Below are 57,671 nucleotides of genomic sequence, written 5' to 3'. Positions count from 1 at the left end.
GTTTATCATCATTTTCTATAGCTTTTAAACCTAAATCTATTTGTTCATAGGTAAAACCTAATTCCTTTTCATCGCTTTGATTTTCCCAAAGATCTGCACTCGGGCTTTTTTTAATAAAGTTTTCATGCAAATTTAAAAATTTAGCCATTTCATACACTTGCGTTTTATAAAGATCACCTATAGGATTAAAAGCACAAGCTAGATCCCCATAAATTGTTCCATAGCCCAAAAGTAACTCGCTTTTATTGGAAGTGCCGATTACAAGGGCATTTTTAAGTGCAGAATAATCATAAAGCAAACTCATTCTAATACGTGCTGCATAATTTCCTATGCGAATTTTATCTATATCTTGACTTTGCTTAATAAAGGCATTAAGAATCGTTTCAATAGGAATGATTTTATGTTCTATATTTAAATCATGACAAAGCATTAAAGCATCATTTAAATGATCTTTATTAGAATACTGAGTGGGCATTAAAAGTGCAAAAACATTTTTATCTAAAGCTTTTTTGCAAAGCGTAGCCACTAAAGCAGAATCAATCCCTCCACTAAGCCCTAAAATAACATTATCTTTGCCACTTTTTAAAAGCTCTTCTTTTATAAAAACACACAAATTTTCTAAAATTTGTTCGCAATTCATAACTTACCTTTACAATAATTCGCTAATATAATTATATATAAAAATTCAAAAAAAAGGCTAAAAAATGCAAATTACTCAACAAGCTTGTGGTCCTTATATGACCAATTGTTATATTCTATCAACACAAAAAGGCGAGATCATCATAGATCCAGGTTTTGAAGCTTTAAAATTCATCAAAGAGCATGTTAAAAATCCTTTGGCTATTTTAAACACTCACGGGCATTGTGATCATGTTTGGGATAATGCAAAAGTCAAAAGAGAATACAACATCCCTATTTACATACACAAAAATGATGAATTTATGTTAGATGATCCTATGGATAGAGGATTTGAACCAAGCAAAGCGGATTTTTTAGTCGAGGATGAAAATATTCTTAATATTTGTGGAACTGATTTTAAATTCCATTTTTTACCTGGACATACCCCAGGATGTACCATGATAGAAGTTGTAGGACAAAATTTAATGTTTAGCGGAGACTTTTTATTTTATAGAAGTATAGGAAGATGGGATTTTCCTTTTTCTGATCCAAAACTTATGAAAGAAAGTTTGCAAAGAGTATTGGCTTATGAAAATGATTATAGACTTTTACCTGGACATGGAAAGGAAACAACGCTAAAGGATGAACAAGCACATATTCCTTCTTGGTTAAGATATTTCTAGGAATAAATTTTGGATAACTTAGATCTGTTTTTAGTTTATTTTTTTATATTTTTAAACATTTTTGCCCTACTGGGTTTGTTTTTTGGAAAAGGCAAAAAAAATCAATTCAATGAAAAAAAAATTTCTAGAATTTGTCCTTGTGGAAAAATGGCTGAAAATGGCTCTTTAAGCACAATTTGTATTTATTGTGCTGTAGGTGGGCTTTTTTATAGCGTTCTTTCTATAGGGTTTATAGGATTTGGAAACTGGGCGTTAGATCTTATCTTAGCCCTTTCTATTTCGATGGCATTTTTAGGCTGGAAATTAAAAATCGATTAAGCATATGCTAAATTTTGCTCCGTCGTTTTCATTACTTGCTAATAAACTGCCTTTGAAATTTTTCTCAATAATCACCTTACTCATATACAAACCTATACCTGTTCCTATATTGGCATGTTTGCTGCTGATATAGGGTTCAAAAATTTTTTCTATAGGTGATATAGTAATACCTTGCGCATTATCACAAATTTCAATAATGATATTTCGTCCTTTTTTAAAAGCTACTATTTTTATATAAGGATTTTTTATCTTTCTTTCTATAAAAATATCTTTGGCATTGCAAAGTATATTTAAGACTGCCTGGCAAAATTGAGTTTCAAAACCATAAAATTGGATCTTTTTTTCAAAATTTTCTTCTATTTTTATAAAATTAAAAGAACTTTCTAGCAACTTTAAAGTTTTACTCAAAGCTTGATCTATGTAAAAATAATTTTTAGAAACATTGGGCTTGAAAAAATTTCTAAAATCATCTATAGTTTTTGACATATAAGAGATCAGATCCTCGGCATTCTTTTCAAGTCTTTTAAAATTTTGATAATCTATTTTTTCAAATTCTAACATAAGGCTTATGTGTGTTAAGATGGTATTTAGTTCGGTTAGAGGTTGTCTCCATTGATGCGCGATATTTCCTATCATTTCACCCATGCTAGCCAAACGACCTTGATGCATTAAAATTCTTTCTTGTTCTCTTCTTTTTTGAAGTTCTAGCTGAATTTTTTGCTCTAAATTTGCATTTAAATTTTTTAAAGAATTTTCACTAAGCTCAAGCCTTTTAATAAGCACTTTAAAACCATAATGTAAAATAATAAAAACAACACAAAATAAAACTAAAGATAATAATAAAGCCTCATAGAAAGATTTTGTAATAATCTCTTCTTGTTTTGTGATGTCTTGATAAAAAACCATTTTTGCTTCATCGGTTAAATTGAAAGAATGTATGATAAAAAATTTACCATCCTTTTTGATCGTATCTTTATTTTTATAATTTTTATCAAAAATAATTCTGCCTTTTAATTTTGAAAAAGCTTCTATCTCCTTTAAAAAATATTCAGCTCCAAAACAAAATTCAATCCAAGCTAATAATTTACCATTTTCATAAAAAGGGGTTAAGATATGGTAGGTTAATCTGTTTTTATCAAGAAAAAAATATTCGCTTTGGTTTAAATTTAAAGACAGGCTTTCTTCGCCTAAATAGGTTAAAAGTTTTCCTTGGTGATCAAAAAATTTCATACTGATTAAATAAGGATTTTCTTCTTTTAAAACTTGAAATCTTACTAGGGTTAATTTGTTGATTTTTTCTATATCTTGTTTTTTGATATAGATTTTTATATTATCAGATTCAACATTTGCCTTTGCCCTACTCATGTAAAATTCTTTAGTGCGTTTTAGGGTTGTATTGTAAATATTTTCAATTTCATTTCTAAAATCTTCTTTGGAAAGATTGATTAAATTTCTAATATCAAATTGCCTTAAAAGACTAAAAACCAAACAAGTTAAAATAAATAAAGCTATAACCAAAATCATCGTTTTGGTTTTGGTTGAAAAATTTAAAGACAAACGCATTGATAACCAAAACCAAAAACATTTTCTATGATTTTATAAGGAATTTTCTTGCGTAATTGTTTAACAATCGCTTTTAAGGCTTCTTTGTGATCATTGACATCATTGTAAAGCTTGATTTCGAGTTCGTCAAAACTTACCGCCCTATTTTTATTTCTTAAAAGATATTCAAACACTTGTTTTTCTTTTTTTGTTAAAGTAAAGACATTTTGATGATGAAAAATCTTTGATGTATTGGGCTCATAAAAAACATCTTCTTGCAATTTTATTCTATAATTATCTGTATATTCATACATCCACTGGGCTATATGCTTAAGCGTATTAATAAATTCGTCCCGACTAAAAGGCTTGATTAAAAATTTACAAATATGAAGTTCTATTGCCTTTAAAAAATATTCTTGCTCACTATAAGCACTTACAATTACAATAGGAATTTTCTTGTGTAAATCTTTTATTTTTTTAAGCACTTCAAGACCATCAAATTTAGATATGCAAATATCCATAAAAATAACATCAGGATTTTTTTCAAAAAATAAATTTAATGCCTCTTCTCCATCTTTTGCTTCATAAACTTCTTTAAAGAAAAAGGATAAATTAGCACTCAATGATTTTCTAACGCCTTCTTCATCCTCGACATTTAAAACAGTTAAATTGCTAAATAAATTCAAAATTTCTTGCATGCGTTATTATAAATTATTTTATTTTAAATTTTTCATTAATTTTATAAATATTTAAAAAATATAAATAAATTAATAATACATTTAAAAAATATCCCTATTTTTTCCCTATTTTTTTCTAAAATAATCCCATTTAAAATCATTAAGGAAAATTTATGAACAAAAGACGTTTTTTTCTTAAGCAAGGTGCTGCTAGTATAGCCTTACTTTCTAGTGGCAAGGCTTTTAGCTTAAAAAATCCTAGCAGAAATGCCAAAAATCCAGAAGCTTTAGGTCAAAAAGATAAAAAATTTGCAATGCTAATTGATCTTAGAAAATGTGTGGGGTGCCATGCTTGTACTGCAAGTTGCAAGGTTGAAAATCAAGTTCCTAAAGATCAATTTAGAACCAATGTTGCTGAATTTGAAATAGGAATTTTTCCTAATGTTAGAAAGGCTTTTTTACCACAACTTTGTAATCATTGTGAAAATCCACCTTGCGTAAGTGTTTGTCCAACAGGTGCAACCTTTAAAAGATTAGATGGTATTGTTGTTGTAGATAATCAAACATGCTGGGGGTGCGGATACTGTGTTAATGCTTGTCCTTATGATAAAAGATTTATCAATTCTCAAACTAAGGTGGTAGATAAATGTACCTTTTGTGCGCATAGACTTGATGCAGGGTTACTTCCAGCTTGCGTTGAAACTTGCGTTGGAGGTGCAAGAATCATAGGAAATTTAAACGATAAAAATTCTTTAATCTATCAACTTTTAAGCCAATTTCCAAATTTTGTTTTAAAACAAAAAAGTGGAACCAAACCTCAAGTTTTTTACATAGGTTTAAATGGAGAATTATCAGACAATGTTATTTCGATGGATGATTTAGACGATGCATTAAAATCAAAAAATGAAAAATTATTATGGCAAAGCGAAGGAGTTTGATATGGATTTAAGCGTTATTCACTCATTAGTCAGTATAACCCCTGAAAGGCCTTGGGGTTTAAATATAGCCAATTATTTATTTTTAACAGGAATTTCAGCAGCTAATTTTATTTTTGCTAATCTTTATTTTATCTTTAAACAAGAAAAATTAAAAAATATAGCCTTCCTAGCCCTTATAATTTCTTTTATTTTTTTAATGGTAGCACCCTTAAATTTGATCGATGATCTAAGCCAACCTGGAAGAATGATTAATGTCTTTTTATACGGATGGGAAAATTTCTTCACTAGTCCTATGAAATGGGGAGTTTTACTGTTAATTTTTTTCTTCATTGTTGTATTTTTTGAACTCTATTTAGCCTATCAAGTGCTTTTTAAAAATCAATCCAAAAAGCAAAAAATGCTTTTTTATTTTGGAATTTTAGGACTTATTTTAGCTTTTGGGATCGAATTTTATACTGCGTATTTGATTGCGATTTTAAGCTCATTTGTGTTTTTACACACTCCTTTAATGCCGCTTTTGTTCTTAGCGTCTGCTTTTGTAAGCGGAATAGGAATGTTAATACTTATAACACAACTTTATCTTAAATTTTTCACTGATGAAAAATTAAACACTTCTTTATTTTCAACCTTGGCAAAATTTTTAGCCTTTTTTGCTATACTTGATATTGTTTTAAGAATTTTTTGGTTTAGCTTTTTACTAGTCTTTAATACAAACGATAGATTTGTAGCTCAAATTTTCTTCCAAAAAGAAGGATTTTTTATCGTTTTCATAGATATGGGACTTTGCCTTCTTTTGCCTTTAATCATAGGTTTTTCAAAATTAAACCAAAAATTACCTTTTGTGATTTTAGCAGGATGTTTGGGCGTGCTTGGAAGTTTAATGTTTAGATATACCCTAGTGATTAAGGGTCAATCTTTTCCAAAAACCACACCTTCTTTTTTAGAATATCACATAGATTTTTCAAATCTTATAGGCATAATTTGCAATTATGGACTTTTAATCGCACTTTTTTGCCTTGCTTTAGCATTTTTTAATAAAAATATATTGATAAAAGGAAAATAAAACAATGAAAAGAAGAAAATTTTTAATCGGATCGGGATTAAGCATTGGTGCAATTTCAGCACTTGGATATTCTGATACTTTAAAACATGCATTGACTTTTTCAGATAAAGGGAGTAAAGCAAAAAATACTATCTATGCAAACGCACAAGAATGCGAAGTATCTTTAGATAAAAATGGAATTAAATTTAATGATAAATTTAGCATCATGCCAAGTGTTTGCAATGGTTGCGTAACCTTTTGTTCTGTACGTGCTAAAATCGATAAAAAAAGCCAAAAAGTACTTAGAGTAAGTGGAAATCCTTATAGTTTGCTTTCAAGCGATCCTTATCTTGATATGAATACACCTTTAAAAGAAAGTTTTATCGCTTTATCAAATCATAATGAAAATGGCTTAAATATGCGTTCTACATGTTGCGTTAGGGGTAATTTTATCCATCATAAACTTGATGATGAATTTAGGATCACAAAACCTTTAAAAAGAGTAGGAAAACGTGGAGAAAATAAATGGAAAAGTATCAGCATCGAAGAATTGATCTCTGAAATTGTAAATGGTGGCGATCTATTTAATGAAGGACATGTTGAAGGGCTTAAAACATTTTGTGATACAAAAACTTTAATCGATGAAAAAAATCCAGATTATGGTCCTTTGGCAAATAAATTATGTATTTTAGGCACAGGAGATGAAGGGAGACAAAATTTTATCACCCACAGATTTGCTCAAAGTTTTGGAACGATAAATTATTTAGGACATACTGCAATCTGTGGTCTTTCTATGCGTGCAGGTGAGGCTGCTTATTTGAATGATTTTCAAAAATATCCCCATTTAAAACCTGATTTTGAACACTGCAAATTTCTTCTTAATATAGCGACCGCACCCGCACAAGCTGGAAATCCTTTTAAAAGACAAGCGCATTTACTCGCAAAAGCTAGAAGTGAAGGAGAAATGAAATACGTCACTATAACTCCAAATTTAACCAACGCCGATACTTTTGCAGTGGAAAATAAATCAAGGTGGATACCTATAAAACCAGGGAGTGATCTTGCTTTTGTCATGGGGATGTTAAGAGTGATCATAAAAAACAAACTTTATAATCTTTCTTATTTACAAATTCCAAGTTTAAAATCTCAAATAGCTCTTAATGATGTTAGTTTTACTAACGCAACTCATCTTGTCTTGCAAGATGAAACAAACTATGGCACTTTTTTAAGAGATGAAAATAATCAAATTTTAGTTCTTGAAAATGGTATTCTTAAAAATGCTGATGAAGTTAAACAAGCCGATCTTGAATTTAGTGGAAGTGTAGAATACAAAGGTCAAATGTATCAAGTAAAAACTAGCTTTGAAATTTTAAAAGAAAATGTTTTTGAGTATAGCTTGAAAGAATATGCACAAAAATGTGAAATTGAACCAAATATTATCGCTGATTTAGCAAAAGAATTCACTTCGTATGGTAGAGCTGTGGCAACTGATTGCCATGGAGGAACCATGCATACAACGGGATTTTATACCGCTTATGCGATCATGATGTTAGGAAGTATGGTGGGAAATTTAAACCATAAAGGAGGTATGAGTATAGGAGGTGGAAAATTCAATAGTTTTAATGGAAAAATGTATAATCTTTTAGCCTACGAAGGTAAAAAGAAACCTTATGGAACAAGGATAGATCGTGCAAGAAAAGCCTATGAAACAAGTACAGAATTTCAAGAAAAAATCAAAAATAATCAAAATCCATATCCTGCCAAAGATCAATGGTATCCACTAAGCAATGCTTTAGAAAATGAAGTTTTAACAAGCAGTGCTAATGCTTATCCATATAAACTTGGCGCCTTAATAACTTGGGGAACTAGTCTCGTTTATGGGCAAAATTTAAATTCAAAAACTATTGAACTTTTAAAAGATCCTAAAAAATCAATTCCATTATTTATAGCCATAGATCCTTTTATCAATGAAACAAGTTTATATGCTGATTATATTGTTCCTGATAGTGTGCTTTTTGAAACTTGGGGAGTGTTGTCTCCTTGGGCTGGATATACCACAAAAACAACCCATTTAAGATTTCCTATTATCCAAAGTCCAAATGAAAAATTTAAAAACGGCCAAAGTATATGCATGGATAGTTTTTTAATTGAACTCGGAAAAGCTTTAAATTTACCTTCTTTTGGAAAAGATGCCATTAAAGATAAAGATGGAAATTATTATCCTTTAAATAAGCCTGAAGATTTTTATTTAAGAGCTTTTTTAAACGTTGCATTAGATACTCAAAATCCTGTAAATGATATCAGTGATGAAGAGTTTAAAATAAGCGGTTTGCAAAAATATGAGAAAATCTTAAAAGAAATTTGCAAAGAGCATTGGAGAAAAGTAGCTTTCATAATGAGTCGTGGAGGAAGATTTTCGAGTAAAGAAAGTGCTTATAAAGATAATGCTTTAAGCAATTCTTATAAAAAAGCTATTGCAATTTATAATGAAAAACTAGCAACAACCAAAAATGCACTCAGCGGAGAAAGACACAGTGGAACTATAAAATATTATGATTCAAGATACGCCAATGGAGAAAAAATTATCAAAAAAGAAGGTTTTGATCTTTTAGCATTTAATTATAAATCCAATGTTTTCTCTTCTTATTCTGCTACTCTTGAGTCCTTAAAAGAGATCAAATATAGCACCTATATAGATATTAATTCACAAAGTGCAAAAAAATATAATATCAAAAATGGTGATAAAGTAAAATTAAGCACCTATGAAACCTCAATTATAGGTTATGCAAGAGTTAAAGAAGGCATTCATCCATGTGCAATTGGCTTAGAACACGGAGGCGGAAGGGATGCAGAAGGAGCACGAGATCTTAGTATAGATGGAAAAACACTTAAGGCAAAAATCAGACGAAAAACTGGAATTGCTTATAGTCAATTAGGCTTAAGAGATATTACAAGACCAAATAGTCCTAATTTAGGCGATTTTGTCATAGGATCTAATGCAAGACAAGCATTTATGGTAAAAATAGAAAAGATTTGACCTATCATCTTGAATATTCAAGATGATAAATTTCATTTAAACGTAGTTCCACCATCCACGATGAAAGTATGTCCGGTTACCCAACTTGCTTTTGAAGAGCAAAGAAAAAGACAAGCGCCAGCTAAATCTTCAGGCTGCCCCATACGATTAAGCGGACTTAAATCAATAGTAGCTTGTTTAACTTCCTCATAATTTGTAAAAGCCCTTAAAGCATCCGTTTCAATAGGGCCACCACTGACAACATTCACACGGATATTTTTTTCTCCAAGTTCAGTGGCTGCATATCTTGCCATAGCTTCTACTGCTGCTTTTGCTGTTCCATGACCTGCATAATTTTCTATATAAACTAAATTTCCAGTAGAAGAAATAGAAATAATACTTCCTCCCCCTACTTTTTCCATTCTCTTAGCCGCCTCTTGGGCACCAACGACAAAAGCATTAACTGTTGCAGTAAAGATATTATTAATTCCTTTAGGTTTTAATTTCATAAATTTAGTATATCCGCCAACTACCGCACGACCTGAAATGATCGCATTTGAAATGAAATAATCTATGCGATCAAAATCTTGATCAATTTTTTCAAAAAGTTCTTTATAAGTTTCTGGTTCTAAAATATTAAATTCATAAGCTTTTGCTTTAATTTTATAGTTTATTTCTAAATCTTTTATCATCTCTTCTGCGATTTGTGCATTAGAATTATATGTAAAAGCTACATTGACACCCGCTTTAGCAAATTCATACACAATAGCTTTACCAATTCCACGCGTTCCACCGCTAATCACTAAAGTTTTTCCTTGAAATTCTTGATTCATTAAAATCCTTTAATATTATATTGCTTCATCACTTCTTGTATTTTAGCATAGTTTTCTTTACTAGGAGGACAAAGTGGGAGTCTAAATTCTAAATTTTCTATCAATCCAGCTATATGCATCGCTGTTTTTATAGGGATTGGATTGCTTTCGCAAAATAAAATTTTATTAATATTATAAAGTTCATCATTGATTTGCTTGGCTTCTTTGTAATTTTCTTCCAAAGCCCTATGCGTTAGCATACTGATTCTATCGGGTAATAAATTTGAAGTTACTGAAATCACTCCCTTTCCACCATTTGAAAGTATAGGATAATTAATCGCATCCTCACCGCTGATTAAAACCATCTTAGGTTCATGTGCAAGCAAATCCACGCACTTGTCGATACTTCCACTTGCTTCTTTAATCCCATAAATATTTTCACAAGTTCTAAAAAGCTCAATAGCAGTTTCTGTAGCAATATCACAACCTGTTCGTCCTGGAACATTATATAAAAGAATAGGAATATCCACACTCATTGCAATTGCTTTATAATGTTCATAAAGTCCTTTTTGAGTTGGTTTATTATAATACGGAGCCACGCTTAAAATACCATCAGCTCCACAATCTCTTGCAAATTGTGCCAAATCGACAGCTTCATGTGTCGCATTACTTCCAGCTCCTGCTAAAACTTTAACTTTTGTATTTTTACAAACTTCTACTGCAATTTCAATGCAAGCCTTATGTTCATCATGGGTCAAAGTGGCACTTTCTCCAGTCGTACCAACGGGCACTATGGCATCAATTCCATTATCAATTTGTCTTTGAATAAGTTTTGCATAGCATTGCTCATCGATTTTATTATTTTTAAATGGGGTAACAAGTGCTGTCATCGCCCCAATGATGACATTTTTATCCATTTTAATCCTTTCTTAAAATCAAAGTTGTGGAATTTTCTTCATCAAAATATTTTTTAGCACATTTTTGCAAATCCAATAAAGTCAATTTTTCTATTTTTTCTTCATAATTTAATAAAGGTTTTAAATCCCCTCTTGCCAAATAAGAACCATAAATATTAGAAACCGCACTTGCTGTATCAAGTGAAAAAATAAAATCACTTTTTATATTATTTTTAACTTTTTGTAAATCTTTTTCTGTAAATTTTCCTTTTTTGATTTGCTCTAAAATTTTCCAAAGTTCCTTTTCAACCTCTTCAGCTTTAATCCCTACATTACAATTGCAAATAAAAATAAATAAATTTTCATCAATGCAATCATTAGCAAAGGCGTAAAAATCATTGATTAAATGAAGTTTATCTATTAAAATTTCATTAATAATGGAGCTTTTTCCACTTCCTAAGAGTTCTGATAAAGCATTTAAGGCTGGAATATCTTTGTGTTTAAAATTTGGAATTTTAAATGCTACGGCAAGAATTTGAGTTTGAGTTTCTTTTTTGATAATAATTCTTTTTGCACCATCTTGCTTAGGTTCTTGTGTGTGAATTTTTGGGATAGTTTTTGTATTTTTAATGTTTTCAAAATGCTTTTTAGAAAGATCAAAAACTTCTTGATGCTCTATATCTCCGCTAACAAGTAAAATAGCATTTTTAGGTTGATAATATATACTATGAAAATCTCTAATATCTTCAATAGTCCAATTTTCTATATCTTTGTAAAATCCTATCGGAGTCCAGTGATAAGGGTGATACATAAAAGCATGATTAAAAAGTCTAAAATACAAATAACCAAGCGGATTATTATCCGTTCTCCATCTACGCTCTTCCAAAACAACATTTCTTTCAGGCTGAAATTCTTCATCTTTTAAATTTAAATTAGCCATTAATTCAGCAAAAAGCCCTAAAGCTTTATCTAAATTTTTTTTAGCGCATTTTATATAATAATGTGTATAATCAAAGCCTGTGCTTGCATTATCCAAACCTCCAAAGCTTTTAACGATTTCATCAAATTCACCGGCTTTAAGGTTTTTTGTACTTTTAAAATTCAAATGTTCAAGCATATGGGCAATTCCACTTTTACCCATGATCTCATTTCTTGACCCCACTTTATAAAAGATATCAACGCTGATCACATCGCTATTTTTATTTACAGGAAGGGCATAAACTTCAAGTTTATTTTTTAAACGAATTTTTTCAAAAGCAATCATTTAAGATTAGCCCCCACGGCTTCACTAATATGCATAAAACCATCTTGCCTTAATAAAGAAATTAATTCTTGATTGATATTTTTTACTATACTTGGCCCTTTAAAGATTAAAGAGGTATAAATTTGAATTAAATTGGCTCCATTTTTTATACGTTCATACGCTTCTTTTCCGCTATCAATACCCCCACAAGAAATTAAAAGAGTATGAGAAAAAAGCTCTTTAGCCAATTCTTTAAAAAAAAGACCATTTTTCTTTTGGATAAGCTTTCCACTGATACCACCAAAAGTTCTTCCATTATCAATCAAAGAGTAATCTGTACTTGTATTAGCAATTATAAAACCATCTGCACCTTTTTCTATTGCTTGTTGGCAAAGTGCTATAGCCATAGAAACATCTAAATCAGGTGCTATTTTTATAAAGATAGGCTTTGGAGTGATTTTTTTTGCTTCTGTTAATAAATCATTTAAAAATTGATCATTTTGTAAATCCCTTAAATTTTTAGTATTTGGAGATGAAATATTAATAGCAAAATAATCACACAAATCTTTAAATTCTCTCAACAAAATAAAATAATCTTCCAAAGCATTTTGACTGTCTTTGTTTTTACCTATATTTGCACCCAAAGGTAAAGCAAAAGGATAAACTTTTGAAACATGCGATCGAACTTCATATGATCCTTTATTGTTAAAACCCATAGCATTTTGTATGCTTTCTTGTTTTACTAAGCGAAATACTCTTGGCTTCTCGTTTCCCTCTTGAGGTCTAGGAGTGAAAGTTCCATACTCTAAAAAGCCAAAGCCTAATGCACTTAAAGGCTTAATCATGGTTCCATTTTTATCAAAACCACCTGCTATGCCTACTGGAGAATTAAAATCAAGTCCTAATAAATTTTGTTTCAAGCTTGCATCATTTACAACAAATTTCTTAGCCATTAAGCCCAATGCAGCTGGAAAAATAGCATTGAGTCCTCTTAAAGAATGCTCCACTAAATAATGAGCTGATTCCGGTTGAAGTTTAAAAAGCAAAGGCTTTATTTGTTCATACATTGTTTTTCCTTGAAATAAAAAATAATATAAAATTTTAACAAAATTAAAATAAAGTCAAGCTTTCATTTCTTTTTCTTTATTTTTGAATTTACGATAAAGTTCACAGGTTTTCAAAAGCTCTTCATCTTTTCCGATGGCTAAAACTTGCCCTTTGTCAATAACAACGATTTTATCTGCATTTTCAACCGTACTTAATCGATGTGCGATCATTAAGATCAATCTTTCTTTTTTTAGATTTTCTATGGTTTTCATTATAGCCTTTTCGCTTTCATTATCTAGCGCTGAAGTTGCCTCATCAAAAATCAATAAATCTGGATTTTTATACAAAGCTCTAGCGATAGCGATACGTTGCTTTTGCCCTCCACTTAAATTTTTTCCGTGCTCTTTTATTTCAGCATAAATTCCGCCCATTGATTCTACAAATTCGTAAGCATTAGCAAGCTTTAAGGCTTCAATCACTCTTTCTTCATCTAAATCTTCACTATAAGCCACATTTTCAGCAAAGCTATCATTAAAAAGATAAATATTTTGAGTCACAAGCCCTATTTTATCTCTTAAACTTTCAATGTTAAAATGCTGGATATCTACATCATTAAATAAAATTTCACCCTTATTTTTTTCATAAAAATACATCAAAAGATTAATAATGGAAGATTTTCCACCGCCACTCATACCTACAAGTGCTAGTGTTTCTCCTTTGCTGAATTCAAAATCAATTCCATTTAAAACCTTTTTAGAAGAATTATCATAAGCAAATTCCACTTTTTTAAATTGAATATTTTTTATACTTTTTAATTCTTTATCTCCACCTTTAATTTCAGGCTCTAAATCCAACAAATAAAAAGTTCTTTCGCTTGCTGCTATAGCTCCTTGAAGACCTCCATATAAATTTGAAAGTCTTTTTATAGGCGTATAAGACCAAAAAAGCGCCGAAATAAAAGCAAAAAAGCTTCCAACGGTTACATTTCCTTTAATCGCTTCGTGCCCACCAACTATAATCATAACCGCAACTCCGATAGAACCTATAACTTCCATCATCGGACTTGTTAAAGCATTAATTCTTGTGCTTTTTAAAATAATTTTACAAAAAGACTTATTTTCTTGATCAAATTTTTGCCTTTCCTTTTCTTGCGCATTATTGGCTTTAACTAATTCTATATTTGAAAAGATTTCTCCTAAACGAGATAAAAGATCAGAATTTTTTTCTTGGATATTTCTTGCATAAAGCTTGAGTTTTTTAACAAGATAAAATAAAGGAATAATAGTAATTGGAAAAATGATTAAAGCAAAAAAAGCCAATCTTGGACTTTGAGACACAGCCACACCTAAAAGTCCTATAGCTGTAATTAGTTGAGTTAAAAAATCTGGAATAACACTAGAAACTACATTTTGTAAAGCACCTATGTCGTTAGTGCAGCGGCTTATAAGCTCTCCACTTCTGTGCCGTTTAAAAAAATCCATATCCAAACGCAAGATATTTTTTAAAATCTTAGAACGCAAAATCCTTAATATATCTGTGCCAATATAAGAGATATAATAAGTTTGCAAATAAGAACCCGCATTTTTAAGAAAATAAATCAAAAAAAATAAAAAAGGAGCAAAATAAAGCATTGTTTCTTTTTTATCTATAAAAATTTGATCCAATATAGGCTTTATCATATAAGCACTCGCTGAAGTTCCACCACTTGCTAGAAGCATACCTATTCCGACAATAACAAATTGCTTCCAATACTGCTTATAAAAAGGTTTAAAGCGAATTAAAACTTCTTTTAAATTCATTTCTTTATACATTTTCATACTCCCAAATTGTTCCGCTTGGCGTATCTTGTAAAAAGATACCCTCTTTAGCTAAATTTTCTCTTATTTCATCAGCCTTTTTAAAATTTTTTTCTTTTTTTGCTTCATTTCTTTTTAAAATTTCATTTTCAATGAAAGCTTTTTTATCCTCGCTCACACCCCATTGAAAATACTCTTTTGCATCCATAAAGCCAAAACCAAAAATTTTAGCTAACTCATCTAAAGAATCTCTAATATCTTGCTTTAAAGTTTTATTTTTTTTATCCAGTTCTAAATTAGCATTATTGATAAAATCATCCAAACAAGCTAAAGCTTTAGAGATATTTAGATCATCATTTAAAATTCCTAAAATTTTTTGTGCAATGTCGCTTTGAAATGTTGTATTTTGCGTCATATCAAAGTCTAAAATATTATCCATATCCAGTCTCTTTTTGAGACGATAAAATTTATCAAGACGTTTTTTAGCAGCATGCAAATCTTCCAAAGAATAATTAAAATGCGCCCTATAATGTGAATTTAAAAGATAAAATCTCAATGCCTCGCCCATAAAATCTTTAAGTGCATCTTTTAAAAAAAAGCTATTGTTAAGACTTTTGCTCATTTTTTCACCATTGATTTTGACAAAACCATTATGAAGCCAAATTTTAGCCAAAGATCTTTCACAGCCACAACGACATTGTGCGGATTCATTTTCATGATGTGGAAAAAGCAGATCAATTCCACCCGCATGAATATCAAGTGTGTCCTTAAAAATAGAATCAATCATAGCTACACATTCTGTGTGCCAACCTGGGCGGCCTTTGCCAAATTTACTTTCATAAAAATTTTCATCAAATTTCCAAAGTACAAAATCGCTTTCATTTTTTTTCTTAACGTCACTATCAAGACGAGAAATATTTTCATCTAAGCCTCGCTTAGAAAGACTTAAATAATCTTTATCTTTGCTTGTATCAAAATATAAACCATCCTCCAAAGCATAAACAAAACCTTTTTCTTTTAATCTTGAAATCAAATCAATCATTTCCCCGATAAAATGGGTTGCCCTAGGCTTTAAATTAGGATCTAAGACGTTTAATCTTTTCATATCCTCTTCATAGCTTTGTATATAAAATTCTGTTAATTCCTCGATACTTTTCCCGCTTTCAGATATTTTTTTTAAAATTTTATCATCAATGTCTGTATAATTTCGAACAAAATTGACTTCACGGTCTTGAGCGATTAAAGCCCTACGTAATAAATCAAAACAAACACTACTTCTAGCATGTCCTAAATGCGCATCATCATAAACAGTAGGGCCACATAAATAAATATTGATTTTTTTTTGATCTAAATGAATTTTTTCTTTTTTAACACTATCCATTAATTTCATCAAATTATCCCCTTAAATCCCATGTAAATCCAAATAAACATATTTAAAACATAAGGCTTTGTCAAATAAAGTATTGCGGTAAAAATTACTAAAGCAATTATGATTAAAAAGTAAAATTTAAACGATATTAAACCAAAAAATTTCTTAAAACCAAATTCTTTAATATTGGCTCCAAGTAAATAAAAAGCACTTAAAGAACTCGAAAAAGCCACTCCTATAACTTTTAAATTTTCATCTTTGATTAAAATTATAAAAGCAATCGAACACAAAAGACTTATAAATAAAGCTTTAAATGCTATAAAAGCAGCGGTTTTTTGTTTGAATTTAGCATAAAGCCATAATGAAAGAAGCTTTTGCAAACCAAATGGAAGAAGTCCTATAAGATAAGCTATTAAAACATAAGCGGTTGTAATGCTATCTGAATGGGTAAAATTTCCTCTTTGAAACAAAAGCTGACAAATTTCTAAAGAATAAACAGAACCTACAATACTTGAAACAAGCAATAAAACACTTAAAAATATCATCGCTCTTTGCATGAATTTTAAAGCTAGATTTTCTTGATTGCTTTTTAAATGCTTTAAAATTTTAGGAAAAGAAACTTGAGTTAAGGCTATGGCAAAAAGTGCTAAAGGAAGTTGAAAAACCCGATTAGCATAATACAAATAAGAAATACTTCCGCTGATTAAAAAACTCGCGATTGTGGTATCTAAAAGAGAGCTGATTTGAGTTGCAGAAGAACCTAAAACTCCATGAAAAAAATTTCCATAAAATGATTTCATTTTTGTTTTAGCTTTTTTTAATCTTATGCTTAATATCATTGCTTTAATAACGGGATTATTTTTTAAGATAATTAAATGCAAAATCAATTGTGCTACACCACTTAAAACCGTTGCATAAGAAAAATAATAAAGCGTTTTTAAAGGTTCATTTTTATCAACAAAAAATGCAGCAATCACTATACTTAGATTAAATAAAGCAGCACTAAATGAAGTGATAAAAAATTTTTGTTTGTAATTTAAAATTGCACCAAAAAAAGTAACTAAAAAAATAAAAAATAAATACCAAAAATTAATCGCCACTAAAGGCGATGCAATATCAATAGTTTTTTGATCAAAACCAAAAGCAAAAATTTTAGTAAAAAAAGAAGAAAAAAAACTCACCAAAAGACAGCATAAAAAAACAATTGAGCTAAACTGAACTAGAATACTAACGCAAAACGCTCCTTTTTTTCGTGCCTTTACAAAATTAGGCAAAAAACTTTGCCCAAAAGCCCCTTCTGCAAAAATTCTTCTAAAAAAAGCGGGCATTTTTAAAGCCACGAAAAAAATATCACTATAAAGTCCAGCTCCTAAAAAAAGAGCGATTAAAATATCTCTAGCTAAGCCTAAAACACGAGAACATAAAATTCCTAAGGCGTTAATAATAAAATTTTTAAATACTAAATTTTTCATTGTTTTTTTGAAAATTTTTCATCATTTTTTAAATATAAAGATTTTATTTTAACTAAAATTGATTAAAAATTGACTATAATTTGCTTTAAAAATGATTTAATTACAAGGAAAAGTTTTGGGATTAGATGAAAAAATTATTTCTTACACTGAAGATCCAAATCAAGAACTTTTAGAAGTATCATCTAGAACAAATATTGATTTAAATGAACTTGATTTTAAACTTTTGGCATTTTCAACCCAATATTGTTTTAACGACAATCAATGGGAAAAAATTTCAGAAAAGGATTTAAGTCTTTTTGAAAAAGATGAAGTATTTCTAAAAAATGATTTAAAAATCAAACAAGAATATAAAATAGAAATTTTTCATCGGACAAATGAAGATAAATTAGCACATGCAGTAAAACTCATCGCCAATAAAAACCTCACAAAAATAGTCGCGCAAATTGATTTTAGTTCTTTAGTGTTTCATGAAAAACTAGCTCTTGAACTTTTGCAAAATATCTATAAAAAGATGCTTAAACTTAAATTTTTAATAGGAATTCGCATTTTTAATTTTAAAAAAGAACTTCTTAGCGCTTGTAATAAGCATAAATTAAATCCTTCAAATCAAATAGTGCAAATTAATGTAGCTAGAGGCATTGATCCTATTCAAAGTCAAGATGAAAAACTGATTTTGCTTTACAAAGAAAAGGCTAAAAATTACACCATCGATGAAAAAAGATCAGGTATTATAGCCGTAGATGAAAATGAAGTTGTTTTAAAGCATACTAAATTTAAGCAAGGAAAAGAAGGTAAGGATTTAAATTTAAGAGTATTAAAAGTTTTAAGCGCTAATGAAAATAAAATTAAATTTACCTGCTCTTCTGCGTTTAAAGCGGTTGAAAATGAGGATTTTACAGATTATATTGCCTTAAAAAAAGGTTTCGTAAGCGAAGAATCTGATCGTTTTGATATTAATAATTTATTAGAATTTAATGGAGTTGATTTTAAAAATATAGGTATCATACGCGCTGGAATTGATAAAAATGTCAAAATCAATATAAAATTCATCTCCGATATGCAAGATGCTGTTAATTCTGGAGTTGGAATAGAATGCGAAGAGTTAAACATCGCTGGAAGTGTGGGTAGTAATACTCACCTAAAAGCTGCAAAAATGAAAATTGAAGGCATCACGCATTCTAAAGCTTATATTTATGCAAAAGAAGGCTATATTAAAACTCACAGAGGGTTTGCAGAGGGTGAAATATTAAATATAGATTTACTCGAAGGTGGAACAGTTAAAGCCAAAGAAGTAAAAATTAAAAAAAGTTTAGGCGGAACAATACAAGCTGAAAAAGTTTATGTAGAAAGTTTAGAAAATAATAATACTTGTGTTTTCTATGACTGCGCTGTAGTTGAAAATATGAAAGGTCAAAATAATAAATTCAATATTAAAGTAAAATCACTTGATAAAGATTATGATAAGGAATTTTTAGACATTAAAAATAAAATATCCACTCTTAATCTTAAAATCAATAAATTAAAACATTTTATATCATCTAACAAAAATAGTATTTTAAATATAGAAAAAAAAGCAATTCAACTTAAAAATCAAGGACAAAATATACCTCCACAATATGAAAAAGCCTTAAAAGAATTTTCTTTTCAAAATCGAGAATTAAATAAAGCGATCAACGAAGAAAAAGAACTTTTGGAACTTAAAAAACAATTGCATTCTGAATTAGTAGTGCTTGAACAAAGCCTATTTGAAGCCAAATTTATCAATAAAAGTGGTAAGTGGAATGATATGAATGAAATAAAATTTTCACTGATAGAACCTAAAAAAGATATTTTATATTCTTCTTTTAGTAATGAAAGTGCTAAATTTATAGGGTTGCAAAAAAACACAGAAAACAATCAAGAATTTATAGAAATCAACAAAAAACTCGATTACGATAAAAAGGATACAGAATGGTTGTTGCCATCGAAGGAATCATAACAAAAAAAGAACCAACGTTTATAGTCTTAAAATGTGCTAGTGGGCTTAGCTATGGAGTTTTTATATCTCTTTTTTGCTCCGCCAAACTTCAAAGTAATGAAAAATGTGAGCTTTTGATCACTCAAATTATCAAAGAAGACTCTAATAGATTTTATGGCTTTTTGGATAAAAATGAACAAAAAATGTTTGAAATGCTTTTAAAGGTTAATGGTGTTGGTGCAAGTACTGCTATGGCAGTTTGCTCGAGCTTGGATGTGAATTCTTTTTATCAAGCTTTAAGTATGTGTGATGAAAGTTTGCTAAAAAAAGTTCCAGGAATTGGGGCAAAAACTGCAAAAAGGATCATCATTGAGTTAAGTGATAATAAAAAGAATCTTGAAAATATCAGCAATGAGAAAAATGAAGCTCTAGCGGCCTTAATTTCTTTAGGTTTTAAACAGGATAAAATTTTAAATATTTTACGCGATTGCACAGGAACAAATACTAGCGATCTTATCAAAGAAGCACTTAAAAAACTAGCATAAGGAGAAAAAATAAATGAATTTTGCGATACTTTTTGGAGGAAATTCATACGAACACGAAATTAGCATTGTAAGTGCTATAGTCTTAAAAAAAGTTCTTAAGACAAATTTAACCTTTATTTTTTGCAATGAAGATAGAAAATTTTATCTCATTCCAAATGATAAAATGTATTCAAAAACTTTTAGCACAAGATCTTATACAAAAGAAAAAGAATTATTTTTAAAACAAAAAGGATTTTATGTTAAAAATTTTATAGGCGAAAGCAAAATCGAAATAGAATGCGTGATCAATCTTATCCATGGAAAAGATGGAGAAGATGGAAAAATAGCTTCTTTGCTAGAATTTTTTGACATTAATTTCATCGGACCAAGACTTGAAGCGAGTGTTTTATCTTTTAATAAAGAATTGACCAAACTTTATGCAAAAAATGTAGGCGTTAAAACGCTTGATTATTCTATGCTTAGAAAAAATCATAATGATAATTTTACTCCAAAATTTCCTTCAATCTTAAAACCATCAAGACTTGGTAGTAGTATAGGTATAAGTATCGTCAATAACGAAAAAGAATTCGAATACGCCAAAGATGTGGCTTTTGAATTTGATACAGATATTCTTGTGGAAGAATTTAAAAGCAATATCAAAGAATACAATCTTGCTGGTTGTATGATCGATGATGATTTTGTTTTTTCCATCATAGAAGAGCCTAAGAAAAAAGAATTTTTAGATTTTGAACAAAAATATCTTAGCTTTTCTGGCAATAATGAGCTTATCGAAGCTGATTTAAGTGAAGAATTAAAAACAAAACTTAAAGAAAATTTTAAAAGGATTTATAATCCATTGTTTAAAGGCGCTTTAATACGATGTGATTTTTTCATTTTAGATAAAGAAGTTTATCTCAATGAAATCAATCCAAATCCAGGTTCTTTAGCTAATTATCTTTTTAAAGATTTCAATACTCTTTTAGAAAAACTTGCTAAAAATGCTAAAAATGAAAACAAGATCAAAATAAATTACAATTTCCTTCATTCAATCAATGGACAAAAGGGCAAATTATAAACTTTTAAGTCAAAATACGTTAAATTCTACATAAAATTTAACGTATTTATTAGGAAATGCTATGCTTACCTTTCAAAAAGATGAAATTTATACAGCCACAGAGGTTGTTCGAAATTTTAGCCCTATTATGGAAAAATTAAAAAAAAGTCAAACGGGAAAAATCGTTATTTTAAAAAACAATAAATTCGAAGCTGTAATGCTTAACATGACAGAATATGAACGCTTACAAAATGCTATACAACTTTTAGAAAATATTTATAAAAATCAAAAGGTTTAAAATGGCATTAACTCAAATTATCTATGAAGAAAATACTTATAATTTAAGCTATGAAATTATCAATCAAGATCAGAAAAAAACTCTACTTATTTTACATGGATGGGGGGCTAATAAAGAATTAATGAAACAAGCTTTTGCTAAAGAATTTCCTGATTATTGCCATTTGTATCTTGATTTGCCTGGATTTGGAAAATCAAGTATTATAAAGGCTTTTCAAAGTAAAGATTATGTTAATATTATAAAAAAATTTTTACAAGAAAAAAAAATCGATATTGATACTTACATGGGTCATTCTTTTGGTGGAAAAATAGCAGCTCTGCTTGCCTTGGAATTTAAAAATTCAAAATTAATCTTGCTTTCTAATTCTGGAATTCTTGTTCCAAAATCTTTAAAAATTCGCTTAAAAATTGCTATTTTTAAATTTTTAAAAATCTTTGGTTTGGGTAAATTTTATCGTTATTTTGCAAGCAAGGATGCTTCAAATTTAAACGCTGCGATGTATCAAACTTTTAAAAATGTAGTGGATGAGGATTTGAAAGATGTTTTTTCAAAAATAGAAGCAAAAACTTATATTTTTTGGGGCATTGATGATCAAGCTACCCCATTATCAAGTGGAGAAAAAATGCATGAACTTATTAAAAGTAGCAAATTCTATCCTTTAGAAGGGGATCATTTTTTCTTTTTAAAACATTCTGCTTTTATAGCTAAACAAATAAAAGGATAAAAATGCTAATTAATGCTCTTTATTTTATTAATTCATTATTGTTTAATTTTTGCATATCTTTTTATCTTATTAGTGCTTTACAATGGTATTCTTATAAATTAAATCGTATTGTTTTTCATTATCATAAGCCTTTATGGCACTTATATTTTTTACTTTGTCCTTATTTGATGTTTTTAGTATTTCCTTTATATTCTTTAATTTATTTTATTATTCTTGCTCCAATTTTATATTTTTGGAATAAAAGTATAGATAAAAAACTCATCTTTACTAGCAAGGTAAAATGGTTTTTTGTTTTTGTTTTTGTTTATAACACTCTTTTTGCTATCTTAGCCTTAAGATTTTCATTTCTTTTCAATCTTTGCACCCTAGTCTTAGCACTTTTAAGTTTAAAAATTTATGATCTCTTTTCAAAAATATATTACAAAAAACAAGCCAAATCAAAATTAAACCGTCTTTCAAATTTAAAAATCATACTCATTACGGCAAGTTTTGGCAAAACAAGCATTAAAAATTTTCTCTATGAGTTATTAAAAGATGATTTTAAAGTTTATAAAACTCCAAGATCTGTAAATACTCTTATGGGAATAGTTGCAGATATCAATAACAATCTAAATGAACAAACTCAAATCTATATCGCAGAAGCAGGCGCAAGACTTAAAGGGGATATCGATGAAATCACTCGCTTTTTAGAGCCACAAATTTGCATCGTAGGAGAAATAGGAAATGCGCATTTAGAATATTTTAAAAGCGTAGATAATATCAGACAAACAAAGCTTGAAGCTCTAAATTCTAAAAGATTAGAAAAAGCTTTTCTTCATACAAGCACACTAAAAAAAGAAGATGAAATCATCACTCTGTATGATGATAAAATAAGCAATATTGATTCAAATTTAGAAGGTTTAAATTTTGAAATATCATTCAAACAAGAATTGCATACTTTTAAAAGTCAAATTTTAGGAGAATTTAACGCTCAAAATTTATGTGTTTGCATACTTTGCGCTCATTATTTAGGTATTAATTTTGAGTCTATTAAGAAAAATATCTTAAATATCAAATCCGTAGAGCATCGCTTACAAATCATTTCTAAAGAGCCAAAATTCATTATCGATGATGGTTTTAATGGCAATTTTAAAGGAATGAGTGCAAGTTATCATTTATGCAAACTTTATCAAGGACGTAAAGTTTTAGTTAGCCCTGGCATTATAGAGGTTAGCAAGGAAGAAAATATCAAACTCGCGCAAATCATTAATGATTGCTTTGATTTAGCTATCATCACAGCCAATGTAAATGCTGAAATTTTTGAAAAAGAACTCAGCATCAAAAAAATCATATTAAAAGAAAAATCCGAACTAGTAAATACTTTAGCCAAAGAAACCAAAAATGGAGATTTGATTTTATTTTCTAATGATGCCCCTAGTTTTATGTAAGAGGTAAAATAAAATAAAAATTTTTAGGCTCTTTTTCAAAGCTTAATTCCCCTCTATGGGCATTAATGATTTCTTTAGAAAGAGATAAGCCTAAACCATTTCCTTTTAACTTTGTCGTCTTAAATGCCTCAAAAACCAAATTTTCATCTTTGATCTTGCAACCATTATCATAAACTCTCAAAATTAAATTATTTTCTTTAGCTTCTGCTATGATTTTTATTTCTGGATTTTCGCATTCATTTTCTTCTATAGCATCAATAGCATTATAGATTAAATTTTGCAATACCAAACCTAAAAGTGCTTTATCGGCATAAATTTGCATATCTAAAAAATTTAATTCAAATTGGATTGGCGAAGAAAAATTATAAGAACTGATTGCACTTTCGCACTCTTCTTTTAACTCCAAAAGATTAAAATTCAAAGTATTTATATGCACACCTTTAGTAAATAATAAAGTTGAATTAACTATACGCTCTACCCTATCAATGGCTTTTTTCATCTCAAGCACTATATGTTTATTTTTAAGCTCACTCCTAGAAAAAAGAGTGGAAGCAAGTAAAGATATAGAGCCTATTGGATTTCTTATTTCATGTGCTAAATGCGCAGCAACACTTCCCATACTCGCAAGTCTTTCATTGCGCTTTTCATCGCTAATATCTGTAGCTGAAATAATAGTTTTTTCATTGTGTGCGATGATCTTTACAGCGTAAAATCTTCCTTCAAATTCAAGTTCATCACGCATTTTTTCAAGACTGATGCTGCTTAATAATTTAGGGTTTTTCAAAGCTTCTTTGTTTTGTAAAATAATACTTTTTTCTTTATCTAAAATCCAAAGTGCGCTAGGCAGAACCTCGATAATCTCATCAACCATCGCACGTAAAGAATTATAATTTTCATTTAAAACCTTATATTCATTTTCTATGACATAAGTTTGCTCTATTAGGCTTTCTAAACCCTTTTGCAAGGTTTCTTTTTCAGTCGCATCCAAACTTTTTAAAATATTTTCATTCATTATTTTTCCTCTAATAAAATTTTAAAATCATTCATATCCATTAAAAGCAAATTTTGCTTAGCTATTTTACAAAATTCTTTACTAAAACCATTCTTTGAAATTATAATATAATAATTGGGCGTTAAATTTAAGATTTTTGCTTTCATTTCTAAAAGATTTAAGATGTTTTTGCAAATTTTTTTATTTTTAAATTTAACTTCTCCGATTAAACTCAAATTTTCATCTTGATAATACAAATCTATTTCCAAATCCTTATTCCAATAACTTTGCACTCCCAAAATATCAAATCTCTTTTCGATCAATTCTCTTGAGAGTTGTTCAAAACAAAAACTTTGATAAAGTTCAAATTTCTCCTTAATGATTTCTAAAACTCTATCATATTTTTGCTCTAAAATGAATTTTTCATGGGGCTTTAAAAAATAAAAAAAGAAACGTGTAAAATGATTTTGAAATATAAGTTTATCTTGTATCACATAGGATCTTAATTCTTTTTTTAACTTTTCTCTTTTATTTTTAACTTTTTTAATTTCCTTGCTGTATTCAAGCTTTAAAATACCATTTTTTAAAAGGTATCTTAAAATAGCCCAAGCTTTAAAATGCTGTATGTTTTTATTAATAGAAAAGCGTTTTCTATTGTTTTTAGCTAAAAGAGAAAGCGCGTAAGAAGTGGTTTCATCAAAATTAAATTGAGTGGTTATTCTAAGATAGTCTTTGAGGAGTAAATTTTCTATATTGTAAAAAATATTTTGATTAAAATCGATTTTTTCTAGCATATCAAAACCATCAAAAATACTATAAAAATCAAAAACATTCCCCAAAGTTAAAGTGCTGCAAAGACTCGCAAAATGATTAAATTTAATATTTTTCCTTTTAAACAAAATAATTTATAGTATAATTCTATCAAATTTTTACAAGGATTATAATTGCAAATTTCAGATTTAAAACAACAAATTATACTTAAAAAAGGTGTTTTGCATTTTGATTTTACTGCAAGTGCCTTAGCCTTAAAATGCGTAGAAAAACAAATCGCTAAAATATTACCAACCTATGCAAATACCCATTCTGATAGCTCTTTAAATTCTTTTAAAACTCAACAATTTTATGAACAAGCTAGAGATGATATTAAAAAAAGTCTCAAGTTAAATAAAGATTTTGCCCTTATTGCCTGTGGAACTGGATCAAGCAGTGCGATAAAAAAATTTCAAGAATTACTTGGAATTTATTTACCTCCGCTAGTGAAAGAAAAATATTTTACTCAAATACAAAAAGACACACTGCCTTTAGTAATTGTTGGGCCTTATGAACATCATTCTAATGAATTATCCTTTAGAGAAGGCTTGTGCGAATGCATAAGGATACCTTTAAATGAATTTGGAGAAATAGATTTTGACTTTTTAGAAAAAACTCTTCAAAACAATAAAAAACGACAAATTATTGCTAGTTTTTCTTTAGCCTCTAATGTAACTGGGATATTGAGTGATTATAAACGCATAAGTGATTTAGTGCGTAAATATAAAGGCATAGTGGCTTTTGATGCTTCTAGTTTTATCCCTTATAAAAATATATCTTGCAAATATTATGATGCTTTGTTTATAAGCTCGCATAAACTCATCGGAGGTATTGGTGGCTCTGGACTTTTAGTCATCAAAAAAAATCTTTGCGGAAACAAGCCTAGTTTTGCAGCAGGTGGAACCGTAGGATACGTTTCAAGAACTTCTCAATGTTATCTTTGCAATGAAGAAATTTTAGAAGAAGGCGGAACTCCTGGAATTTTACAGCTTATCCGTGCTAGTTTAGCTTTTAAGATAAAGGATTCTTTAGGAATTTCTCAAATAGAAAAGAAAGATGAGGAATTAAAAAAATATTTTTTAAAAGAAATTGAAAAAATACCTGATTTGATTCTTTATGCTAAAAATTTAACCCATCGCTTACCCATTTTCTCTTTCAATATCAAAGGAATTTCTCCTTATGATCTTGCTTATGAATTAAGCAAAACTCATCACATTGAAACGCGTGCGGGCTGTGCATGTGCTGGACCTTATGGGCATGATTTGCTTGGTTTAAAGGATAATCAAGAGCTTAAAACAAAACCAGGATGGTTAAGAGTTAGCTTACATTACACACATGAAAAAGAAGATATTGATTATTTTATAAAAGCCTTAAAACAAAGTATAAAAAAACTTAAATTTTAGAAAGTATCATAGAAGTGGCGCAGCGGACGGGGCTCGAACCCGCGACCTCCGCCGTGACAGGGCGGCATTCTAACCAGCTGAACTACCGCTGCACCTAAAAAATGGTGGTCACTATAAGACTCGAACTTATGACATCCACCTTGTAAGGGTGGCGCTCTACCAACTGAGCTAAGCGACCAAAAAAACAATGGCGACCCCTAGAGGATTTGAACCTCTGTTTCCACACAGAGAGAGTGTTGTCCTGGGCCACTAGACGAAAGGGTCTAAACCCAAAAAAGTGGTGTCCCGTGTTGGATTCGAACCAACGGCCCCCTCCTTAAAAGGGAGATGCTCTACCGGCTGAGCTAACGAGACATAAGTGGCGCAGCGGACGGGGCTCGAACCCGCGACCTCCGCCGTGACAGGGCGGCATTCTAACCAGCTGAACTACCGCTGCACCTAAGAAGTAAGAAATGGTGGTCACTATAAGACTCGAACTTATGACATCCACCTTGTAAGGGTGGCGCTCTACCAACTGAGCTAAGCGACCAAAGTGGTGTCCCGTGTTGGATTCGAACCAACGGCCCCCTCCTTAAAAGGGAGATGCTCTACCGGCTGAGCTAACGAGACATAAACTAAAAATGAAAATGTGATTATGCCAAAATATATACTCATTTGTCAAGGATTTTTTTCATTTTTGATATTTTCTTTCTAAATAACGCGAAAATAAACCGATCGGCAAGGTTAATACAAGATAAGCTATAGCTAAAATTATATAGCCTTCAAGCGTAGCAAAAACATAAGAATTAACCTCTTGAACATTTTGTGTTAATTCATTTACAGCGATCACACTCAATAAAGAACTATCCTTAATCAAATTAGCCAATTGTCCGCTAATAGGAGCTAAGATATTTTTCAAAGCTTGTGGAAAAACCACATAAAATAAAATTTGCCTTTCACTTAGTCCTAAAGCTCTTGCGCTTTCTATTTGGATCAAAGCAATGCTAAGAATTCCTGATCTAAAAATTTCAGCCAGATACGCCCCAGAAAACAAAGAAAGGATAAATATCCCTACAAAATATCTATTATCAAAACCTAAATTATTGGCAATAATATAATAAATCAACAATACTTGAACAAGCAAAGGCGTTCCGCGAATGATTTCTATATAAAATAAAGCAAAAAATCTCAACACTATAAATCTACTCAAGCTAAAAAAACAAATCACCAAACCAAAAAAAATACTACTTCCTAAAGCAAAAAAGCTGATCAATAAAGTATTTAAAAATCCATTCAAAATTGTTTTTTTGTATTCCAATAATAAAGCAAAATCAAAATGATAAACACTCACTTTAAAACTAAAATAAAAAAATAAAGTCAAAAGACAAAGCAAAAGCGTCGCATTTAATAAATAAGCTATTTTAGAAAGTGGTTTTATGGGTCTAAAGTTTTTACGCTCTTGAATAAACAAAATATCCCCCTATTCTTCATAAAAACATTTTTATAATTTCAAGTATGCAAATTTTTTTATAAGTAAAATTTAACTAAAATTTTTAAAAATCATTTTAAAGGTAAATTAATATGCTAATTTTTGGACATCCTCTAGCAAAAAATTTGAATTTTAATTTTATAGAAAAAATTGAAAATTTGCAAAACGATCAAATTTCTTGTTTTTTTTATGATGAAAAAATTATCCAAAAAGCAAAAAATGAAAATTTGGATTTTGCCATTTTTATACAAAATAAAAATGAAATTTTTTTAAGCAATGTATTTGAGGCAAAATTTTTAATCTTTAAAGATGAAAAATTAGCAAAATTTGCTTCAGAAGTGGCTGAATTTTACCTTTTTGATAGCAAAATTTTAATGATAGTAGAAAACTTTGATGATTTGGAAAAAGCTTATGATTTGAGAGTCGATGGGGTTATTTTAAAGGATTTTATAAAGAATTATAAAGTTTTTAAATAACTTCATTGCAATAATTTAAATTTTTACTTGAAAACAACATAAGATTTTTAAAAAAGATTTAATTGTTGGTATAATTTTATATATTTAAAATCAAGGTGATGTTGATTATGAAAATAAGAAATTTTTTAAAAAAAACATGCAGTGATAGTCCAATAAATTCTGAAGAACTTCAAAAATATAAATTTTCAACTCCGCACTATGATGATACAAAGAACAAAGAAATTGAAATATTAAAATATGCTATTGATAACAAAGAAGTGAAAAATATTGCAATCCAAGGGGAATACGGATCAGGAAAAACCAGCCTTATAAAATCTTTCGAAAAACAATACGGGTATTTAAATGAATATAAAATTTTAGACATTTCTTTAGCAACATTTGGAAATATAGATAATAAAATAGAAACTATAGAAAAAATAATATTAGAGCAGATATTTTATAGGGTTGAAAAATCTAAAATTCCTTTATCCAAATTCAAAAGAATAAGTGAAGTGTCTTTCTGGAAAGCTCTTATAAATTTTACATCTTTTTTTCTTTTGATATTTTCTTATTTTTTTATATTTGACGAAACTTTTAAAAATTTATTAAAATCTAATTTTGACATTTCAAACTATAATAATTTCATTGTATATACTTTGTGTATTATAGATTTTCTTATTTTATATTTTTATTTTTATAAGATGTTATTGATTATTAAAAACAGCACAATAAATAAAATTACAAGCAAAGATATTGAGATTTCCCAAATCGATGAAAAATCTTTACTCAATAAATATCTAGATGAAATTTTATATTTTTTTAAAAAAAATAAATTTCGGATAGTTGTTTTTCAAGATCTAGACAGATTTGACAAGATTGACATTTTCACAAGACTTAGACAACTAAATTATTTTTTAAATAATTATGAAGGCATAAAACATAAAATAACTTTTTTATACGCAATTAAACCTTCTATATTAAAAAATACCGAAGAAAGAACTAAATTTTTTGATTTTATTTTAATAAAAATACCGTATATAAATTCTCACAATTCAAAAGAAAAAATAATAAAATATTTTGAAAAAGATAATATGCTTATAGATGAAGATTTATTAAAGTATGTTTCGTTATATATGCACAATATAAGAATAATAAACAACATATATAATGAATTTTTATTTTATAAAGATAAGCTTAATATTAATAGAAATGATAAATTAAAAAATACAAAACTTTTTGCTCTACTTGTGTATAAATTTTTCAATACAGAAGAATTTTCAAAATTGGAGAAAAGTGAAGGTAATTTACATAATATTTTAAAATCTAAAAATGACTACATTAAAACTAAAAAAAGTGAATTAGCATCTTATATTGCCAAGAGCTACGCAGAAGAATTGTTTAATCTTATTTCTAGCGACTCAAGCTATCATAGGATATATATAGATCGAAATGATAATTTAGGATATAACAAACAAGATATAGAAAATAATTATGAATTAGTTTCAAAACTTGTTAACAACTGTAAAATATTTGATAACTATTCTGAGATAGATATAAAAGATGTGAATAAAAAATATCAAAAAAAAATTAAATCTTTAAATACACTTTCTAATTCTCCATTAAAAGATTTTTACAAATATATTGATTTTAAAAACATAGAACAATATAAATACGCGGATATGATAAAATATTTTATCGAACAAGGTTATATAGATGAAGATTACGATCAATATATTTCAAATTTTACCTATGATGATCTAACAGACAATGATAAAAAATTTGTTTTAAACCTTAAACATAAAAAAGAAAATTTAGGATTTGACTATAAACTTTCCAATGTGGATAAAGTTTTAGATCATTTAAAATCAGATGATTTCACCTGTGATTTCATATTAAATATTCAATTATTTTTACATCTTATTAAAAATTATAAAAATTACAATCAACAATTTAGTAATTTTTGTAAATTTTTACAAGATACTAATCCTTTAGAATTTTATAAAAATTTATTAGACGAAAACTGCAAAGATGTAATTAATTGTTTAATTGAAAATATTAATGATTTTTGGAGTATAGTTGAAAAAATTGAAAATAAAGAAAAATATTTAAAAAATATTATTAAGATGGCCTCTAAAGTTAACTTAAATGAAATTTTTAAAAGTAAAAATATGCAAATTTATTTTTCCAATATATCTTCACTATCATTTATAGGCCAAAATGACGAGAATACTTCCAAAAATATTATCGATATTATTGAAAAATTTAAAATTAAATTTAAAAAACTAAATGACATTAAAATACAGTATGTATTATATAATCATATTATTGAAAACAATAGTTATGAAATAAATATTGATAATTTTAAAACATTATTTGCTGAAAGAGAAGAAAATAAAAATAAGTTTAATGAAAAAAATTATACATTTTTTAAAGAACTAAAAAACAATAATCTATTTAATTATATTAAAGAAAATTTAAATGAATATATAAAAAATGTATTTTTAAAATTAGAATATAACACCAAAGAAAGCGAAGAGATAGTAATCGAACTTATAAACAATAATATAGATGAGGTACTAAAGAAGGAGATAATTAAAAAACAAGAATGTAAATTTTATTCTCTTAATGATGTTAATAAAAATTTACAAATTTTTATAATAGAACAAAATAAATTAATTTGCACAATTGAAAATATAAAGTATTTATTAAATTTAGGATATAATTTTAATTTAATAGTTAAGTATTTAATTCAAAATGAGAACAATATAGAACAGAATATTCTAAAAGAATGTTGCGAACTATTATTAAATAAAAACAAAAATAAAGAATTAATAGATTTTGTTTATAAAAAATTTAAAGATAAAGAAAAACTTAATAGTAGCACAATTAAACAAGTAATCCAAAATAATAATGAGATTGATAAAAAAATTACTTTTTTATATAAACAAATTGATAATTTAAAAACTCAAGATATTCTAGATATTCTAAACAATCTTGGTGGCGAATACAAAAAAATTGCTCTTCAAGATGGAAAGCATGTGAAAATAGAAATTAAAGAATATAATTATAAACTTCTAGAAAAATTAAAAGAAAAACATTTTATAACTAGCTATAAAAAAGAAAAAAACTATTATAGAACCATAGTAAAATATAATGAATAATTTTAATAATCTAAAATTAAAGTTATCATAGATATCAGTTGCAACTTTAATTTATAAAAATCATTCATTCCTTAAAGTATCTAAAACATTGATTTGAGTTGCTTTTTTGGCTGGATAAAAAGACGATAAAGCGATGATAAGTAAAGCCCCTATAACCGTCAAAGTAAAATCCATAACCGACAAATCAAGCGGTAATTTACTCGTCCCATAAACATCAGCCGGTAAGGTAACGATATCGAAATTTCCTAGAAGCCACAAAGCGATAAAAGCAAGTAAAATGCCCACTATCATACCACCACCACCTATAAGCATCCCTAAGGCAAAAAAACTTTTTTTAACCTCTGCCTTGCTTGCGCCCAAAGCAAATAAAAGAGCGATTTCGCTACGACGATTCATAACAATCATTAAAAGAGAACTGACTATATTTAAACTTGCAACCAAGATAATCAGCATCAAAACTATAAAAAGTGCTCTTTTTTCAAGCTTTAAAGCTGAAAAGAAATTTTTATTTTGCTCCCACCATCCTATAACGATATAATCGTCTTTTAAATAATTTTTTATTTTTTCCACATCTTTAAAAGCATCATCACTATAAACATGTATTCCATCATAACCTTGATTTTCATTCATTCCAAGAACTTTTCTTAAGGCTTTAACATCAGTATACATATAAGCTTTATCATAAAAAGCAAGTCCGGAAGTAAAACGAGCTTTTACTTTAAAACGTTTAGTTTGCGGGATCAAAGAAAATCCGCTAGGATTAAAATTTGAAAAAATAAGTGAAATCATATCGTTTTTACGCAAGCCATACTCATCCACCAAAGCCGATCCTAAAAGGATATCAAAACCGCTTAAATTTTGATCTTTAATAGCCTTAGCAACGATTTCATTGATCTTAATTTCATCTTTAAAATTAACACCAAAAAGCACCCCGCCTTCAAAGCGATTGTCTCCTTTGGCAACAACTTGAGTGCTGATATAAGGACTAAAAAGCAATTTTGGAAATTGCTTTTTAAGTTCATTAACCAACTCATCATCAACAGGAGCATAAAATTTTGACACAATGGTAATAGGATAATTCATCACAAAAAAACGTTTTTCAAATTCCTTATCAAAACCATTCATGATGGCCATTGCCACAAGCAAAACACAAAGTCCTACGCACACTCCTAAAAATGCTAAAAGCATAGATAGATTGATAAAAGGTTGCTCTTTATCAAATCTTAAATATTTAAAAAGTAAATATTTTAAAACGCTTTTATTCAAGCTAAAATTCCTTGTTTTGGACCACTTTTTCCATGGCATTCTTTAAATTTTTTGCCACTTCCACAAGGACAAGGTGAATTTCTAGGAACTTTTTTAAATTCAGGCTCATCAAGCCCATCTTCACTTACTCCAATCTCTACAGAATTTTCAAGAATTTTTTCATTTTCTTTACTCGCTGTATTTTCTAGATCTTTAGCTTCTTCTTGAGTAAATTTAACACTAAAAAGAAGTTTTATACTATCAAATTTGATACGATTAACAAGCTCTAAAAAGAGATTGTAGCTCTCTTTTTTATATTCCACTAAAGGATCTTTTTGATTGTATCCACGAAGACCTATACCTGTTTTTAAAATATCCATTTGATACAAATGCTCTCTCCAAGCATTGTCTAAAACTTGCAAATACAAAATACGCTCGATATTGTGTAATTCTTTTTCATCTAATTTTTCCATTTTTTGATGATAAGATTTTTCTAAAATTTCACTTAATTTATCTTGCATTTCAATGGCATTGAGATTTTCAAAATCGCTTTCTTTGATTTCAGTAGAACATTCATCAAAAATTTTACTTTTCAAAGTTTCAAAATTAAACTCGGTATTATTTTCATCGATCATAAGCTCACTCATCACACTAGCACTATACTCGGCAATATTTTGAGAAATCTTAGCTTTTATATCATACTCTTCATCTAACAATTCATTGCGATAACGATAAATGGTCTTTCTTTGCTCATTAGCCACATCATCATATTCTAACAAATGCTTTCTGCTTTCAAAATGCAAACTCTCCACTTTTTTTTGTGCATTTTCAACCGCTCTTGTTACAAAAGGAGATTCTATATGCTCACCCTCTTTTATACCCAAGCGATCCATGATCCCTTTCATTCTGTCGCCACCAAAAATTCTTAATAAATTATCCTCTACACTAAGATAAAAACGGCTGATTCCAGGATCGCCTTGACGCCCCGCACGACCACGAAGTTGATTATCTATACGACGACTTTCATGCCTTTCAGTTCCTATGATATAAAGTCCTCCTAAAGCTCTAACTTCATCATCTATTTTGATATCAACCCCACGTCCTGCCATATTTGTCGCTATGGTAACAGCACCTTTTTTTCCAGCATCTTGGATAATCAAAGCCTCTTGTTCATGATTTTTAGCATTTAAAACATGGTGTGGAATTCTTTCTTTTACAAGCATTTCATGAAAAACTTCACTTCTTTCTATACTTGCTGTTCCTATAAGAACAGGTTGTCCTTTTTTGTTAGCTTGTTTAATCTCTTCAATGACAGCCTTAAATTTTTCATTTTGAGTTTTATAAATTAGATCATCTTTATCTTGTCTTTTGATAGGAATATTTGTTGGAATTGAAATAACATCCAAATTGTAAATTTGTGAAAATTCTGTCGCCTCAGTTTGTGCCGTTCCTGTCATACCTGCAAGCTTATTATACATTCTAAAATAATTTTGGAAAGTAATATCAGCTAAAGTTTGACTTTCTTCTTGAATTTTTACATTTTCTTTAGCCTCTAAAGCTTGATGAAGTCCTTCGCTAAAACGACGTCCTTCGCTTAGACGCCCTGTAAATTCATCAACGATAATAACTTCTTTATTTCTAACAACATAGTGTATATCTTTTTCAAAAAGATTGTGTGCTTTTAAAGCTTGATCAAGTTGATGTGCCAAAATAGCATTGTCAAGACTATATAAATTCTCCACTCCAAAAAGCTTTTCAGCCTTAGCAATTCCTGCTTCTGTGATCAAAATATTTCTATTTTTTTCATCCACTACAAAATCACCTTCAGGCTTAGCAGGAGGTAATACCGCTTCACCTCTTTTCATTTTTTTTGCCACTTCATTGGCTTTTATATAACCATCTAAAGTTCTATTAGTAGGCCCACTAATAATCAAAGGAGTTCTTGCTTCATCGATTAAAATACTATCTACTTCATCTACAATTACAAAATTATGCCCTCTTTGAACCTTTTCAGCCTTTGAAAATTTCATATTATCACGCAAATAATCAAAGCCAAATTCATTGTTTGTCCCATAAGTAATATCGCAATCATAAGCTTTTTTATGCTCTAAGTCATTATTTTGAGATGAAAGCACAACCCCGACACTAAAACCTAAGAAGTTATAAATCGCACTCATTTGCTCTGCATCTCTTTTAGCTAAATAATCATTCACAGTTACAACATGAACACCTTTTCCACTCATAGCATTTAAAACAACAGGCAAAGTCGCCACAAGGGTTTTTCCCTCCCCTGTTTTCATTTCTGCAATCTTACCTTCGTGCAAAACCATACCGCCGATTAATTGCACATCAAAATGACGCATATTTAAAGTTCTTTTACCTACTTCTCTTACTATGGCAAAAACATCATTTAAGATTTCATTTTCTTCTTTTTCGCCCTTAATAATTTGCTCTTTAAATTTTAAAAATTCAGCTTTAAGCTCTTCATCGCTTAAATTTTGATATTTAGGCTCAAGCATATTAATCTGTGCCACTCGTTTAAAATATTTTTTTATTTCGCGATCATTTTTTGTTCCAAATATGGCTCTTAAAGCATTTAAAAACATTTTTAAAACCTTTTGCTAAAATTTCAAGCTATCATTATAGCTATTGTTTAATTAAAGTTAGCTAGAATTAATAAAAAATTTTAAGGAAAATAATGAAAAAAATTTTTATATTTTTTTTAATTGCTGTAGTTAAAATTTGGGCTATTGATCTTGATTTTAACACCTATTCAAGCGATTTTACTCAGCTAGTTAAATCCAAAAATTCAACGCTTCGTTATAGTGGACATTTTATCATAAGCAAAGATAAAGCATTTTGGGAATATACCACACCCAATAAAAAAGAAATTTATATCAATAAAAATCGAGTTGCGATCATAGAACATGATTTAGAACAAGTGATCTTTTCAAAACTCGATAACATACCTAATCTTAATCAAATTTTTAAAAATGCTAAACAAATTTCAAAAAATAAACTTTTAGCAAAATATGAAAAGATTGATTACACTCTTATTTTAGATCAAGATAAAATTCAGTCTATTTCTTATAAAGATGAATTTGAAAATGACGTAACAATAACCTTAAGCAATCAAATCAAAAATCCTAAAATTGATCCTAAAATTTTTGAATTTAAAATTCCAAAAAATTACGACATCGTTCAATAAGAAATTATTGAACGTGGCTTAAATTATTATCTAATTTCAAATCAAAACCCATATCTGAATTTTCTTTAGAAATATTATTGCTTGCATTTTTTTCTTTAAAAATTTGTGGTGGATTTTTGATCAAATCTTGTTTGATTTTTTCCTCAAGTTCTGAAGGATTGATCTTAGGGATATTAAGAGAATCAGGACTGATCTCACCATTATCTTTTTTATCTTCATTGCCATCGCCAAAAAGTTGCCCTATTTGCTTTGCTTCAGGTATATTAGGAACGCTGATATTATTTGGAGTTTTAACCTGTGGAACTTCAGGAACGCTTAAATTTTCCAAAACTTTTTTCACTTCATCGCTTGTATTATTTTTTTTAGCTTCTGTACTCTCTAAAAATCTTTTAAATTCTTCTAAATCAAATTTTTCAACACCGCTTAAAGATAAAATATAAATATCATCGATATTTATTTTATATTTTTTCTCTATAAATTTTTTCAAAACTTTTTTAAAATTATCCTTGCCAATTTCAGTAAAGATATCCTCATAGAAAAAGCCAGAAATAACGGTATTGATAGAATCAATAAGCTTAAGTTCATTTTCTTTTAAATTTTCTCCTTCAAAATCCAAAGAAATTTCAATCTTTTTTAAAACATTAGCGCCGCTTTTAGAATACAAATCTGTTCTTAACTTAGATATTTCAAGACTTTGTGCATTTAAATTGAAACATAAAAAAATACAAAAAAATACCTTTTTCATTATTTTTCCTTAATGGCTTATATTTTCTAATTCTAGATCAAAAAACAAATGATTTTTGTAAAAATCAATCACATTAACATCAAATTTTAAAATATTTTCAAAATAATTTTCAAATTTTACACCCTTAGTGTAATAAATTTTTAAAGTATCAGGATTGATCGCTCTTGATAATGCCACATAAAGTTGTCCATTTTCAAAAATATGATCTATATCGCAAACTAATTTTTCAATACTCATGCCTTGAGATTTATGTATGGTAATAGCATAGGCTAATTTTATAGGAAATTGACTCACACTTGCTAGAGTATTGATAATTAGCTCCCCATTATTTTGCTCGATTTCCTCCATAAAAAAAACATAAGGTTCAAGCATGATATTAATCCCATTATTTTTTACGATACTGATATAAATTTTATCCTCATCATAGATAATATCTTCAATCACTCCTTGCTCTCCATTATAATAATTTTTATCCCAATTATTGATACAAAAAATAACGCGAGCTCCGATTTTAATCTTAAGTTCCTCTAAGATATTTAAACTCTTAATCCAATTTTGCAATTTATCATCTTCTAGTTCTTTATTTTCTTTTTGAATTTTAGCCTTAAAACTTACCAAAGGAGTTGTTAAACGATCGAGTTTATTTTCATTGATTTCATTAGCTTTTTTATTAATCCCACAAAGCAAAGTATAATCATCTTCTAATTTTTCTAGTTCCTTTGTATCAATGCACATTTGCTTAAATTGCTCGATGATATTCTCATTTAAAAAACCTTGTCTTATTAAAGATAAATTTTTATAAAATTCTAAATTTTGAGTTCTTTTAGGCTGCGAGAGTTTAACATTTTTAAAATTTAAGTCTTTCCAAAAAAAAGAAGAAAAAGCATAGCAAGAATTTAAAAAAAGAGTCTCTTTTTTTTCTTTAATCACAGGGGGTAATTGAAAAAAATCCCCTACGACTAAAATTTTTCCATCGAACCTTGAATTTTTGATTCTAAAACCTATCATTTCAAAAATATTAGCACTCACCATGGAAATTTCATCGATAATAATAAGATCAATTTTTTTTAAATTCTCATTTAATTTAGCAATTTTTTCTTTTTGTTTGCGATCAAAAACACTAAGCGCCATCATATCTTCACAATAACCCAAACAAAAAAAACTATGCAGGGTAACGCCGCCTATATTAAAGGCAGAAAGCGCGCTAGAACCTAAAGCAACTACAAATTTACCTTGTTTTCTATAAGATTTCATTAGATTATTGGTTAAAAAGCTCTTTCCAACCCCAGCACCACCGCTTAGAAAAACATTGTCATTGGCTAAAATTTTTTCTAGTTTATCAAGCATTATATTTCCTTAGCTTTAATTATAACGATTTTTTGTAAAAGGTTGATTATGCGATATATTTTAGTTTTTTCTCTATTGTTTTTTACAGCTTGCTCCTTTAAAAACCCTACAAATCATTTTAAAGAAAATAAAACAAATTCACATTATGCTAAATTGGAATTTGAACAAAGTGTTGATATATTGCCAAAATTTAATCAAAACATCAATTTTAACGCCAAAGATTATAAAAAAATATTTTTTAAACCTTGGCATTCTTCTTTTAAAAACTATAAAAATCAAAATTTATTTTGGGCTTTTCCTATTTATCTTAACCCAAAAAATAAATATTATTTTTTTAACAAACAAGAAATTCCTATCTCTTGGTTTGAAAAACAAATCGATAATGCTAATATAAAAAATATAGGCAAGTTAAATCAAAAAGCTTTAATCATACAAAATACCCTACTTAAAAATATCCCTACCCAAAAAGCAATACTTAAAAATCCTTTTTTAGAAAATGAAGGCTTTCCATTTGATTACGCAAATGATGCGATTTTAAATATCGCTACGCCTGTTTTAATCTCTCATTATACAAAAGATAAACGATACGCTTTTGTATTGAGTGAAACTGGAGTTGGCTTTGTAGAAAGTCAAAATTTAGAGACATTTTCCAACTCTAGATCAAAAATTTATGAGAAACTCCACTTTATAACGCCACTCAAAGAAAAAGAAGCGGTTTTTAGCGAAGATCATCATTTTTTCTTTGAGACTAGAATCGGTGCTATTTATCCGTATTATAAACAAGATAAAAAATATTTTTATGGAAAGATTGGCTCTAAAAAATATAAAATTTTAAAAAAGGATGTTGCTAAATTTCCTTTAAAACTAAATGACGCTAATTTAAAAAATCAATTAAATCAAATGCTTGGTTTGCCTTATGGTTGGGGTGGATATAATTTAGAAAGGGATTGTTCTTTATTTACTCGTGATGTATTTTCAGCTTTTGGGCTTTATTTACCAAGAAATTCAGGTGCGCAAAAAAATGCTTTTTATCATTTTGATATTAGCATGCTAAACAATAATCAAAAAAAGGATTTTTTAAATCGATTTGGAAAAGCTTATACAACCTTGCTCTACATCCCAGGACACATTATGCTTTATGCTGGAAAAATTACGGATAATAACATAGTAATACATAATATATGGGGGCTTAGAAAAGGAAAAACTCAAAGACTTATTATAGGAGAAAGCGCAATCACTTCTTTAGAGATAGGAAAAAAAGAAATTCTTGAAAAAAATTTATTACTTTCAAGACTTAAAGAGGTAAGCTTTATCAGTTTAAGTCAAAAAGAAATCGATGAGATAAATAAGTATTTAGCCAAAGATTTATCTAATCGATAAATCTTTTATTTAAATCATGAAAATATTCTATACGTCTATCCCTTAAAAATGGCCACCAACGCCTTACATTTTCACTTCTTGTTTTATCGATCTCTATAACCTTAACACATTCGTTTTCATTATCTAACAAGCAAAGCTCTTCTCCTTGAGGGCCAAAAATAAAAGAATTTCCCCAAAATCTTATTCCATCCTCTACTCCACTTGCGTCTTTTTCAAATCCAACACGATTAATCGCAGCCACAAATAAACCATTAGCAATAGCATGTCCTTTTTGAACTCCCAGCCAAGCGCCAAGTTGCTTTTGCTTTTCTTCTTCCTCATCCTTATCAAACCATCCAATAGCCGTAGGATAAATAAGAATTTCAGCCCCTTGTAAAGCCATCAATCTTGCGGCTTCAGGATACCATTGATCCCAGCAAATCAATACTCCAAGCTTACCTACACTCGTTTGAATTGGTTTAAAACCTAAATCACCTGGCGTAAAATAAAATTTTTCATAAAAGCAAGGATCATCGGGTATATGCATTTTTCGGTATTTTCCAGCTATACTGCCATCTTTTTCAAAAACAACGGCTGTATTATGATAAAGTCCCGCGCTACGTTTTTCAAACAATGAGGTTAATAAAACTATATTGTGCTTTTTAGCCACACTTGACCAAAACTCAATATCTTTTTCATAATCATTTGCATAATCAAAATAAGCAACATTTTCACTTTGGCAAAAATATTCACTTTGATGAAGTTCTCCTAAACATACAAGCTCAGCTCCCTTTTTTGCCGCCTCTTCTATAAATTCGCAAGTTTTTTGTATTGTTTGTTCTTTATTGGAATGAAATTTTTGTTGCACAAGAGCTATTTTCATTGTCTTTGCCTTTCTTGTTCTTGATCATCATAAGGATCTAGATGAATTTGTATATCCCATTTTTCATCTTTAAACATCAAACGCACATTATTTTCAATCTCATCTGAAATTTTGTGCGCATTTAAAAGCGAAATTATAGGACAAAAAACCAAATGCACACTTAAATAATTACAATTTGGTGTTCTTCTCGTTTTTAATTCATGGTAAGAAATAATCTCTGGATGCTTAGAAATTAAAGTACAAATTTGATCAACTTGTTCTTTTGGCAAGGCTTGATCCATTAAAAAAGATAAAGCTTTTTTAATGATTTTAAAAGCAGAAAAAGCCGTATAAAGGCTGATTACTATCCCAAAAATAGCATCGATAATATATAAATTTGTAAAATAAATCAGCACTAAAGCAATTAAGGTGCAAATATTGGTTAAAAAATCACTCCTATAATGTAAAGCATCACTTTCAATGATTAAACTTTTTGTTTTTTTTGCCACATAATTTAAAAAAAGAATAAGAAAAAAGGTTACAATAATGGCAAAAATCATTACAAAGATACTTGAATTTAAATCAATGATTTCTTTTTTGTAATAAATTTTTAAAATACTTTCATAAAAGATAAAAATACCCACACCTACGATAAAACCACCTTCGAGAAGACCCATTAAAGCTTCGATTTTGGAAAAGCCAAAATTATAATTTTCATTTGCCCTTTGCGCACTCTTTTTTAAAGCCAAAAAATTAAACGCAGAAATTGCAAAATCCATTAAAGAATCAATCGCACTTGAAAGCACTGCAACCGATCCACTCATTAAGCCAACTACAAATTTAACACAAGCTAAACCAAGAGCACAAACACTTGCAACGATAGTGGCTTTTTTTTGCAAACTCATCTTAAGCCCTTGAAACGATTTTGACAAGAACAATGCAAAGAGCCATTTTGACGCACAAATACTCTCGCATCTATGCCTACAATCTTTCGATCAGGCAAAGCCTTAGAAAGCCTTTCGATTACAATATTATCATTATCATCTTTATACAATGGAACGATTAAAGCGTTATTGACAAAAACAAAGTTTGCATAAGTAGCACCCATTCTACGATTATCATAAAAAAAAGGCTTAGGCAATGGTAATGGTAATAAATTAAATCCTGTTTTTTCAAGCTCTTCTTGCATTTTCTTTAAAGGTAAAAAATGTTCATCTTTTCCATCTTCACAAACACAATGTGCTATCGTATTTTTATTGATAAATCGAGCCAAAATATCCACATGAGAATCCGTATCATCTCCTTTAATAAAACCATTTTCTAACCAAATAATATGTTTTAATCCAAAAATTTCTTTTAATTTTTTATCGATTTGGGTTTTATCAAGATGAGAATTTCTATTTGCATTTAAAAGACAATTTGTCGTCGTAAGCATAGTGCCATCACCATTAAAATCAATACTTCCACCCTCTAAGACCATATCGATTTTTTCAAGTTTTTCTTTAAATTTTATATTAAAAAGTTTAGAATTTACAGCATTGTCTAATTCGCTTTGAAATTTATTTCCCCAAGCATTAAAAGTAAAATCAAGAGCTTGCAAACGATCATTCTTTAAAATATCTATAGGACCAAAATCCCTTATCCACGTATCGTTTGTATCACATTTAAAAAATTCAACGTTTTTTATATCCTTAAAAGGGATAAAATCTTGATCTTGCGGAGCAATCAATAAAACTTTTTGAAATTGACTCACTACTCTTACAAATTCTTGATAGCTTTTTAAAATTTCATCCAAATAAGGCTTCCAATCCGTTTTTTCATGTGGTAAAGAAAGGATTAAATATTCTTGCTCACTCCATTCTGGAATTGATTTTATCATTATATACCCTTATTGATTAAAAAATTTAATTGTGTTTTTGAAATAAATTTAAGAAAGTAGCCCAAAAAAGGGCTAAAAATTATTTAAAAAAGATTTTCATTTTGCCGTTATTTAAAACGAGTTTGCCATTTTCATTTGAAATTTTAAAAGTTCCATTGAAATTAGAAAGAAAAGAATTTTCAAAATTCATAACATCCATAGGATGGCAAAGCATTTGAGTTGATGCAGCACGATCTCCGTTGATTTTTATAGCATCGCCATTATTAGTGTATGATCCAAAAAAGCGATTGCAACCTGCATAACCGTAAAATTTATCTTTATCAAAGCTAATATTTGGAGTTTCTTCAGCATTCTTAGGATCAAATGTTTTTCCATCAACAACTATTTTTTCTATTTTTAATTGCTGATTTTGCACTAATTTATTTTGAGTGTTAGCATCAGAAGACACTGAAGTACTTGCACAACCAGCAAAACAAGCAGCTGCTAAAGTCATTTGTAAAGTTTTTTTCATCTTTTATCCTTTAAATTTGAAATTGCTTTAATTCATTATCAAGATTATGACATACTATTTTTAACTCATCAGCAACTTGAAGTAAAATTTTTGAAATTTCTTCATTTTTTTCACTCGCCTCAACATTTTCTTCCATTCTCATTAATAAATCTTGTATATTTTCTTGACTTACTTTTATTTTTTGGCTGCATTGATGCACAAGATTTTTCGCATCTTGATTGCAAAATTTAACCTCATTTGCACTATTAGCTAATAAATTAGTATCTTCATTTAAAGAATAAATTTTTTGAGAATTATCCTTAAGCTCATTAGCCACTTTTTCTATGCTGATTAATAATTCTTTTGTGATAACCGCGACACTATTTAAAAATTCTTCGCTGTTATTCGCAAGCAATCTTATATCTTCAGCAATAACAGAAAATCCTTTGCCATAAACCCCAGCTCTTGCAGATTCTATACTCGCATTTAAAGATAAAAGATTTGTTTTATCAGAAATTTCATTCATCATCTGGGTGGCTTTTTGTATATTTTTTGCTTGTTCAACCATATCTGAAATTTTCTTAGCCAAACTGTTTTCACTTTCAGCAAGATCTGTAACTTTTTGTGCCACTGAAAATAACGACTTAAGCATTTGTTCTAATAACTCATAAGATTTATCATTTGCAGTATTTGCATCACTTGATAAATTAGCCAATTCTCTTAAATCAGAACCTATATTATTTCCAAGATGAAAACTTGAATCAATTTTTTTGTGATTTAATTCCGTAATTTCATTTAAAGAAGTTGCATTTGAATTTAAAAGAACACTTTGATGTTCCACATTTTTAGAACTCAAACTCGCTTCACTTACAGCTTTATGAGTTTTTTCGATAAATTGATTGATATATCCACAAGCAGTTGCGATTTCATCATGCCCTTTAATACGGATTCGTGCTTTTAAATTTCCACTGCCTTGAGCTAACTCTCTAGCATGATTTAAAAGTTCCAAAACAGGACGTCCTACAACGATCTTTAGTATAAAAAGCACAACAGCTAAAGTGAGTATTAAAGCAATTGTAAAAATCACTATATAGGTTTGGCTTGTTTTTGAGATATCTTTTTCTACACTTTCTAAAGAATGATATACATCCATAACCCCTATCACACTGCCTTCTTTTACATTTGCATGACAGGCTATACATGTTTTATTTGCAACCAAAGGACGAATAAGCCTTAAATGATCTATTCCATTAATATTTTGCTCTAAGGAAACCAAACTAGGATTAGAAAATTGATTTAAAATAATATTTTCATTAGAAATCAAAGGCTTCTTAATATCAAAAAGTTCTATTGTTTCTTTTGATGGATAAATTTTTATATCGCTAATCCCTTCAATACTCTTAGCATCATTAATTGCTTCTTTTATTTTATCTGGATCACCCAAATTCATAGCCATTCTCATGGTTTGAAAAATTAAATTACTGACCGTATTAAGATTTTCTTTACTGATTTGATTGGCTGTATTTTTAAAATCAAAACTAACGATAATTTGCATTATCACAAAACTAAACAATAAAACAATAAAAATTGCCGAAGAAACTTTAAATCCAATGGTTTTAAACATTTTAAATTGCTTTCATAAATAAAATACTATAAACCATTGTACTTAAAATTATTTAAACTAAATTAAATAATATTTTAATTTTCAATAAATTTAATGTAAAAAATGTCTCACTCCGGTAAAATAAAGAGCCATAGCGTATTCATCCGCAGCTTTTATCACTTCATCATCCCTTATACTTCCACCAGGTTCAACTATAGCTTTAACCCCAACTTTACTTGCTTCATCTATGCTATCTCTAAATGGAAAGAAAGCTTCACTTGCCAAAACACAACCTTGTAAATCAAGTCCCATTTCATTAGCCTTAGCAATGGCTGCTTTTGCTGCATCAATTCTGCTCGTCATTCCCATACCTATAGCCACCATAGCTCCATTTTTAACATAAACAACATTATTTGATTTTGTAAATGCAGCAATTTTCATGGCAATTTCTAAATCTTGAAGTTCTTCCCTACTTGCTTCTCTTTTTGAAACAAGCTTGGCATTTTTAAGTTCATCATTGCCTACTTCATCGCTATTTTGATACACAAATCCACCATCGATATGTTTAAAATCATACGCATCAAAACTACGCACTAAATAAGGATTTTCTTGAGTGAAAATTTTAATACGTTTTTTACCCTCAAATACTTCCAAAGCCTCTTTACTTACATTCGCAGCGATTATCACTTCAACATAAATTTCATTTATTTTTTCAGCCAAAGTTTTATCAAGTGTTCCATTGATCGCAACCACTCCACCATAAGCACTTACATTATCACATTTTAATGCGCTAATATAGCTTTGCAAAAGATTTTCTTTGATTGCAAAACCGCAAGGATTTCCATGTTTTACTATTGTAACTGCTGGAGAATCGCCAAAACTACTGGCTAAATTTAAAGCCGCATTGATATCAGTAAGATTGTTAAAACTAGCTTCACCTTTAAGGGCTTTGAAATTGGTACTAAAGAAAGAATCAAACTCATATAAAGCACCTTTTTGATGAGGATTTTCCCCATATTTAGTATCAAAAACCTTTTGTCCTACTATAAATTTACTTGATCCAAAACCCCCATTAAAACGTTCATTCATATAGTTTGCTATATAAGAGTCATAATTTGCCGTATGTTCATAAGCTTTTATCATTAAATTTAAACGGAATTTTTCATCATTTTTTCCACTTTTTAAAGCCTCAATCACCTCTTCATAATCAAGCGGATTACAAATCACCATCACATCTTTATAATTTTTTGCCGCAGATCTGATCATCGCAGGTCCGCCTATATCGATATTTTCTATGATTTCATCAAAATCATCACTCATAATAGTAGTCTTTTTAAAAGGATACAAATTCACACATACCAAATCAATACCTAAAATTCCATTTTCTTTGGCTTGTTTAACATGATTTTCATCATTTCTTTTATGTAAAATTCCCCCATGAATTTTAGGATGCAAGGTTTTTACTCGCCCTTCAAAAAGCTCAGGACTTTTTGTAAAATCACTCACTTCTACAACTTTTATCCCATTTTCTTTTAAAATTTTAAAAGTTCCACCCGTTGAAAGAAGCTCAAAACCTAAATTTTCAAGCTCTTTAGCAAATTCTACTATACCTTCTTTATCGCTAACACTAAGTAATGCTCTCATTTTACTCCTTTAAATATTTTTGTAATCTGTCATAATTCTTTTGCAATTCTACAAATTGATTATGTGCCTCTTTTTTCCTATGTAATGGTACGAGATCGGGGTGAAGTTGCCTTGCTAATTCTTTATAATGTTTTTTTAAATTTTCTTTATTTAATGTTTCTTGTGTTAAATCAAAGATTTTTAATAGCATATCAAGTTCGCTTTGTTCAAAATTATTTATTTGCTCTTGACTAGAAAAATCTTTATCTTGTTCTTTTTTATACCGTTTGCTTTGATTTAGTTTTTTATAAGCTTTAATATAAAGCAAACTTTCTGTTTTCTTAAATAAAAAGATTACTCCCAAACTAATAATATTAACAGCGACACAAATTCCAAAAATATTAAAAATATAATTATAATTTATTCTTCTTATATTGATAATTTCTTTATAATATCCACTAAATTGATGTGCAATTAAATTGATAGTATCAAAATAAAAAAATACAATAAGTAAAATAGTTAGAAGTGTCACCCATATTAAAGACAGAAAAAATTTAGCATTCCAAGATAAATATTTAAAGACTATTGTACTACATTTTATAGGATAATATATAAAAGCTTTTGAGAAATAATATGGTGCAAATACAAAAGCAGCCAAAGAACGACCGAGAATTTGCCAAATATTATCGATTAATTTAGACAAAATTGCTTCAGCAATAAAAATGATGGCGCTACCAACAAGAGTAATCAGCCAAGCACTTATAAAAAAAACTAAAATAGCTGCAATTAGACTCTTTTTATCAAAACCTAAAAAATATAAAATTTCGCCTAAAACACCTCTAAGATGATACGCTTCTTGTGCGGCAATTAATCCACCAACAATACAATAAACAAAAACACAAATACGCATTATAGTGACAATTATACCCAAAGCCATATACAAAAGCATTTTCATTTATTTTCCAAATACTTTTTAATTTTTTCATAAGCTTCGTTTATTTTTTGGAATTTTTCTACCCCTTTTTTAATTTCTTCTTCGCTAACATTGTTTGCATTTAAAATATCAGGATGGTATCTTTTCGCTAAATTTCGGTATTGTTTTTTTACAGCACTGATATCAGCATTTTTTGGTAATTCTAAAATTTCAAAAGCCTCATCTAGACTTATTTGTTGTTTAGAAGTATTTAAATTTGAAAAATTATTGATAAAATTCTCTAACTCATTCTGACTTATATCAAAAGCCTGTGCAATTTGTCCTAAAATTTCTTTCTTTTTAGGGCTAAATTCTGCATCAATAAAAGCCATAAAAACAAGCACTCTAAGCACATTAAAACGCTCACTTTTTGGCAAAGGAACTTCTCTTAAAAAATCTTTTGCAACCTCAAAAGCATCATTTAAATTTTCTTTGTGCTCATTAAAACTTGCTTTTAAAAATTCTCTTTCTCGCCTATCTTTTGCATTTGCATCTAAAATTTGGGTGATCATATCAGCTTCATCTTGACTGATTCTGCCGTCACTTTTTGCAATTTTTGCCAAAAGTGCAATCACATAATAATTCATCCGTCTTTTAATTTCATCCATTCTCTCTTCAACTACTCCACGCATAAAACCTTTTGCAAAACCTTTAACACCGCGTGCAGTAGAATTAAAAAAATCTTGTTTTTCCCAAGTTTTATAATACCAATAAAAAACCAAGATAACTAAAATGATTAAAATTAAACTCATTGAATTTGCTCTTTAAAACTTTCAAAATAAAGATTTTCAAGCTCTTTTTTACTTAAATTAATTTCATCGAGTCTAAAACAATCCTCATCGGTACTTACGCCTAATTTGTGAGCTTTTATCTTAAACTCTTGAATTAATTGTAAAAATTGCTCTTCACATGTTTCATCAACGCCTACTATAACACGACTAAAGCTTTCATCAAAAATCATTTTTTTATCGCTAAAACCACTTTTTAAAATCGCACCTTTTTTAGAAATAGCACACATTTTTGCCAAAGTTATAGCAATACCGCCAACTCCTACACTATTTGCACATTCAAGCAAGGATTCTTGATTTGCTTTATAAAGAAAATCCCAAAGCATTAATTCTGCTTTATAATCTATATTTTTAAGATTTCCTGCTACTTTTTTATCTTGAATTTTCATCACTAAAGAACCGGCAAAATGACCTAAAGTTTCTCCTAGAAGATAGATTCTAATTCCAGCCTTATCAAAATTTGCTTTTAAAACGCGATTAGAATTTTCTAAAACGCCAACATTTACAATCGTAGGACTTGGATAAATACTCACCCCTTCTGTTTCATTATATAAAGAGACATTACCGCTAACCACTGGAGTATTTAATTCTTTACAAGCTTCCTTAATGCCTTCACATCCTTGTGCAAATTGCCACATCACTTCAGGATTTTGCGGATTTCCATAATTTAAACAATCGCTAATCGCTAAAGGCTTAGCTCCCGTACAAGCTACTTTTCTTCCAGCACTTGCCACAGCAGCACTTGCGCCTACTTTTGGATCAATATAATTTAAACGAGAATTGCATTCTATAGCCATTGCTATTGCTGCATTGTTTTCTTTTACGCGTATAACGCTCGCACCTAATTTTCCATCGGCTTTAATTGTATTGGTTTGTACGCTTGAATCAAATTGATCATAAACAAAAGCTTTATCATTAACATTTTCATTTTTTATCATCTGAATAAATAAATCTTGTATATCATTTTTTAATTCAAATTGATAATCTTTAATGCTATCTAGATATTTTGGCTTACTTATTGGACGATCTAAAATAGGTGCTTTTTCACTTAAAGGCTCAATAGGTATCATTCCTACAAGCTCATTATTCCAAAAAAGCTCCATATTTCCCGTATCTGTCACTTCACCAATCACAACAGCATCTAAATCCCATTTTTTAAAAATTTCTATAACTTGATTTTCGCAACCTTTTTTTGCACAAATAAGCATTCTTTCTTGAGATTCACTAAGCATCAATTCATAAGGCGTCATACCACTTTCACGCATAGGAGTTTTTTCAAGATAAAGCTTCATTCCACTTCCGCTTCGTCCTGCCATTTCAAAAGAACTTGAAGTAAGTCCAGCGGCTCCCATATCTTGAATTCCTACAATCAAATCACTTTTAAAAAGCTCTAAACACGCCTCCATTAAAAGTTTTTCACTGAAAGGATCTCCTATTTGTACTGTTGGTCTTAAGCTTTTATTTTGCTCATTAAAGCTATCACTAGCCATAACAGCACCACCAAGCCCATCTCTACCCGTTTTTGATCCTACATAAATTACAGGATTTCCTACCCCTTCAGCTTTAGCATAAAAAATATCTTCTTTTTTGCAAATCCCTAATGCAAATGCATTGACTAAAATATTTCCATTAAAACATTCATCAAAAGAACATTCTCCACCTATGGTTGGAACACCCATACAATTTCCATAATGAGAAATTCCACTTACAACACCTTTTACAAGATATTTTTGATGATTTCCATATTTTTCATCATAAATATTTCCAAATTTTAAAGAATTAAGTCCAGCAACAACTCTTGCACCCATAGTAAAAACATCGCGTAAAATTCCACCTACTCCAGTTGCTGCCCCCGCAAAAGGTTCAATAAAGCTAGGATGATTATGACTTTCAACCTTAAAAACCGCTGCCATATCTTGACCTATATCAATTACCCCTGCATTTTCACCAGGACCTTGAATTACCCAAGGCGCTTTGGTTGGAAAACCATTAAGGTATTTTTTACTTGATTTATAAGAGCAATGCTCACTCCACATAGCAGAAATAACGCCTAATTCAAGTAAATTAGGTTCTCGTCCAAGAATTTCTAAAATTTGATCATATTCTTCATCGCTGATTTTATGTGCTTTTATAATTTCTTTATCCATTTTATTACCTTTCATTTTCCTAAACAAAAATTACTAAACATTTCATCTAAAATTTCATCTCTTTCAAAATCTTTAGTAAATTTAGAAAGTTCGCCTATTGCCAAATTTAATTCAAATGCAAAAAGCTCTAGAGAATTTTCTTTTAAAAGATCTTTTGCTCTTGATATAGCCTCACTTGCAATTTTGCAAGAATTAATTAACTCCAAAGAACTTACCATAGTATCTTCAGCATCAAAAGAATTGAGATATTTTTCCAATTCCTCTTTAAGCAAATTAATATCATTTTGGGCGCTAAGTTTTATAAAATCTATATTTTGACTATTTTCAAAAACCTCACACAAATCAGTTTTGTTTAAAATCCAAAATACCTTTTTATCGCTATCTTGCAATAAATTATAAATTTCTAAATCTTCTTTATCTTCTTTTCTAGAAGAATCAAAAACAGCCAAAATGATATCCGCATCTTTTAAACTTTTTTTACTTAACTCTACACCTATTTGTTCTATTTTATCTTTACTTTCTCTAATGCCTGCTGTATCGATAATGCGAAGCAAATAAGAACCTAATTTAAAATTTTCCTCTATGGTATCACGAGTTGTCCCTGCTATATCTGAAACTATGGCTCTTTTATAAGAAAGTAAAGCATTTAAAAGAGAAGATTTTCCAACATTTGGTTTGCCTACTATAGCTATTTTAAAACCTTCTATAAGTCCTTTTTTGCTTTGAGAAATCGTATAAATTTCTCTTAAAATTTTAGCATTATCTTGACACATAAGGCTAATTTGCTCTAATAAATCAGGTGGCAAATCATCATCAGCATAATCAATACTTGTTTCTACAAAAGCCAAAGTTTTAACCAAATCGGTGCGAATTTTTTCTAAAAGGTCTCCTAAATCACCTCGCATATTTCTTGCGATAACTTTAGCTGCAAGAGCAGATTTTGAAACGATTAAATCTTGTATATTTAAAGCCTTTAAAGGAGTCATTTTTCCATTTAAACATGCTCTTTTGCTAAATTCTCCAGCTTGAGCTAATCTAGCTCCTAAATTTACAAGCTCATCAAGCAAAATCTCACTCACGCTAAAACCACCGTGAATTTGAAATTCCACTATATCTTCACCTGTAAAACTAAAAGGCGCTTTAAAATATATAATTATAGCCTCATCTAAAAATTCATCTTTGTGATTATAAAGCTTGGTAAAAGTAGCATAACGCGGAATTAATTCTTTTTTTTTGCTTATTTTTGATGCAATTTCTAAAGCTCTTTCACCGCTTAATCTTACAATAGAAATCGAACCTATTCCGTGCGCTGTTGCAATTGCTACTATAGTATCATTCATCTTTTTTTAAAAAATCATTTATAACTATAAATCTTTGATTATTATTTTGCTTAATACCCACATACTTATGCGGAAATTCACTTCTTAGTCTTTCTAAAGCAATCTTAATTAAAACACCATCCAATGGCTTTGTTTGACCACTTCCATAAAGTCTAATTTTTTCAACAACGCTTTGAAGATAACCTTGCATACCTTGAATTTGATCCTCTAAAAAATGAGATATTTCAAGACGCACTAAAAGATTATATCTCGCATTAATCCAGCTATGTAAAAGATAAGAAATAGCTTTATAGCGATGAGCTTCTTTTCCTATAAGCAAAGCAGCATCTTCGCCATCTAAATGGATAAAGACGCTTTCTTCATTATACATTTTTAATTCTTTTAAGGCAATATCAAAACAAGTGGAATTAAGCAATTTTTCAAGCTGAATCTTAATTTCATCTAAAATATTTTGGATATTTCTAGTGTCTTTGCTTTCGCGATGAAAACTATCAAAAATCTTATCGTTTTTAACGATATAATTTTCTTTAGGTTTTATGTTTTCTATTGTAATGCTTTCTTTATTTTCTTCTATTTTTTCACAAAAATTTTTTTCATGGATTTTATTTGTTTGGAAATTCTTTTTTGTGTTTTTCTTAAATTGTTTTTTTTTGCTTTCAACCTCGATAATAATATTTTTACAACCAAAACCCAAAAAACCTTTTTTTGGGAGTTGTGTAATAGTATATTCTAGATCAACAACAGAACAATCTAAACTTTTAGAAGCTTCAATCAATGCTTCTTCAAGATCTTTAGCTTCAACTCTCATTTTTTGCACTCCATTTTATTTTTTATGATGTTCTTTAGCAAAAATTTTATTAATAATCAGTTGCTGAATAAAAGAACAAAGATTGTTAATAAACCAATAAAGAGTAAGTCCTGCAGGGAAAGTCACAAAAAAGAAAGTAAATACCACAGGTAAAAATTTCATAATCTTAGCCTGCATAGGATCTTGAATTGTCATCGGTGTAACAAGTTGTTGTACAAACATTGTTGCTCCCATTAAAATCGGAAGAACAAAATAAGGATCCATAATCGATAAGTCATGTATCCAAAATATCCAAGGTGCAGCTTTTAACTCAATAGCATTTAATAACACGCGATAAATTGCAAAGAAAATTGGAATTTGTAAAAGTATAGGCAAACATCCACTCATAGGATTTGCACCGTGTTTTTTATAAAGTTCCATCATATGAACATTCATTTTTTGAGGATCGCCCTTATAACGCTCTCTTAGCTCTTTCATTTTTGGAGCTAAATCTTTTAATTTATTCATAGAAATCATAGATTTGTAGGTTAAAGGGAATAAAATAAGACGGATGATTAGCACCATTACAACTATAGACCAACCCCAATTTCCTATGTGATTGTGCAAGAAATTTAAAAATACAAACATAGGCTTTGCAATAAAAGTAAACCAGCCGTATTCAACTACAGCTTCAAGACGAGGATCTATACTTCTTAATATTGCATGCTCTTTTGATCCTATATAACCCCCCGCTTCAAATTTATTATCACTAGAGGCAAAAACTAAAGGATTTTCATGAGTATCTTTTCCTATGGTTACACTTAAAGGTTTTTCAAAATTGTAAAAAAATGTAGCATAATATCTATCAAAAGCCGATGTCATCCAGATATTTTGCATATTCTCTTCTTTATCCACTTTTCCATCTTCAAAAGTATGGATGGTTTCTTTATCATCCATAGCTAATGCTCCATGCACTGTGTAAGTATCAACCGCTATATCAGGGCGAGAACCTGGGCTTATAAAATAATGGCTATTTTTATTAAGACTAACTTCAATTTTATAATTTCCCAAAGGATAAAAAGTGATATTTTTTTCAACAATCAAACCAGAAGAAAGTTTTTGAGTAAGTTTTATAGCTTTACTACCATTTTCATCCACAAAAAGCTCTTTACAATCTGTACTATAAGGAGTTTTAAAAGCCTCAGCATTTATAGTTTCATCACTAAAACGCATCTCCAAAGGATAAGGAAAGCTATTTTTAGGAATCAAATTGATAAATTCGCCATTTTCATTTTGATATTTTTTATCTTTAAGATAAAAACTTGCAATTCTACCCAAAGCATCAATTTTAGCCTCAAAATGATCGCTTTTAATATCAGCTATAATCTGATTTTGTAAAGCATTCTCTTGAATTTCTACAGGTTGAGCGTTATGTTTTGGTGCGCTAAATTGTGAATTAGTTTCAACTTTTGTGATATTTTGATTTAATTTAGGAGGATTTTTTGGTATAAAAAAATAATCATACACAATAAAAAATAAAAAAGAAAGCACTACGGCTAAAAGTATGCGTTTTTGTTGAAAAAAATTATTTGTATTATTCACTAGCTTATCCTTTTAAATATAATTTTGACAAAATAAAAAGTTCTATCATTATAGGGTATATAAAAATAGCAAAGTTTTTTTTGAGATAAAAAAATTGGTTTAAAACAAAAATTGTAAGGAGTTATTTTTTTTCTAATTTTTGGATAATCAAACCCACCTTTAAAAAAAGGATTACATCTTAAAATTCTCATAAGAGTGAAATAAAAAGCTGAAAAAAAATCTTTTTTTTGGAATTGCCAATAAGCATATTCTGAACAAGAAGGATAAAATCTACATACAGAAGGCTTAAGTGGGCTTAAAAATTTTTGATAAATCATTAACAATTTTAAACACGCTATTTTAAACATTGTAGCTTCTTTAAACCCCATTTTAAGCTTCTCTCTAATTTAGAAAAAGAAAATTGAGTGATTTCATTTTTCGCAACAAAAATATATTTTCCATTATAAATTTCTGTTTCAATTTGAGAAAACAAAGCTCTTAAGATACGCTTGGAGCGATTTCTAATCACTGCTTTTCCAACTTTTTTACTTGCAACAACTGCCATTTTTTGCTCATCGCATTTGAGATAAAAAATAATAATGCCATCACAATACCATTTTTTTCCCAATTTATATACAGCTGAAAATTCTTCATTTTTGCTGATTTTTTCAAAAAATTTCACACAGCGAGTCTTTTTCTACCTTTAGCACGTCTTGCATTGATCACTTTGCGACCATTTTTACTTTTCATTCTAACACGAAATCCGTGAGTACGTTTTCTTGGAGTACCATGTGGTTGATAAGTTCTTTTCATTTTAAATTTTCCTTAATTTTATTTTTGAAAATAAAGAATAAAAGCGAATTTTACCTTAATCTTACTTATAAATTGCTTTTATAGTTAAGATTAATTTTTTTTTGCTAAATTTTTAAAAAAATCAGTATTTTTAATTTTATAGATAATTTTTAAGTTTGCAGTCAATGATAAGAAGTTTATATTATTTAAAAGCTATGGGATATAATTTTACAGACAATAAGCCTCATAAGATTTTATCAAAAATAAAAAATTTTGAAGACTTAAGATCAAATGTACAAAAATGCAATCTATGTCATTTTTCAAAATTCCGTCGTTTTACGCTAATGGAAAATCAATTAAAACCAGTTAATTTAATGATTTTAGATACTTTTGGACAAAAGATTGAAAATGAAAATGGTTGCATTCTAGAATCAAAAAAAGGTAAAACATTGCAAAGTTATATTTATAATATCTTAGGGCTTAAAAAAGAGCAATTTTATTTTTCATATCTTTTTAAATGTTTTTCTAATGGAAAATTTGATGATTTTTCGCTACAATCTTGCTTACCATTTTTTTGGAATGAAGTAGAATTACTTCAACCTAAATTCATCCTTTGCTTGGGAGAATATGCTTTTAATAGCTTGGGTTTTTCCGATTTTAATGCTTTAAGAGGAGAAATTTTTACTCATAAAGATTTCTTTTTTATGGCTAGTTTTGAACTTGAATTTATAGAAAAAAATCCAAGTTATGAAAAAAAATTTATAGAAGATCTAAAAAAAATTAAAGGATTTTTATGAAAAAAATATTATTAATTTTGGGATTATGTTTTTGCTTTCTTGTAGCTAGAGAACAACGATTAGTAGATATACCGCCTTCTGAGAATTTTTATCCCAATCTAAGCACTCAAGAATGTGGGATAAACTGTCTTTTTGACCTATTAGAATCTAGACTTTACCTTAGTTTTTTAAGTGAATTTAGCGATCAAAAAGATCAATTTTTATCCAATGTTTATGCAAAACTTTTAAATTCTATTACAGATTTTGATCAAGCTGTACAAAAAATTACAGCAGTTAAATTGGCCATTATTATTCCTGAAAAAACAATTAAAAGCTATTCTAACACTATTGTAAATTCTAGCATTGCCTATCTTTTAAGACAAAGAGCAGATATTAAAGTTAAAGTATTTTTAATAGGCACAGAAGATGAAAACAAAATACACCAAACTCTTGATCAAATAGAAGCTCAAGGTTATCAATATGTTATTGCGGCTTTTACTCTAAAGGGTGCTTACGCTCTTAAAGATTATTCTAAGAATATGAAGATATTTATCCCAACTCTTCATAAAAATTTTGCCTCTAATTTAAATCAAAATATAATTTTTGGTAGCATAGATTATGATGCTCAAATTATGGCTCTTTTACAAAAAGCTAACTCCAATATAGCAATTTTTGGAGATAATTCTATTTTATCAGATAACCTAAATACACGTATATTACTCAATAGTAAAAATCAAAATGCAAGAATTTATAAAATTGATGGAGAAAAACTTGATTTTTATAAATTACTAAGATCTCAAGGAAGTTTAAATCAAGCTTCTATTTTTTTTAATACACCTTTAGTAAAAACAGCGCTTACAAGCTCTCAATTACGTGTTTATAATATACATCCTTATATATTATTATCCACTCAAATAAACTATAATCCTGCATTTTTAAATCTTACTCAAGAAGCTGATAGAAAAAATTTTATTATTGCAAATTCTATTAATAATCATGACGATAATTTATCTTATTTGAATGAAATTTTTAACCAAAATATAGATTACAATTGGGTAGCTTACGCAACAAGCATAGGAACTGATTATTTTTATACCAATTTTTTAAATCAAGAAAGCAAAAGTATTTTTGATGAAAAAATTGAAGACTCGCAGGTTTTATACAAAGTCCATCTGATGCAAAGCGTCAAATCAAATTTTGAAGAATTAAAATAATTCTTCAAAAAGTTTTTTAATTTCTGGTTCCATTCTGGCAGGTTTTTCTTTTTTTATATAAGCAAGAGTTCCATTTAATTTAAAAATCCTATCTTTATCCTTGTAAATTTCTTGCAAAATTTCCACAGAAGCATTTTTAATTTCTAAAATTTTTGTTTCAACTTCTATTATATCTCCAAGTTTAGCAGGTTTTATAAAATTACAATTTGCTTTTGTAAGCAAAAAATGGCCATTAGTAGCATCAAATATCAAAGCTTTTTTAGAAAATAAAACTTCACTTCTAGCTCTTTCGCAAAATTTTAAATAATTGCTATGATAGACCACTCCGCCAGCATCCGTATCTTCGTAATAAACTCTTATCTTCATCCTAGTCCTTTTTTATATCTAAGTTTTTATTTTACCCTTAAATTTATCAAGAAAGGTGAAAAAGTAAATTTCTTATTCAAATATAAAGCCTTAATATTATTTTGCGCTAAAGCTTCTAAAATCTCTATAAGTTCAAACTTATTTAAAACTTTAAAATCATTGAGAAGTTTTAAATAAAGATCTAAACTCATTCTAGAATCTAAGTCTGTATTGACTTGAAGTTCTCTAAGATTTTTCTTACTTATATAAAAACGTTGATCCTTAAAATAAAAATAAGATTCCAAATTCTTATCTTTTAGTAAAAAATTATAAAAACTCATAAGACTTTCTTTATTGTTTAAATCTAAAAAATTAAGATAAAAATTCTTTTCTTCTAAAGCCAATTTTAAATCATTTAAAGTATGAAAAGTATTAAAACTTTCATCGTTTTTTAAAGCATAAACGATATTTTTATGTTCTTGTTTTTGAGTGATGGTGTATTGTAATAAAGGATTTTTATAATGTGTATCGCTATTGATTAAAACATTAATATAAAAAGCATCTTGAGTCTTTTTAATTAATTGAAGTAAAGACATAAGCACAGAAGGGATATAAAAAGAATTGATATCTAAATTTAGATACTTATTGTAAGTATTTACATAAGTTAATTCTTGATTAAAAACTAAAGGCTGTTCTTTTAAATTAAAAAGCATTGTTCCGCCTAATCCTACCAAACCTAGATTTTTTAAATTTTCTAAAGCTTTTCTTTTTTCTAAATCAATTTGAAGTATTTTTTGCATTGTTTTTCCTTTCTTTAAATATATTC

52 protein-coding genes and 7 tRNA genes (1 of these 59 running past the window's edge) are annotated in these 57,671 nt (G+C 28.8%); 18 read left to right on the top strand and 41 right to left on the bottom strand.

What is annotated here, in order from left to right; all coding sequences use genetic code 11:
* Positions 1 to 640, bottom strand: partial view of an NAD+ synthase gene (locus H2280_RS04350; protein ID WP_337215786.1) — the 5' portion only. It extends 113 nt beyond the left edge of the window; 640 of the gene's 753 nt are visible here — the first part of the coding sequence; it begins with the start codon at positions 638 to 640; its stop codon lies beyond the left edge, outside the window.
* A gap of 64 nt (positions 641 to 704) precedes the next feature.
* Between H2280_RS04350 and H2280_RS04345 the strand changes: the two genes are divergently transcribed.
* Together H2280_RS04345 and H2280_RS04340 are read left to right on the top strand one after the other, a co-directional pair.
* On the top strand, positions 705 to 1,301 hold the full coding sequence (locus H2280_RS04345; RefSeq protein ID WP_337215785.1) for an MBL fold metallo-hydrolase: 597 nt from the start codon (positions 705 to 707) through the stop codon (positions 1,299 to 1,301).
* 9 nt (positions 1,302 to 1,310) lie between these two features.
* The gene (locus H2280_RS04340) at positions 1,311 to 1,619 is read left to right on the top strand and encodes a hypothetical protein (protein WP_337215784.1); all 309 of its coding nucleotides are present in this window, start codon (positions 1,311 to 1,313) and stop codon (positions 1,617 to 1,619) included.
* On the opposite strand, the gene H2280_RS04335 is transcribed toward H2280_RS04340, so the two are convergent.
* Positions 1,605 to 3,182, bottom strand: coding sequence for an ATP-binding protein (locus H2280_RS04335; RefSeq protein WP_337215783.1), 1,578 nt, complete (start codon positions 3,180 to 3,182; stop codon positions 1,605 to 1,607). The two genes, H2280_RS04340 and H2280_RS04335, sit on opposite strands and share 15 nt — an antisense overlap.
* On the bottom strand, positions 3,167 to 3,847 hold the full coding sequence (locus H2280_RS04330; RefSeq protein ID WP_337215782.1) for a response regulator transcription factor: 681 nt from the start codon (positions 3,845 to 3,847) through the stop codon (positions 3,167 to 3,169). Before H2280_RS04330 ends, H2280_RS04335 begins: the two co-directional genes overlap by 16 nt.
* 164 nt (positions 3,848 to 4,011) lie before the next feature.
* Between H2280_RS04330 and dsrO the strand changes: the two genes are divergently transcribed.
* The 3 genes from dsrO to H2280_RS04315 are packed head-to-tail and all read left to right on the top strand — an operon-like array spanning position 4,012 to position 8,855.
* Entirely contained in the window at positions 4,012 to 4,776 is a 765-nt protein-coding gene (gene dsrO / locus H2280_RS04325; protein WP_337215781.1) for a sulfate reduction electron transfer complex DsrMKJOP subunit DsrO, read from the top strand.
* 1 nt (position 4,777) lies between these two features.
* Complete coding sequence (nrfD, locus tag H2280_RS04320) at positions 4,778 to 5,839, top strand: NrfD/PsrC family molybdoenzyme membrane anchor subunit (protein ID WP_337215780.1); 1,062 nt, start codon at positions 4,778 to 4,780, stop codon at positions 5,837 to 5,839.
* A gap of 4 nt (positions 5,840 to 5,843) precedes the next feature.
* A complete protein-coding gene (locus H2280_RS04315; RefSeq protein ID WP_337215779.1) occupies positions 5,844 to 8,855 on the top strand; it encodes a molybdopterin-dependent oxidoreductase in 3,012 nt (1,003 codons plus the stop codon).
* A gap of 32 nt (positions 8,856 to 8,887) precedes the next feature.
* Here the strand turns inward: H2280_RS04315 and H2280_RS04310 are convergent, their stop codons facing one another.
* From H2280_RS04310 to murJ, 7 genes are read right to left on the bottom strand one after another with little or no spacing between them, the layout of a single operon-like run.
* The gene (locus H2280_RS04310; RefSeq protein WP_337195646.1) at positions 8,888 to 9,667 is read right to left on the bottom strand and encodes an enoyl-ACP reductase; all 780 of its coding nucleotides are present in this window, start codon (positions 9,665 to 9,667) and stop codon (positions 8,888 to 8,890) included.
* Positions 9,667 to 10,563, bottom strand: coding sequence for a 4-hydroxy-tetrahydrodipicolinate synthase (gene dapA, locus H2280_RS04305; RefSeq protein ID WP_337195645.1), 897 nt, complete (start codon positions 10,561 to 10,563; stop codon positions 9,667 to 9,669). Before dapA ends, H2280_RS04310 begins: the two co-directional genes overlap by 1 nt.
* Before the next feature lies 1 nt (position 10,564).
* Positions 10,565 to 11,806 (bottom strand): M16 family metallopeptidase, encoded by a 1,242-nt coding sequence (locus H2280_RS04300; protein WP_337215778.1) that lies wholly within the window; start codon positions 11,804 to 11,806, stop codon positions 10,565 to 10,567.
* The gene (locus tag H2280_RS04295; protein ID WP_137623686.1) at positions 11,803 to 12,852 is read right to left on the bottom strand and encodes a quinone-dependent dihydroorotate dehydrogenase; all 1,050 of its coding nucleotides are present in this window, start codon (positions 12,850 to 12,852) and stop codon (positions 11,803 to 11,805) included. Before H2280_RS04295 ends, H2280_RS04300 begins: the two co-directional genes overlap by 4 nt.
* Positions 12,853 to 12,906: 54 nt before the next feature.
* Entirely contained in the window at positions 12,907 to 14,643 is a 1,737-nt protein-coding gene (locus tag H2280_RS04290) for an ABC transporter ATP-binding protein (RefSeq protein ID WP_337215777.1), read from the bottom strand.
* Complete coding sequence (gene cysS, locus H2280_RS04285) at positions 14,636 to 16,018, bottom strand: cysteine--tRNA ligase (protein WP_337215776.1); 1,383 nt, start codon at positions 16,016 to 16,018, stop codon at positions 14,636 to 14,638. The genes H2280_RS04290 and cysS overlap by 8 nt, the downstream gene beginning before the upstream one ends.
* The gene (gene murJ / locus H2280_RS04280; RefSeq protein ID WP_337215775.1) at positions 16,018 to 17,469 is read right to left on the bottom strand and encodes a murein biosynthesis integral membrane protein MurJ; all 1,452 of its coding nucleotides are present in this window, start codon (positions 17,467 to 17,469) and stop codon (positions 16,018 to 16,020) included. The genes cysS and murJ overlap by 1 nt, the downstream gene beginning before the upstream one ends.
* Positions 17,470 to 17,584: 115 nt before the next feature.
* Between murJ and H2280_RS04275 the strand changes: the two genes are divergently transcribed.
* The 6 genes from H2280_RS04275 (at position 17,585) to H2280_RS04250 (ending at position 23,453) form a co-directional block, all read left to right on the top strand.
* Complete coding sequence (locus H2280_RS04275) at positions 17,585 to 19,447, top strand: flagellar assembly protein A (RefSeq protein WP_337215774.1); 1,863 nt, start codon at positions 17,585 to 17,587, stop codon at positions 19,445 to 19,447.
* A complete protein-coding gene (gene ruvA, locus H2280_RS04270) occupies positions 19,420 to 19,971 on the top strand; it encodes a Holliday junction branch migration protein RuvA (RefSeq protein WP_337215773.1) in 552 nt (183 codons plus the stop codon). Before H2280_RS04275 ends, ruvA begins: the two co-directional genes overlap by 28 nt.
* A gap of 13 nt (positions 19,972 to 19,984) precedes the next feature.
* Positions 19,985 to 21,025: a D-alanine--D-alanine ligase gene (locus H2280_RS04265; RefSeq protein ID WP_337215772.1), complete on the top strand. Its 1,041-nt coding sequence runs from the start codon at positions 19,985 to 19,987 to the stop codon at positions 21,023 to 21,025.
* A gap of 61 nt (positions 21,026 to 21,086) precedes the next feature.
* Positions 21,087 to 21,302, top strand: coding sequence for a type II toxin-antitoxin system Phd/YefM family antitoxin (locus H2280_RS04260; protein WP_137623692.1), 216 nt, complete (start codon positions 21,087 to 21,089; stop codon positions 21,300 to 21,302).
* Between the two features lies 1 nt (position 21,303).
* Positions 21,304 to 22,026, top strand: a complete 723-nt coding sequence (locus H2280_RS04255) for an alpha/beta fold hydrolase (RefSeq protein ID WP_337215771.1) — start codon at positions 21,304 to 21,306, stop codon at positions 22,024 to 22,026.
* A 2-nt stretch (positions 22,027 to 22,028) separates the two neighbouring features.
* Entirely contained in the window at positions 22,029 to 23,453 is a 1,425-nt protein-coding gene (locus H2280_RS04250) for a UDP-N-acetylmuramoyl-tripeptide--D-alanyl-D-alanine ligase (RefSeq protein WP_337215770.1), read from the top strand.
* Here the strand turns inward: H2280_RS04250 and H2280_RS04245 are convergent.
* Both H2280_RS04245 and H2280_RS04240 read right to left on the bottom strand, forming a co-directional pair.
* Positions 23,446 to 24,465: a fla regulon two-component system sensor histidine kinase FlgS gene (locus tag H2280_RS04245; RefSeq protein ID WP_337215769.1), complete on the bottom strand. Its 1,020-nt coding sequence runs from the start codon at positions 24,463 to 24,465 to the stop codon at positions 23,446 to 23,448. The two genes, H2280_RS04250 and H2280_RS04245, sit on opposite strands and share 8 nt — an antisense overlap.
* Positions 24,465 to 25,238, bottom strand: a complete 774-nt coding sequence (locus H2280_RS04240; protein WP_442862341.1) for a DUF234 domain-containing protein — start codon at positions 25,236 to 25,238, stop codon at positions 24,465 to 24,467. Before H2280_RS04240 ends, H2280_RS04245 begins: the two co-directional genes overlap by 1 nt.
* Positions 25,239 to 25,388: 150 nt before the next feature.
* Here H2280_RS04240 and H2280_RS04235 point away from each other — a divergent pair, with 150 nt between their 5' ends.
* Complete coding sequence (locus tag H2280_RS04235; RefSeq protein ID WP_337215768.1) at positions 25,389 to 26,657, top strand: aminotransferase class V-fold PLP-dependent enzyme; 1,269 nt, start codon at positions 25,389 to 25,391, stop codon at positions 26,655 to 26,657.
* Between the two features lie 15 nt (positions 26,658 to 26,672).
* Here the strand turns inward: H2280_RS04235 and H2280_RS04230 are convergent.
* The 8 genes from H2280_RS04230 to H2280_RS04195 form a co-directional block, all read right to left on the bottom strand.
* Positions 26,673 to 26,749, bottom strand: a tRNA-Asp gene (locus H2280_RS04230).
* Positions 26,750 to 26,759: 10 nt separating this feature from the next.
* A tRNA-Val gene (locus H2280_RS04225) sits at positions 26,760 to 26,835 on the bottom strand.
* Positions 26,836 to 26,845: 10 nt separating this feature from the next.
* Positions 26,846 to 26,921, bottom strand: a tRNA-Arg gene (locus H2280_RS04220).
* Between the two features lie 14 nt (positions 26,922 to 26,935).
* A tRNA-Lys gene (locus H2280_RS04215) sits at positions 26,936 to 27,011 on the bottom strand.
* A 5-nt stretch (positions 27,012 to 27,016) separates the two neighbouring features.
* Positions 27,017 to 27,093 (bottom strand) — tRNA-Asp (locus H2280_RS04210).
* A gap of 17 nt (positions 27,094 to 27,110) precedes the next feature.
* Positions 27,111 to 27,186, bottom strand: a tRNA-Val gene (locus H2280_RS04205).
* Between the two features lie 4 nt (positions 27,187 to 27,190).
* A tRNA-Lys gene (locus H2280_RS04200) sits at positions 27,191 to 27,266 on the bottom strand.
* A gap of 61 nt (positions 27,267 to 27,327) precedes the next feature.
* The gene (locus H2280_RS04195; RefSeq protein ID WP_337215767.1) at positions 27,328 to 28,107 is read right to left on the bottom strand and encodes an amino acid ABC transporter permease; all 780 of its coding nucleotides are present in this window, start codon (positions 28,105 to 28,107) and stop codon (positions 27,328 to 27,330) included.
* Positions 28,108 to 28,217: 110 nt separating this feature from the next.
* Between H2280_RS04195 and H2280_RS04190 the strand changes: the two genes are divergently transcribed.
* Together H2280_RS04190 and H2280_RS04185 are read left to right on the top strand one after the other, a co-directional pair.
* On the top strand, positions 28,218 to 28,601 hold the full coding sequence (locus H2280_RS04190; protein WP_337215766.1) for a hypothetical protein: 384 nt from the start codon (positions 28,218 to 28,220) through the stop codon (positions 28,599 to 28,601).
* Between the two features lie 107 nt (positions 28,602 to 28,708).
* Positions 28,709 to 31,741, top strand: a complete 3,033-nt coding sequence (locus tag H2280_RS04185; RefSeq protein ID WP_337215765.1) for a YobI family P-loop NTPase — start codon at positions 28,709 to 28,711, stop codon at positions 31,739 to 31,741.
* A gap of 60 nt (positions 31,742 to 31,801) precedes the next feature.
* On the opposite strand, the gene H2280_RS04180 is transcribed toward H2280_RS04185, so the two are convergent.
* Complete coding sequence (locus tag H2280_RS04180; protein WP_137623700.1) at positions 31,802 to 33,007, bottom strand: ABC transporter permease; 1,206 nt, start codon at positions 33,005 to 33,007, stop codon at positions 31,802 to 31,804.
* Complete coding sequence (secA, locus tag H2280_RS04175) at positions 33,004 to 35,592, bottom strand: preprotein translocase subunit SecA (RefSeq protein ID WP_337215764.1); 2,589 nt, start codon at positions 35,590 to 35,592, stop codon at positions 33,004 to 33,006. The genes H2280_RS04180 and secA overlap by 4 nt, the downstream gene beginning before the upstream one ends.
* 92 nt (positions 35,593 to 35,684) lie before the next feature.
* Between secA and lolA the strand changes: the two genes are divergently transcribed.
* On the top strand, positions 35,685 to 36,194 hold the full coding sequence (gene lolA / locus H2280_RS04170; RefSeq protein ID WP_337195630.1) for a LolA-like outer membrane lipoprotein chaperone: 510 nt from the start codon (positions 35,685 to 35,687) through the stop codon (positions 36,192 to 36,194).
* Positions 36,195 to 36,198: 4 nt separating this feature from the next.
* Here lolA and H2280_RS04165 read toward each other — a convergent pair whose 3' ends face one another.
* The gene (locus tag H2280_RS04165) at positions 36,199 to 36,939 is read right to left on the bottom strand and encodes a hypothetical protein (protein ID WP_337215763.1); all 741 of its coding nucleotides are present in this window, start codon (positions 36,937 to 36,939) and stop codon (positions 36,199 to 36,201) included.
* Positions 36,940 to 36,948: 9 nt separating this feature from the next.
* Positions 36,949 to 38,286, bottom strand: coding sequence for an ATP-dependent DNA helicase (locus H2280_RS04160; RefSeq protein WP_337215762.1), 1,338 nt, complete (start codon positions 38,284 to 38,286; stop codon positions 36,949 to 36,951).
* Between the two features lie 48 nt (positions 38,287 to 38,334).
* Between H2280_RS04160 and H2280_RS04155 the strand changes: the two genes are divergently transcribed.
* Positions 38,335 to 39,666, top strand: a complete 1,332-nt coding sequence (locus H2280_RS04155) for an SH3 domain-containing C40 family peptidase (RefSeq protein WP_337215761.1) — start codon at positions 38,335 to 38,337, stop codon at positions 39,664 to 39,666.
* Here H2280_RS04155 and H2280_RS04150 read toward each other — a convergent pair.
* The 15 genes from H2280_RS04150 to rpmH form a co-directional block, all read right to left on the bottom strand.
* Positions 39,656 to 40,528, bottom strand: a complete 873-nt coding sequence (locus H2280_RS04150; protein ID WP_337215760.1) for an N-carbamoylputrescine amidohydrolase — start codon at positions 40,526 to 40,528, stop codon at positions 39,656 to 39,658. The genes H2280_RS04155 and H2280_RS04150 overlap by 11 nt on opposite strands.
* The gene (locus tag H2280_RS04145) at positions 40,525 to 41,412 is read right to left on the bottom strand and encodes a cation diffusion facilitator family transporter (protein WP_337215759.1); all 888 of its coding nucleotides are present in this window, start codon (positions 41,410 to 41,412) and stop codon (positions 40,525 to 40,527) included. The genes H2280_RS04150 and H2280_RS04145 overlap by 4 nt, the downstream gene beginning before the upstream one ends.
* The gene (locus tag H2280_RS04140; RefSeq protein WP_337215758.1) at positions 41,409 to 42,386 is read right to left on the bottom strand and encodes an agmatine deiminase family protein; all 978 of its coding nucleotides are present in this window, start codon (positions 42,384 to 42,386) and stop codon (positions 41,409 to 41,411) included. Before H2280_RS04140 ends, H2280_RS04145 begins: the two co-directional genes overlap by 4 nt.
* A gap of 79 nt (positions 42,387 to 42,465) precedes the next feature.
* Complete coding sequence (locus H2280_RS04135; protein WP_337195624.1) at positions 42,466 to 42,897, bottom strand: META domain-containing protein; 432 nt, start codon at positions 42,895 to 42,897, stop codon at positions 42,466 to 42,468.
* A gap of 10 nt (positions 42,898 to 42,907) precedes the next feature.
* Positions 42,908 to 44,500, bottom strand: a complete 1,593-nt coding sequence (locus H2280_RS04130; protein WP_337215757.1) for a methyl-accepting chemotaxis protein — start codon at positions 44,498 to 44,500, stop codon at positions 42,908 to 42,910.
* A 90-nt stretch (positions 44,501 to 44,590) separates the two neighbouring features.
* Positions 44,591 to 46,123 (bottom strand): bifunctional phosphoribosylaminoimidazolecarboxamide formyltransferase/IMP cyclohydrolase, encoded by a 1,533-nt coding sequence (gene purH, locus H2280_RS04125; RefSeq protein WP_337215756.1) that lies wholly within the window; start codon positions 46,121 to 46,123, stop codon positions 44,591 to 44,593.
* 1 nt (position 46,124) lies between these two features.
* On the bottom strand, positions 46,125 to 47,057 hold the full coding sequence (locus H2280_RS04120) for a J domain-containing protein (protein ID WP_337215755.1): 933 nt from the start codon (positions 47,055 to 47,057) through the stop codon (positions 46,125 to 46,127).
* Positions 47,054 to 47,827: a molecular chaperone DjiA gene (locus tag H2280_RS04115; RefSeq protein WP_337215754.1), complete on the bottom strand. Its 774-nt coding sequence runs from the start codon at positions 47,825 to 47,827 to the stop codon at positions 47,054 to 47,056. The genes H2280_RS04120 and H2280_RS04115 overlap by 4 nt, the downstream gene beginning before the upstream one ends.
* Positions 47,824 to 50,010 carry a phosphoribosylformylglycinamidine synthase subunit PurL gene (purL, locus tag H2280_RS04110; protein WP_337215753.1) on the bottom strand — a complete coding sequence of 729 codons (2,187 nt, stop codon included), beginning with the start codon at positions 50,008 to 50,010 and terminating at the stop codon, positions 47,824 to 47,826. The genes H2280_RS04115 and purL overlap by 4 nt, the downstream gene beginning before the upstream one ends.
* Before the next feature lie 11 nt (positions 50,011 to 50,021).
* Positions 50,022 to 51,350, bottom strand: a complete 1,329-nt coding sequence (gene mnmE / locus H2280_RS04105) for a tRNA uridine-5-carboxymethylaminomethyl(34) synthesis GTPase MnmE (RefSeq protein ID WP_337195618.1) — start codon at positions 51,348 to 51,350, stop codon at positions 50,022 to 50,024.
* Positions 51,343 to 52,158, bottom strand: coding sequence for a Jag N-terminal domain-containing protein (locus H2280_RS04100; RefSeq protein ID WP_137623716.1), 816 nt, complete (start codon positions 52,156 to 52,158; stop codon positions 51,343 to 51,345). Before H2280_RS04100 ends, mnmE begins: the two co-directional genes overlap by 8 nt.
* A 15-nt stretch (positions 52,159 to 52,173) precedes the next feature.
* Positions 52,174 to 53,739, bottom strand: a complete 1,566-nt coding sequence (gene yidC, locus H2280_RS04095) for a membrane protein insertase YidC (protein ID WP_337215752.1) — start codon at positions 53,737 to 53,739, stop codon at positions 52,174 to 52,176.
* Complete coding sequence (gene yidD, locus H2280_RS04090; RefSeq protein WP_137623718.1) at positions 53,739 to 54,086, bottom strand: membrane protein insertion efficiency factor YidD; 348 nt, start codon at positions 54,084 to 54,086, stop codon at positions 53,739 to 53,741. The genes yidC and yidD overlap by 1 nt, the downstream gene beginning before the upstream one ends.
* On the bottom strand, positions 54,074 to 54,400 hold the full coding sequence (gene rnpA / locus H2280_RS04085; RefSeq protein WP_137623719.1) for a ribonuclease P protein component: 327 nt from the start codon (positions 54,398 to 54,400) through the stop codon (positions 54,074 to 54,076). The genes yidD and rnpA overlap by 13 nt, the downstream gene beginning before the upstream one ends.
* Positions 54,397 to 54,531 (bottom strand): 50S ribosomal protein L34, encoded by a 135-nt coding sequence (rpmH, locus tag H2280_RS04080; RefSeq protein WP_087723277.1) that lies wholly within the window; start codon positions 54,529 to 54,531, stop codon positions 54,397 to 54,399. The genes rnpA and rpmH overlap by 4 nt, the downstream gene beginning before the upstream one ends.
* A 164-nt stretch (positions 54,532 to 54,695) precedes the next feature.
* On the opposite strand from rpmH, the gene H2280_RS04075 reads away from it, so the two are divergent.
* Positions 54,696 to 55,307: a uracil-DNA glycosylase family protein gene (locus tag H2280_RS04075; RefSeq protein WP_337195616.1), complete on the top strand. Its 612-nt coding sequence runs from the start codon at positions 54,696 to 54,698 to the stop codon at positions 55,305 to 55,307.
* Positions 55,304 to 56,500: a hypothetical protein gene (locus H2280_RS04070; RefSeq protein ID WP_171000077.1), complete on the top strand. Its 1,197-nt coding sequence runs from the start codon at positions 55,304 to 55,306 to the stop codon at positions 56,498 to 56,500. The genes H2280_RS04075 and H2280_RS04070 overlap by 4 nt, the downstream gene beginning before the upstream one ends.
* On the opposite strand, the gene H2280_RS04065 is transcribed toward H2280_RS04070, so the two are convergent.
* Both H2280_RS04065 and H2280_RS04060 read right to left on the bottom strand, forming a co-directional pair.
* Positions 56,492 to 56,866, bottom strand: coding sequence for a YbgC/FadM family acyl-CoA thioesterase (locus tag H2280_RS04065; RefSeq protein ID WP_137623720.1), 375 nt, complete (start codon positions 56,864 to 56,866; stop codon positions 56,492 to 56,494). The two genes, H2280_RS04070 and H2280_RS04065, sit on opposite strands and share 9 nt — an antisense overlap.
* 26 nt (positions 56,867 to 56,892) lie before the next feature.
* Positions 56,893 to 57,645 carry a hypothetical protein gene (locus tag H2280_RS04060; protein WP_337195615.1) on the bottom strand — a complete coding sequence of 251 codons (753 nt, stop codon included), beginning with the start codon at positions 57,643 to 57,645 and terminating at the stop codon, positions 56,893 to 56,895.
* Positions 57,646 to 57,671: the final 26 nt, after the last annotated feature.

Origin of the sequence: Campylobacter sp. 2457A (genome assembly GCF_020135895.1) — a bacterium.
Lineage (GTDB): Bacteria > Campylobacterota > Campylobacteria > Campylobacterales > Campylobacteraceae > Campylobacter_D > Campylobacter_D taeniopygiae.
Note: the sequence above shows the minus strand (reverse complement) of the source record. Positions and strands in the feature narration are given on the sequence as shown.

Excerpts from the sequence above, each read along its gene's own strand:
- H2280_RS04345 (WP_337215785.1), top strand. The coding sequence starts at position 705 with ATGCAAATTACTCAACAAGCTTGTGGTCCTTATATGACCAATTGTTAT.
- H2280_RS04335 (WP_337215783.1), bottom strand. The coding sequence starts at position 3,182 with ATGCGTTTGTCTTTAAATTTTTCAACCAAAACCAAAACGATGATTTTG.
- dsrO (WP_337215781.1), top strand. The coding sequence starts at position 4,012 with ATGAACAAAAGACGTTTTTTTCTTAAGCAAGGTGCTGCTAGTATAGCC.
- nrfD (WP_337215780.1), top strand. The coding sequence starts at position 4,778 with ATGGATTTAAGCGTTATTCACTCATTAGTCAGTATAACCCCTGAAAGG.
- H2280_RS04315 (WP_337215779.1), top strand. The coding sequence starts at position 5,844 with ATGAAAAGAAGAAAATTTTTAATCGGATCGGGATTAAGCATTGGTGCA.
- H2280_RS04310 (WP_337195646.1), bottom strand. The coding sequence starts at position 9,667 with ATGAATCAAGAATTTCAAGGAAAAACTTTAGTGATTAGCGGTGGAACG.
- dapA (WP_337195645.1), bottom strand. The coding sequence starts at position 10,563 with ATGGATAAAAATGTCATCATTGGGGCGATGACAGCACTTGTTACCCCA.
- H2280_RS04300 (WP_337215778.1), bottom strand. The coding sequence starts at position 11,806 with ATGATTGCTTTTGAAAAAATTCGTTTAAAAAATAAACTTGAAGTTTAT.
- H2280_RS04295 (WP_137623686.1), bottom strand. The coding sequence starts at position 12,852 with ATGTATGAACAAATAAAGCCTTTGCTTTTTAAACTTCAACCGGAATCA.
- H2280_RS04290 (WP_337215777.1), bottom strand. The coding sequence starts at position 14,643 with ATGTATAAAGAAATGAATTTAAAAGAAGTTTTAATTCGCTTTAAACCT.
- cysS (WP_337215776.1), bottom strand. The coding sequence starts at position 16,018 with ATGAAATTAATGGATAGTGTTAAAAAAGAAAAAATTCATTTAGATCAA.
- murJ (WP_337215775.1), bottom strand. The coding sequence starts at position 17,469 with ATGAAAAATTTAGTATTTAAAAATTTTATTATTAACGCCTTAGGAATT.
- ruvA (WP_337215773.1), top strand. The coding sequence starts at position 19,420 with ATGGTTGTTGCCATCGAAGGAATCATAACAAAAAAAGAACCAACGTTT.
- H2280_RS04265 (WP_337215772.1), top strand. The coding sequence starts at position 19,985 with ATGAATTTTGCGATACTTTTTGGAGGAAATTCATACGAACACGAAATT.
- H2280_RS04260 (WP_137623692.1), top strand. The coding sequence starts at position 21,087 with ATGCTTACCTTTCAAAAAGATGAAATTTATACAGCCACAGAGGTTGTT.
- H2280_RS04255 (WP_337215771.1), top strand. The coding sequence starts at position 21,304 with ATGGCATTAACTCAAATTATCTATGAAGAAAATACTTATAATTTAAGC.
- H2280_RS04250 (WP_337215770.1), top strand. The coding sequence starts at position 22,029 with ATGCTAATTAATGCTCTTTATTTTATTAATTCATTATTGTTTAATTTT.
- H2280_RS04245 (WP_337215769.1), bottom strand. The coding sequence starts at position 24,465 with ATGAATGAAAATATTTTAAAAAGTTTGGATGCGACTGAAAAAGAAACC.
- H2280_RS04240 (WP_442862341.1), bottom strand. The coding sequence starts at position 25,238 with ATGCTAGAAAAAATCGATTTTAATCAAAATATTTTTTACAATATAGAA.
- H2280_RS04190 (WP_337215766.1), top strand. The coding sequence starts at position 28,218 with ATGCTAATTTTTGGACATCCTCTAGCAAAAAATTTGAATTTTAATTTT.
- H2280_RS04185 (WP_337215765.1), top strand. The coding sequence starts at position 28,709 with ATGAAAATAAGAAATTTTTTAAAAAAAACATGCAGTGATAGTCCAATA.
- secA (WP_337215764.1), bottom strand. The coding sequence starts at position 35,592 with ATGTTTTTAAATGCTTTAAGAGCCATATTTGGAACAAAAAATGATCGC.
- lolA (WP_337195630.1), top strand. The coding sequence starts at position 35,685 with ATGAAAAAAATTTTTATATTTTTTTTAATTGCTGTAGTTAAAATTTGG.
- H2280_RS04165 (WP_337215763.1), bottom strand. The coding sequence starts at position 36,939 with ATGAAAAAGGTATTTTTTTGTATTTTTTTATGTTTCAATTTAAATGCA.
- H2280_RS04160 (WP_337215762.1), bottom strand. The coding sequence starts at position 38,286 with ATGCTTGATAAACTAGAAAAAATTTTAGCCAATGACAATGTTTTTCTA.
- H2280_RS04155 (WP_337215761.1), top strand. The coding sequence starts at position 38,335 with ATGCGATATATTTTAGTTTTTTCTCTATTGTTTTTTACAGCTTGCTCC.
- H2280_RS04150 (WP_337215760.1), bottom strand. The coding sequence starts at position 40,528 with ATGAAAATAGCTCTTGTGCAACAAAAATTTCATTCCAATAAAGAACAA.
- H2280_RS04145 (WP_337215759.1), bottom strand. The coding sequence starts at position 41,412 with ATGAGTTTGCAAAAAAAAGCCACTATCGTTGCAAGTGTTTGTGCTCTT.
- H2280_RS04140 (WP_337215758.1), bottom strand. The coding sequence starts at position 42,386 with ATGATAAAATCAATTCCAGAATGGAGTGAGCAAGAATATTTAATCCTT.
- H2280_RS04135 (WP_337195624.1), bottom strand. The coding sequence starts at position 42,897 with ATGAAAAAAACTTTACAAATGACTTTAGCAGCTGCTTGTTTTGCTGGT.
- H2280_RS04130 (WP_337215757.1), bottom strand. The coding sequence starts at position 44,500 with ATGTTTAAAACCATTGGATTTAAAGTTTCTTCGGCAATTTTTATTGTT.
- purH (WP_337215756.1), bottom strand. The coding sequence starts at position 46,123 with ATGAGAGCATTACTTAGTGTTAGCGATAAAGAAGGTATAGTAGAATTT.
- H2280_RS04120 (WP_337215755.1), bottom strand. The coding sequence starts at position 47,057 with ATGAAAATGCTTTTGTATATGGCTTTGGGTATAATTGTCACTATAATG.
- H2280_RS04115 (WP_337215754.1), bottom strand. The coding sequence starts at position 47,827 with ATGAGTTTAATTTTAATCATTTTAGTTATCTTGGTTTTTTATTGGTAT.
- purL (WP_337215753.1), bottom strand. The coding sequence starts at position 50,010 with ATGGATAAAGAAATTATAAAAGCACATAAAATCAGCGATGAAGAATAT.
- mnmE (WP_337195618.1), bottom strand. The coding sequence starts at position 51,350 with ATGAATGATACTATAGTAGCAATTGCAACAGCGCACGGAATAGGTTCG.
- H2280_RS04100 (WP_137623716.1), bottom strand. The coding sequence starts at position 52,158 with ATGAGAGTTGAAGCTAAAGATCTTGAAGAAGCATTGATTGAAGCTTCT.
- yidD (WP_137623718.1), bottom strand. The coding sequence starts at position 54,086 with ATGTTTAAAATAGCGTGTTTAAAATTGTTAATGATTTATCAAAAATTT.
- rpmH (WP_087723277.1), bottom strand. The coding sequence starts at position 54,531 with ATGAAAAGAACTTATCAACCACATGGTACTCCAAGAAAACGTACTCAC.
- H2280_RS04075 (WP_337195616.1), top strand. The coding sequence starts at position 54,696 with ATGATAAGAAGTTTATATTATTTAAAAGCTATGGGATATAATTTTACA.
- H2280_RS04070 (WP_171000077.1), top strand. The coding sequence starts at position 55,304 with ATGAAAAAAATATTATTAATTTTGGGATTATGTTTTTGCTTTCTTGTA.
- H2280_RS04065 (WP_137623720.1), bottom strand. The coding sequence starts at position 56,866 with ATGAAGATAAGAGTTTATTACGAAGATACGGATGCTGGCGGAGTGGTC.
- H2280_RS04060 (WP_337195615.1), bottom strand. The coding sequence starts at position 57,645 with ATGCAAAAAATACTTCAAATTGATTTAGAAAAAAGAAAAGCTTTAGAA.